This window comes from Nocardia sp. SSK8 (assembly GCF_037034205.1).
Taxonomy (GTDB): domain Bacteria; phylum Actinomycetota; class Actinomycetes; order Mycobacteriales; family Mycobacteriaceae; genus Nocardia.
The window spans coordinates 1-56,265 of sequence record NZ_JBAGKD010000008.1; the positions used below are offsets into that span (position 1 = coordinate 1).

At 70.9% G+C, this 56,265-nt stretch carries 57 protein-coding genes; 39 read left to right on the forward strand and 18 right to left on the reverse strand.

Translation table 11 applies throughout. From position 1 onward, the window contains the following. The 3 genes from WA675_RS16705 to WA675_RS16715 form a co-directional block, all read left to right on the forward strand. A partial coding sequence (locus WA675_RS16705; RefSeq protein WP_336085473.1) for a hypothetical protein occupies nt 1–316 on the forward strand: 316 nt, incomplete at its 5' end. Between the two features lie 100 nt (nt 317–416). Beyond that, a complete protein-coding gene (locus WA675_RS16710; protein ID WP_336085474.1) occupies nt 417–551 on the forward strand; it encodes a hypothetical protein in 135 nt (44 codons plus the stop codon). Then, complete coding sequence (locus tag WA675_RS16715; RefSeq protein WP_336085475.1) at nt 551–1,678, forward strand: YeiH family protein; 1,128 nt, start codon at nt 551–553, stop codon at nt 1,676–1,678. The genes WA675_RS16710 and WA675_RS16715 overlap by 1 nt, the downstream gene beginning before the upstream one ends. Before the next feature lie 17 nt (nt 1,679–1,695). Here the strand turns inward: WA675_RS16715 and WA675_RS16720 are convergent, their stop codons facing one another. After that, on the reverse strand, nt 1,696–2,094 hold the full coding sequence (locus tag WA675_RS16720) for a nuclear transport factor 2 family protein (protein ID WP_336085476.1): 399 nt from the start codon (nt 2,092–2,094) through the stop codon (nt 1,696–1,698). Nucleotides 2,095–2,189: 95 nt separating this feature from the next. After that, the gene (locus WA675_RS16725; protein WP_336085477.1) at nt 2,190–3,095 is read right to left on the reverse strand and encodes a RecB family exonuclease; all 906 of its coding nucleotides are present in this window, start codon (nt 3,093–3,095) and stop codon (nt 2,190–2,192) included. A gap of 133 nt (nt 3,096–3,228) precedes the next feature. On the opposite strand from WA675_RS16725, the gene WA675_RS16730 reads away from it, so the two are divergent. Then, nucleotides 3,229–4,062 (forward strand): tRNA (adenine-N1)-methyltransferase, encoded by an 834-nt coding sequence (locus WA675_RS16730; RefSeq protein ID WP_336085478.1) that lies wholly within the window; start codon nt 3,229–3,231, stop codon nt 4,060–4,062. Here the strand turns inward: WA675_RS16730 and WA675_RS16735 are convergent. Then, nucleotides 4,025–5,353 carry an acyltransferase family protein gene (locus WA675_RS16735; RefSeq protein WP_336085479.1) on the reverse strand — a complete coding sequence of 443 codons (1,329 nt, stop codon included), beginning with the start codon at nt 5,351–5,353 and terminating at the stop codon, nt 4,025–4,027. The genes WA675_RS16730 and WA675_RS16735 overlap by 38 nt on opposite strands. Before the next feature lie 137 nt (nt 5,354–5,490). Then, nucleotides 5,491–6,021: a hypothetical protein gene (locus tag WA675_RS16740; protein WP_336085480.1), complete on the reverse strand. Its 531-nt coding sequence runs from the start codon at nt 6,019–6,021 to the stop codon at nt 5,491–5,493. Nucleotides 6,022–6,222: 201 nt separating this feature from the next. Between WA675_RS16740 and arc the strand changes: the two genes are divergently transcribed. The 6 genes from arc (at nt 6,223) to WA675_RS16770 (ending at nt 14,880) form a co-directional block, all read left to right on the forward strand. Next, nucleotides 6,223–7,983, forward strand: a complete 1,761-nt coding sequence (arc, locus tag WA675_RS16745; RefSeq protein ID WP_336085481.1) for a proteasome ATPase — start codon at nt 6,223–6,225, stop codon at nt 7,981–7,983. A 186-nt stretch (nt 7,984–8,169) separates the two neighbouring features. Further along, nucleotides 8,170–8,652, forward strand: coding sequence for a pyridoxamine 5'-phosphate oxidase family protein (locus tag WA675_RS16750; RefSeq protein WP_336085482.1), 483 nt, complete (start codon nt 8,170–8,172; stop codon nt 8,650–8,652). 51 nt (nt 8,653–8,703) lie between these two features. Next, nucleotides 8,704–12,021 carry an amino acid adenylation domain-containing protein gene (locus WA675_RS16755; protein ID WP_336085483.1) on the forward strand — a complete coding sequence of 1,106 codons (3,318 nt, stop codon included), beginning with the start codon at nt 8,704–8,706 and terminating at the stop codon, nt 12,019–12,021. After that, the gene (locus WA675_RS16760) at nt 12,018–13,211 is read left to right on the forward strand and encodes a cytochrome P450 (RefSeq protein ID WP_336085484.1); all 1,194 of its coding nucleotides are present in this window, start codon (nt 12,018–12,020) and stop codon (nt 13,209–13,211) included. Before WA675_RS16755 ends, WA675_RS16760 begins: the two co-directional genes overlap by 4 nt. 34 nt (nt 13,212–13,245) lie before the next feature. Then, the gene (locus WA675_RS16765; RefSeq protein WP_336085485.1) at nt 13,246–14,430 is read left to right on the forward strand and encodes a cytochrome P450; all 1,185 of its coding nucleotides are present in this window, start codon (nt 13,246–13,248) and stop codon (nt 14,428–14,430) included. 219 nt (nt 14,431–14,649) lie between these two features. Next, entirely contained in the window at nt 14,650–14,880 is a 231-nt protein-coding gene (locus WA675_RS16770) for a hypothetical protein (protein ID WP_336085486.1), read from the forward strand. 326 nt (nt 14,881–15,206) lie between these two features. On the opposite strand, the gene WA675_RS16775 is transcribed toward WA675_RS16770, so the two are convergent. Continuing rightward, the gene (locus WA675_RS16775; protein ID WP_336085487.1) at nt 15,207–15,887 is read right to left on the reverse strand and encodes a peptidylprolyl isomerase; all 681 of its coding nucleotides are present in this window, start codon (nt 15,885–15,887) and stop codon (nt 15,207–15,209) included. 133 nt (nt 15,888–16,020) lie between these two features. Here WA675_RS16775 and WA675_RS16780 point away from each other — a divergent pair, with 133 nt between their 5' ends. Then, nucleotides 16,021–16,389, forward strand: a complete 369-nt coding sequence (locus tag WA675_RS16780; RefSeq protein WP_336085488.1) for an arsenate reductase family protein — start codon at nt 16,021–16,023, stop codon at nt 16,387–16,389. Between the two features lie 166 nt (nt 16,390–16,555). Beyond that, entirely contained in the window at nt 16,556–16,864 is a 309-nt protein-coding gene (locus WA675_RS16785; RefSeq protein ID WP_336085489.1) for a hypothetical protein, read from the forward strand. Here the strand turns inward: WA675_RS16785 and WA675_RS16790 are convergent. From WA675_RS16790 to WA675_RS16800, 3 genes are all read right to left on the reverse strand, one after another. After that, nucleotides 16,854–17,405 carry an NUDIX hydrolase gene (locus WA675_RS16790; RefSeq protein ID WP_336085490.1) on the reverse strand — a complete coding sequence of 184 codons (552 nt, stop codon included), beginning with the start codon at nt 17,403–17,405 and terminating at the stop codon, nt 16,854–16,856. The two genes, WA675_RS16785 and WA675_RS16790, sit on opposite strands and share 11 nt — an antisense overlap. A gap of 9 nt (nt 17,406–17,414) precedes the next feature. Continuing rightward, on the reverse strand, nt 17,415–18,290 hold the full coding sequence (yidC, locus tag WA675_RS16795; RefSeq protein WP_336085491.1) for a membrane protein insertase YidC: 876 nt from the start codon (nt 18,288–18,290) through the stop codon (nt 17,415–17,417). Between the two features lie 90 nt (nt 18,291–18,380). After that, entirely contained in the window at nt 18,381–18,680 is a 300-nt protein-coding gene (locus tag WA675_RS16800; RefSeq protein WP_336085492.1) for a DUF6412 domain-containing protein, read from the reverse strand. Nucleotides 18,681–18,777: 97 nt separating this feature from the next. On the opposite strand from WA675_RS16800, the gene WA675_RS16805 reads away from it, so the two are divergent. Further along, on the forward strand, nt 18,778–19,503 hold the full coding sequence (locus tag WA675_RS16805; protein ID WP_336085493.1) for a TetR/AcrR family transcriptional regulator: 726 nt from the start codon (nt 18,778–18,780) through the stop codon (nt 19,501–19,503). On the opposite strand, the gene WA675_RS16810 is transcribed toward WA675_RS16805, so the two are convergent. Further along, on the reverse strand, nt 19,504–20,688 hold the full coding sequence (locus WA675_RS16810) for a DUF418 domain-containing protein (RefSeq protein ID WP_336085495.1): 1,185 nt from the start codon (nt 20,686–20,688) through the stop codon (nt 19,504–19,506). Between the two features lie 203 nt (nt 20,689–20,891). On the opposite strand from WA675_RS16810, the gene dop reads away from it, so the two are divergent. From dop to pafA, 5 genes are all read left to right on the forward strand, one after another. Continuing rightward, nucleotides 20,892–22,391, forward strand: coding sequence for a depupylase/deamidase Dop (gene dop, locus WA675_RS16815; protein ID WP_336085496.1), 1,500 nt, complete (start codon nt 20,892–20,894; stop codon nt 22,389–22,391). A 120-nt stretch (nt 22,392–22,511) separates the two neighbouring features. After that, the gene (locus WA675_RS16820; RefSeq protein WP_019047503.1) at nt 22,512–22,706 is read left to right on the forward strand and encodes a ubiquitin-like protein Pup; all 195 of its coding nucleotides are present in this window, start codon (nt 22,512–22,514) and stop codon (nt 22,704–22,706) included. A 65-nt stretch (nt 22,707–22,771) separates the two neighbouring features. Then, entirely contained in the window at nt 22,772–23,548 is a 777-nt protein-coding gene (gene prcB / locus WA675_RS16825; protein ID WP_442945643.1) for a proteasome subunit beta, read from the forward strand. Next, nucleotides 23,545–24,315 carry a proteasome subunit alpha gene (gene prcA / locus WA675_RS16830; RefSeq protein ID WP_336085502.1) on the forward strand — a complete coding sequence of 257 codons (771 nt, stop codon included), beginning with the start codon at nt 23,545–23,547 and terminating at the stop codon, nt 24,313–24,315. Before prcB ends, prcA begins: the two co-directional genes overlap by 4 nt. Before the next feature lie 165 nt (nt 24,316–24,480). Continuing rightward, on the forward strand, nt 24,481–25,839 hold the full coding sequence (gene pafA, locus WA675_RS16835; RefSeq protein WP_186817494.1) for a Pup--protein ligase: 1,359 nt from the start codon (nt 24,481–24,483) through the stop codon (nt 25,837–25,839). Nucleotides 25,840–25,936: 97 nt separating this feature from the next. Here the strand turns inward: pafA and WA675_RS16840 are convergent, their stop codons facing one another. After that, nucleotides 25,937–26,569 (reverse strand): TetR/AcrR family transcriptional regulator, encoded by a 633-nt coding sequence (locus WA675_RS16840; protein WP_336085504.1) that lies wholly within the window; start codon nt 26,567–26,569, stop codon nt 25,937–25,939. Nucleotides 26,570–26,706: 137 nt separating this feature from the next. On the opposite strand from WA675_RS16840, the gene WA675_RS16845 reads away from it, so the two are divergent. The 12 genes from WA675_RS16845 (at nt 26,707) to WA675_RS16900 (ending at nt 39,426) form a co-directional block, all read left to right on the forward strand. Beyond that, nucleotides 26,707–27,858 carry an acyl-CoA dehydrogenase family protein gene (locus WA675_RS16845; protein WP_336085505.1) on the forward strand — a complete coding sequence of 384 codons (1,152 nt, stop codon included), beginning with the start codon at nt 26,707–26,709 and terminating at the stop codon, nt 27,856–27,858. An 18-nt stretch (nt 27,859–27,876) separates the two neighbouring features. Next, nucleotides 27,877–28,629: a 3-oxoacyl-ACP reductase FabG gene (gene fabG, locus WA675_RS16850; RefSeq protein ID WP_442945644.1), complete on the forward strand. Its 753-nt coding sequence runs from the start codon at nt 27,877–27,879 to the stop codon at nt 28,627–28,629. A gap of 17 nt (nt 28,630–28,646) precedes the next feature. Then, on the forward strand, nt 28,647–29,804 hold the full coding sequence (locus tag WA675_RS16855; protein WP_336085506.1) for an acyl-CoA dehydrogenase family protein: 1,158 nt from the start codon (nt 28,647–28,649) through the stop codon (nt 29,802–29,804). 122 nt (nt 29,805–29,926) lie between these two features. Further along, entirely contained in the window at nt 29,927–30,382 is a 456-nt protein-coding gene (locus WA675_RS16860) for a MaoC family dehydratase (protein WP_336085508.1), read from the forward strand. A gap of 72 nt (nt 30,383–30,454) precedes the next feature. Continuing rightward, the gene (locus WA675_RS16865) at nt 30,455–31,450 is read left to right on the forward strand and encodes a helix-turn-helix transcriptional regulator (RefSeq protein WP_336085509.1); all 996 of its coding nucleotides are present in this window, start codon (nt 30,455–30,457) and stop codon (nt 31,448–31,450) included. Next, nucleotides 31,447–32,430, forward strand: a complete 984-nt coding sequence (locus tag WA675_RS16870) for a helix-turn-helix transcriptional regulator (protein WP_336085510.1) — start codon at nt 31,447–31,449, stop codon at nt 32,428–32,430. The genes WA675_RS16865 and WA675_RS16870 overlap by 4 nt, the downstream gene beginning before the upstream one ends. Next, on the forward strand, nt 32,427–33,455 hold the full coding sequence (locus WA675_RS16875) for a 2-dehydropantoate 2-reductase (protein ID WP_336085511.1): 1,029 nt from the start codon (nt 32,427–32,429) through the stop codon (nt 33,453–33,455). The genes WA675_RS16870 and WA675_RS16875 overlap by 4 nt, the downstream gene beginning before the upstream one ends. Nucleotides 33,456–33,547: 92 nt before the next feature. Then, the gene (tatA, locus tag WA675_RS16880; RefSeq protein WP_336085512.1) at nt 33,548–33,811 is read left to right on the forward strand and encodes a Sec-independent protein translocase subunit TatA; all 264 of its coding nucleotides are present in this window, start codon (nt 33,548–33,550) and stop codon (nt 33,809–33,811) included. Between the two features lie 95 nt (nt 33,812–33,906). After that, nucleotides 33,907–34,860: a twin-arginine translocase subunit TatC gene (gene tatC, locus WA675_RS16885; protein ID WP_336085513.1), complete on the forward strand. Its 954-nt coding sequence runs from the start codon at nt 33,907–33,909 to the stop codon at nt 34,858–34,860. A gap of 3 nt (nt 34,861–34,863) precedes the next feature. Further along, a complete protein-coding gene (locus WA675_RS16890) occupies nt 34,864–37,560 on the forward strand; it encodes a DEAD/DEAH box helicase (RefSeq protein ID WP_336085514.1) in 2,697 nt (898 codons plus the stop codon). Nucleotides 37,561–37,645: 85 nt separating this feature from the next. Continuing rightward, complete coding sequence (locus WA675_RS16895) at nt 37,646–38,683, forward strand: zinc ribbon domain-containing protein (protein ID WP_336085515.1); 1,038 nt, start codon at nt 37,646–37,648, stop codon at nt 38,681–38,683. Beyond that, complete coding sequence (locus WA675_RS16900) at nt 38,680–39,426, forward strand: DUF4333 domain-containing protein (RefSeq protein ID WP_336085516.1); 747 nt, start codon at nt 38,680–38,682, stop codon at nt 39,424–39,426. The genes WA675_RS16895 and WA675_RS16900 overlap by 4 nt, the downstream gene beginning before the upstream one ends. A 58-nt stretch (nt 39,427–39,484) precedes the next feature. Here WA675_RS16900 and WA675_RS16905 read toward each other — a convergent pair whose 3' ends face one another. After that, nucleotides 39,485–40,447, reverse strand: a complete 963-nt coding sequence (locus WA675_RS16905; RefSeq protein WP_336085517.1) for a 5'-3' exonuclease — start codon at nt 40,445–40,447, stop codon at nt 39,485–39,487. Between the two features lie 119 nt (nt 40,448–40,566). Between WA675_RS16905 and WA675_RS16910 the strand changes: the two genes are divergently transcribed. Continuing rightward, nucleotides 40,567–41,694, forward strand: a complete 1,128-nt coding sequence (locus WA675_RS16910; protein ID WP_336085518.1) for a M24 family metallopeptidase — start codon at nt 40,567–40,569, stop codon at nt 41,692–41,694. A 16-nt stretch (nt 41,695–41,710) separates the two neighbouring features. Here the strand turns inward: WA675_RS16910 and WA675_RS16915 are convergent, their stop codons facing one another. Next, nucleotides 41,711–42,109, reverse strand: coding sequence for a TIGR03618 family F420-dependent PPOX class oxidoreductase (locus WA675_RS16915; protein ID WP_336085520.1), 399 nt, complete (start codon nt 42,107–42,109; stop codon nt 41,711–41,713). A 208-nt stretch (nt 42,110–42,317) separates the two neighbouring features. Between WA675_RS16915 and WA675_RS16920 the strand changes: the two genes are divergently transcribed. From WA675_RS16920 to WA675_RS16935, 4 genes are all read left to right on the forward strand, one after another. After that, entirely contained in the window at nt 42,318–43,067 is a 750-nt protein-coding gene (locus WA675_RS16920; RefSeq protein WP_336085521.1) for an SDR family NAD(P)-dependent oxidoreductase, read from the forward strand. Further along, nucleotides 43,046–44,296, forward strand: a complete 1,251-nt coding sequence (cbiE, locus tag WA675_RS16925; RefSeq protein ID WP_336085690.1) for a precorrin-6y C5,15-methyltransferase (decarboxylating) subunit CbiE — start codon at nt 43,046–43,048, stop codon at nt 44,294–44,296. The genes WA675_RS16920 and cbiE overlap by 22 nt, the downstream gene beginning before the upstream one ends. 172 nt (nt 44,297–44,468) lie before the next feature. After that, nucleotides 44,469–45,062 carry a hypothetical protein gene (locus WA675_RS16930; RefSeq protein WP_336085522.1) on the forward strand — a complete coding sequence of 198 codons (594 nt, stop codon included), beginning with the start codon at nt 44,469–44,471 and terminating at the stop codon, nt 45,060–45,062. Further along, nucleotides 45,059–45,811, forward strand: coding sequence for a cobalt-precorrin-6A reductase (locus tag WA675_RS16935; RefSeq protein WP_336085691.1), 753 nt, complete (start codon nt 45,059–45,061; stop codon nt 45,809–45,811). Before WA675_RS16930 ends, WA675_RS16935 begins: the two co-directional genes overlap by 4 nt. Here WA675_RS16935 and WA675_RS16940 read toward each other — a convergent pair whose 3' ends face one another. The 4 genes from WA675_RS16940 to WA675_RS16955 all read right to left on the reverse strand — a co-directional run bounded on the left by WA675_RS16940 (nt 45,812) and on the right by WA675_RS16955 (nt 49,195). Next, nucleotides 45,812–46,354: a PadR family transcriptional regulator gene (locus WA675_RS16940; protein WP_336085523.1), complete on the reverse strand. Its 543-nt coding sequence runs from the start codon at nt 46,352–46,354 to the stop codon at nt 45,812–45,814. Nucleotides 46,355–46,443: 89 nt separating this feature from the next. Continuing rightward, a complete protein-coding gene (cobJ, locus tag WA675_RS16945; RefSeq protein WP_336085524.1) occupies nt 46,444–48,087 on the reverse strand; it encodes a precorrin-3B C(17)-methyltransferase in 1,644 nt (547 codons plus the stop codon). After that, nucleotides 48,084–48,719, reverse strand: a complete 636-nt coding sequence (locus tag WA675_RS16950) for a precorrin-8X methylmutase (RefSeq protein WP_336085525.1) — start codon at nt 48,717–48,719, stop codon at nt 48,084–48,086. Before WA675_RS16950 ends, cobJ begins: the two co-directional genes overlap by 4 nt. A 38-nt stretch (nt 48,720–48,757) precedes the next feature. Further along, the gene (locus tag WA675_RS16955) at nt 48,758–49,195 is read right to left on the reverse strand and encodes an Lrp/AsnC family transcriptional regulator (RefSeq protein ID WP_336085526.1); all 438 of its coding nucleotides are present in this window, start codon (nt 49,193–49,195) and stop codon (nt 48,758–48,760) included. 132 nt (nt 49,196–49,327) lie between these two features. On the opposite strand from WA675_RS16955, the gene ddaH reads away from it, so the two are divergent. After that, on the forward strand, nt 49,328–50,191 hold the full coding sequence (gene ddaH / locus WA675_RS16960; RefSeq protein WP_336085527.1) for a dimethylargininase: 864 nt from the start codon (nt 49,328–49,330) through the stop codon (nt 50,189–50,191). A gap of 36 nt (nt 50,192–50,227) precedes the next feature. Then, nucleotides 50,228–51,427, forward strand: coding sequence for a low temperature requirement protein A (locus tag WA675_RS16965; RefSeq protein WP_336085528.1), 1,200 nt, complete (start codon nt 50,228–50,230; stop codon nt 51,425–51,427). A 37-nt stretch (nt 51,428–51,464) separates the two neighbouring features. On the opposite strand, the gene WA675_RS16970 is transcribed toward WA675_RS16965, so the two are convergent. Both WA675_RS16970 and cobG read right to left on the reverse strand, forming a co-directional pair. Further along, nucleotides 51,465–52,556: an RNA ligase (ATP) gene (locus tag WA675_RS16970; protein ID WP_336085529.1), complete on the reverse strand. Its 1,092-nt coding sequence runs from the start codon at nt 52,554–52,556 to the stop codon at nt 51,465–51,467. A 134-nt stretch (nt 52,557–52,690) separates the two neighbouring features. Then, entirely contained in the window at nt 52,691–53,899 is a 1,209-nt protein-coding gene (cobG, locus tag WA675_RS16975) for a precorrin-3B synthase (RefSeq protein WP_336085530.1), read from the reverse strand. Between the two features lie 328 nt (nt 53,900–54,227). Here cobG and WA675_RS16980 point away from each other — a divergent pair, with 328 nt between their 5' ends. Both WA675_RS16980 and WA675_RS16985 read left to right on the forward strand, forming a co-directional pair. After that, complete coding sequence (locus WA675_RS16980; RefSeq protein WP_336085531.1) at nt 54,228–54,905, forward strand: hypothetical protein; 678 nt, start codon at nt 54,228–54,230, stop codon at nt 54,903–54,905. Nucleotides 54,906–54,938: 33 nt separating this feature from the next. After that, nucleotides 54,939–56,243 (forward strand): MerR family transcriptional regulator, encoded by a 1,305-nt coding sequence (locus WA675_RS16985; RefSeq protein WP_336085532.1) that lies wholly within the window; start codon nt 54,939–54,941, stop codon nt 56,241–56,243. Nucleotides 56,244–56,265: the final 22 nt, after the last annotated feature.

Genomic DNA, 56,265 nt, shown 5'->3' on the forward strand with positions numbered 1-56,265 from the left:
GGTGGATGCCTCGGAGTTGTCGGCGAACCTGGTCGTGGTCCAGGAACCGAAGGCCGAACCCGAGCCGGAACCCGAACCCGAGCCCGTCGCGGAGGTGGCCGAGGCCGCTGAGGCTGCGCCGAAGGCCGCGCCGACCGGTGGTGGTTTGGGTATGAAGGGTGCTGCGAAGGCGCCCGGTGGTGGCCTGGGTATGAAGGGTGCTGCCAAGGCGCCGGGTGCGAAGGCGCCTGCGGCTGAGGCTGCTCCGGCCAAGGGTCTGGGCATGAAGGACGGCGCCAAGGCGCCGGGGGCGAAGGTGGTGGTGGAAGGGCGGTGAACGGTGCCGGGGAGATCGGTTCAGGGTGAATGCAATCCGTGTGTTCGGGGAAACCCGTTGCTACCTTGCGTTTCTCGATGAGGAACAGCAAGGAGTCGCCGTGTCCCAGACACAACCCGAGCCGCGGCCGGGCAGCACATTCACGTGGAACGAGGACTGGCTGGCGACGATCGTCGGGCTGGCACTGCTCGCGCTCGTCCTGACCGGGGCCATCCCGGACTGGCTGGTGCCGTGATGAGCGAGCCGAAGACCACGTCCGAAACCGCCGCCGTGCAGGCCAACCCGCGGCCCACCGCCACCGATATCGTGTCGGGCCTCCTGATCGTGCTCGCCCTCGGCGCGCTGACCAGGATCTTCGACACCCAGGTCCCGCAGTGGGCGGTGGACACGCCCTTCCAGCGGGTGGCGAAAACGGTCGAGTACCCGGTATACGCGATCGCGATCGGTCTCGCGGGCAATGTGGTCCTCGCCAAACTGGGCCTGCGCGAACGGCTCTCGGCGGGGTTCCGCACCGAGTTCTTCATCAAGACCGGGGTGGTGCTGCTGGGAGCATCGATCAACCTGAAGATCCTGGTCACCGCGGCGGCCCCGGCGATCGTGCAGGCTCTGGCGCTGATCACCCTGGTGTTCGGGTTCACCTGGTGGTTCGGTGGCCTGCTCGGTCTCGACGACAAGCTGCGGGCGCTGCTGTCCTCGGCGGTGTCGATCTGCGGGGTGAGCGCGGCCATCGCGGCCGCGGGCGCCGTGCAGGCCCGGCGCGAGCAGATCGCCTACGCGGCCTCGCTGGTGATCATCTTCGCGCTGCCCTCGATCTTCCTGCTGCCCTGGCTGGCCGACGTGTTCGGGCTCTCCGACGCGGTCGCGGGCGCCTGGATCGGCGGCAATATCGACACCACCGCGGCCGTCGCGGCGGCGGGCGCGCTGACCGGTGAGGACTCGCTCAAGATCGCGACCATCGTCAAGACCACCCAGAACGCGCTCATCGGGATCGTCGCCATCGCGCTGACCGCCTGGTTCGCCTTCCGGGTGGAACGCACACCGGGCGCGGCCCGGCCTCGCCTCGGCGAATTCTGGGTCCGGTTCCCGAAATTCGTGCTCGGGTTCCTGGCCGCCTCGATCATCGGCACGCTGTATCTGCAGTCCGTCGACAAGGCGACCGGCGCCGCGCACATCGCCGTAGTCAACGATCTGCGCACCTGGTTCCTGATCCTGGCCTTCGTGTCCATCGGCCTGGAGTTCTCGGCGCGCGGCCTCCGCGAGGCGGGCTGGCGGCCGATCGTGGTGTTCGGCTCGGCCGCCGTGGTGAATCTGGTGCTGGGCCTGGGACTCTCGGTGCTGTTGTTCCACGACTTCACCGTGTGATCGGGCCCCGCGGGCGGTCAGGAACCCTGGCTGCCCGCGATCGCCTCGGCCTTGATGCGCTCGAACTGCTCGCCCATCCGCGCGGCCAGCGCCGTCGCGGCCGAGAGCGGACGCACCATCACGGTGAGCTCGTCGATCTTGCCGTTCTCGTCCAGGTGCACGAAATCGCAGCCACTGAGCTGCTTGCCGTCCACGGTCGCCTCGAACAGCAGCGCGTGATCGCTGCCCTCGCCGATCTCGCGCACATAGCGGAAGTCCTCGAATACCCGGATCACCGCGCGCAGGATGGCCGCGGTGATCGGCTTGCCCGGATAGGGCTGGAAGGCGACCGGACTGGTGAAGACCACGTCCTCGGCCAGCAGGGCCTCGATGGCGGCCTCGTCGCGGGCTTCGACGGCAGCGCGGAAAGGATGCATCAGCTCACCTCATATTCAACTAGTTGCATAGGGGTACCGGCAGCCTAACCCGATTCGGGGCGGTCCGGGAAGGAATCCGGCCGGGGAACGAAGCCTCAGACGTCCTCGGCGGGCCGCACCTCGGGCACGACCGGCTCGGTGGCGGCCGAATCCCGCTGGGGCCAGCCCGGATACGGCGGCGGCGTGCCACCGAACTCCGGGCACAGCGGCTTGAAGTCGCAGAACTTGCACAGCGCGTTGCGCTGCGCGGGGAAATCGCCGGTGCGGCCCGCGTCGAGAATGGCCCGCCAGAGCGCGACGAGGATGCGCTCGAAACGGTCGAGCTCCTCGCGGTCGGGGGCGTAGGTGAGCACGATCTTGTCGGCCAGGTAGATCAGGCGCAGCTGCGCGGGCACGATGCCGCGGGTGCGCAGGATGACCAGCGCGTAGAACTTGAGCTGGAACAGTGCGCGGGCCTCGTGCAGCGGACCGGGGGAGCGGCCGGTCTTGTAGTCGACCACCCGCAGCAGCCCGCTGGGGGCCACATCGATCCGGTCGACGAAACCGCGCAGCGGCACATCACCGTCGAGATCCACCTCGACGCGCTCCTCGAGCGACTCGGGCTCGAACCGGCGCGGATCCTCCAGCTCGTAGTAGCCCGCGACGAGCCGACGCACCTCCGCGAACAATGCCTCGGGTCCGCCCTCGGCCACCAGTTCGTCGAGCCCTTCGCGCCCGGCCCGCACCCGTTCCCAGGCATCGGGGACCAGGGCGGCCGCCTGCTCCGGATGCCGTTGCCCGGCCGGTAAGCCGAACAGGTCCTCGAGTACCGCGTGCACGACCGTGCCGCGCACCGCGGCCCGCGACGGCGGCTCCGGGACCCGATCGATCGCCCGCAGCCGGTATTTCAGCGGGCACTGCTTGAAATCGGCTGCCCGCGAAGGGGACAGCGCCGGACGCGACCGCGGGGACGACGCGACGACGGGGTCGCCGGACAGGGACACGGGCACCGGTGCTGACATACAGCGCAGGGTATCGGCACCCACCGACACCGAACGCCGCCTCGCGCCACACCGGTCGCACCTCACCCCGTGCGGCGGGGGTTCGCGCGGGCCTGGCAGGCTGGAGGTTTCCTGTCCGAGAGAACGGAGATCCATGACGGCCAGACGAACCGGTCCATTCACCATCGGGGACCGGGTGCAGCTGACCGATGCCAAGGGGCGCCTCTACACGGTGCTGCTGGAGGAGGGTAAGGAATTCCATACCCACCGGGGTGGCATCAAACACGACGACCTCATCGGCACCGACGAGGGCACCGTCGTGAAGTCCACCAACGGCACGCCCTACCTGGCGCTGCGCCCACTGCTCGTCGACTACGTGCTGTCGATGCCGCGCGGTGCCGCCGTGATCTACCCCAAGGACGCCGCCCAGATCGTGCACGAGGGCGATGTGTTCCCCGGTGCCCGGGTGCTCGAGGCCGGTGCGGGATCGGGCGCGCTGACCTGCTCGCTGCTGCGCGCGGTCGGCCCCGATGGCGAGGTGATCTCCTACGAGATCCGCGACGACCACGCCGAGCACGCCGTGCGCAATGTGGAGACCTTCTTCGGCGGGCGCCCGGACAACTGGTCACTGACCGTGGCCGACGTGGCCCAGTACGAGGGCCCGCAGGTCGACCGGGTGGTGCTGGACATGCTGGCGCCCTGGGACGCGCTGCCCGCGGTGTCCAAGGCGCTGGTGCCCGGTGGCGTGCTGATCGTCTACGTGGCCACCGTCACCCAGCTGTCCAAGGTGGTCGAGGCGCTGCGCGAACAGGAGTGCTGGACCGAGCCGCGCTCGTGGGAGTCGATGGTGCGCGGCTGGCACGTGGTCGGCCTGGCCGTGCGCCCGGAACACCGCATGCAGGGCCACACGGCGTTCCTGGTGAGCGCGCGCAGGCTGGCCGAGGGCACGGTCACGCCGAAGCCGCAGCGCCGTCCCTCGAAGGGCTGAGCCCGGCCGGTCGCGCGCGGGTGAGCACGCGCGCGACCAGCAGGCCGAGCGCCGCGCAGGCCAGCCAGCGGGCGCCCTCGGCGGTGATCCCGAAACGGGTGGCCTGCAGCAGCGCGCATCCGGCCGCGCTCACCGCGAGCACGGTCGCCGCGGAGTACGCGCCGCGCACCGGCGCGACGGTGTCGTCCCACCAGCGCAGCGGGGTGTTCTCCAGGCCGCGCAGCGCCAGGAACAGCAGCGCGGTGCCCGCGGCCGTCAGCACCAGTTGCGCGACGGTGAGCAGCCAGAATCCCGGCTGACCGGGATGGGTGCGGTGCAGCCCGGCCGCGTGCCCGAGGACCAGCACGGTGAGCAGGACCGGCATGTGCCACAGATACAGCGTCATGGCGCCGGTATTGCCGATCACCGTCACCCACCACACCCGCGGCCGCTCGGCCAGCCGACGCAGCCACGGCGCCGCGGCCACCGCCGCGCAGCACAGCACCACCGTGTGCCCGGCCAGCAGCAGTGACGGCGGCGCCAGATTCGACAGCCGCTGCCCCGGCACGGTGACCAGGCTCAGCTCGTAGGGACCCACCGCGACCAACAGCAGATCGGCGCCCAGCACCACCCCGGCGAGCACCGCCGCGGCCCGTCGCGTCAGCAGTCCGCGCAGATAGCCGATGCCGAGCACCGCCGGGATCAGCCAGACGACGAAATTCACATACCCGAGCTCGGCGGGCCCGCCGGTGAACCGCACCACATCCACCACCGCCGCGAGCACCGCGAGCCCGGCGACAGTGGCAAACATCCGGCGACCGGTCGTGATTACCGCCGCCAGCGCCGGGGTACACGCCAGCACCACCAGATACACCCCGAGAAACCAGAGCAGCTGGACGCTGGTGACCGCCAGCGGCCGCTGCCAGCCGGGCGCGAGCATTCGCTGCGCCACCGTCACCAGCACCGCCGAGGCCACCAGGAAATAGCCCAGCGGCCGCACCAGCCGCTGGGTGCGCCGGAACAGCCAGCCGCCCCACGACGTGCCCGGCCCGATTCCGCGCGCCCCGGCCGCCACCCCGGCGAAGAAGAACAGCGGCAGCACCTGCAACACCCAGGTCAGCGCCTGCAACGCGGGCAGATCGGCGAGCACGTTGCCGAACTCCACCCGTTCGCCGGTGAGCACCACCGTGAGCATCAGGCAGTGCCCGGCGACGACCACCAGCAGCGAGGACAACCGCACCAGATCCAGGAACCGGTCCCGATCGGCCGGAGTGTGCGCCGCGACAGTCGCGACACCGGGAAACACGTTCATGCCACCGACGATCGCAGAGTGCGCGCCCCGCGCACAGCGCAGAACTACTCAGCTGGGCGGTAGGGGGTCGTCCAGGGTGCGCTGGGCGTGAAAAACCCCGGGCCGGTGCCATCGACCCGGGGCGGCGAACGGAAGGCTCAGGCGGGCGCGCAGGGGGCCTGGGCGAAGCCGAGCAGCAGGCAGCCGCTGGTGTCGGAGATCTTCCAGGTGCCGTCGACCTGCTCCCAGGTGACCGGGAAGGCGGGCGCGGTGCCGTGCGGGGAGGTGATGGTCACGTCCGCGGTCGCGGTGTTTCCGCTGGTCACGACGTTGTCGACGGCGAAGGTGAGGGTGTAGCCGCCGAGCATGCCGTTCATCTGGTCGATATTGGCCTTACGGGCCTCGCCGTTGACGATCAGTTTCGCCTTGTCGTCGGTGGACACGGCCGGATCGCCGAACTGCACCAGTGTCTGCTTCAGCGTCTCGGCGGTGGGGGCGCCCGCGTTCTCGCCGGAGGGGGCCGGAGTTGCCGAATCGCTGGACGGAGCGGCCGCGATACTGGTACTGCTGCTGGTGGCCTTCGTCGAGGAATCATCGGAGTCGCCGCAACCGGTCAGCCCGACGGTCACGGCGAGTGCCGCAGCAGCGGTAGCGACGGTGACACGGACTGTGCGGGTAGGAAGGAGCATGCTCAGCAACCTTTCGGCTCGATGGCGAGTGCGTTCGCCGGGTGCCCCGCAGCGGGGTGTTAGGGGAGCCTAACACGCGGGCCGACGGGGGCGGATAGGGTCGTCACCGTACAAGATGTGATCACGACGAAACCATGTCGGAAAGCGAGAACGGACCGCGCCCGGTAGCGTTGAAAGACCGGGACTGGGAGGAGCAGCATCATGAGCCCCAACGAGAATTCGGATTCGGCGGCCTGGCGAGAGCTCGAGGCGGTACGCGCCGAGGCGGCTGCTCTCCGCAGGCAACTCGCCGACTCGCCGGATCGCGCACGCGAATTGGAAGCACGGATCGATTCGCTGACCATCCGCAACGGCAAGTTGATGGACACGCTCAAGGAAGCGCGTCAGCAGCTGATCGCCCTGCGTGAGGAAGTCGATCGCCTCGGTCAGCCGCCCAGCGGCTACGGCATCGTCATCCACACCTACGAGGATCAGACCGTCGACGTCTTCACCTCCGGTCGCAAGATGCGCCTGACCTGCTCGCCCAATATCGACGTCGCCACCCTCGAATACGGCCAGACCGTGCGCCTCAACGAGGCACTCACCGTGGTCGAGGCGGGCAATTTCGACGCCATCGGCGAAATCGGCACGCTGCGTGAGATTCTCGACGACGGCCGCCGCGCGCTGGTGGTCGGCCACGCCGACGAGGAGCGCGTGGTGTGGCTGTCCGGCCCGCTGTCCAAGATCGCCGAGTACGACGACATGGACGACCCCGATTCCCCGATTCGCAAACTGCGCCCGGGTGATTCGCTGCTGGTCGACACCAAGGCGGGCTTCGCCTTCGAGCGGGTGCCCAAGGCCGAGGTGGAAGACCTTGTGCTGGAAGAGGTTCCCGACGTCGACTACACCGACATCGGTGGCCTCGGCAGGCAGATCGAGCAGATCCGCGACGCGGTGGAACTGCCGTTCCTGCACAAGGATCTGTTCCGCGAGTACGCGCTGCGCCCGCCCAAGGGTGTGCTGCTCTACGGTCCGCCCGGCTGCGGTAAGACCCTGATCGCCAAGGCCGTCGCCAATTCGCTGGCCAAGAAGATCGCCGAAGCCCGCGGCGAGGACGCCAAGGAGGCCAAGTCCTTCTTCCTCAACATCAAGGGCCCCGAGCTGCTCAACAAGTTCGTCGGTGAGACCGAGCGCCACATCCGGATCATCTTCCAGCGGGCCCGTGAGAAGGCCTCCGAGGGCACCCCGGTGATCGTGTTCTTCGACGAGATGGACTCGATCTTCCGCACCCGCGGTTCGGGTGTCTCCTCCGATGTGGAGACCACCGTGGTGCCGCAGCTGCTCTCGGAGATCGACGGCGTCGAGGGCCTGGAGAACGTCATCGTGATCGGCGCCTCCAACCGCGAGGACATGATCGACCCCGCGATCCTGCGGCCCGGCCGCCTGGACGTGAAGATCAAGATCGAGCGGCCGGACGCGGAGTCGGCGCAGGACATCTTCTCCAAGTACCTCACCGAGACGCTGCCGCTGCACGTCGACGACGTCCAGGAGTTCGACGGCGACAAGGCCGCGTGCGTGGACGCGATGATCGAGAAGGTCGTCGACCGGATGTACGCCGAGAGCGATGACAACCGGTTTCTGGAGGTCACCTACGCCAATGGTGACAAGGAGGTCCTGTACTTCAAGGACTTCAACTCCGGCGCGATGATCCAGAACATCGTGGACCGGGCCAAGAAGTACGCGATCAAGTCGGTGCTCGACACGGGCAATCCCGGTCTGCGCATCCAGCACCTGTTCGACTCGATCGTCGACGAGTTCGCCGAGAACGAGGACCTGCCCAACACCACCAACCCCGACGACTGGGCGCGGATCTCCGGCAAGAAGGGCGAGCGGATCGTCTACATCCGCACCCTGGTCACGGGCAAGAACGCCTCGGCCAGCCGGGCGATCGACACCGAGTCGAATACGGGTCAGTACCTGTAGCAGCGCTACGAAAGGCCGCGTTCCCTCGCCGGGAACGCGGCCTTTTTCTTTTTTGCCGGTTTTTTCGCTTTCGGCCGAGTCGGACCCCGGCGCGGCCGGAAGTCGCTGCTAGTGTCGATTCCCGGCAACTGTTGATTCGCTGTTCGACATACCGCACGACAGGAGTGCCGCGCCATGCTGCTCGCCATGTCTCGTGAGGATCGAGAACGCTTCCTCGCCGCCCCTCGGATCGGTGTCCTGGCTGTCACCGATCTCCGGGGTGGTGATCGCGCACCGGTGACGGTGCCGGTCTGGTACGGCTACGAACCCGGCGGCGAGATCGTCGTCCAAACGGGCCGACATACGCTCAAGGCCGAATTGCTGCGTGTCAGTGGGCGATTCAGTCTCTGCGTGCAGGACGAACGGCGGCCGTACCGGTATGTCAGTGTCGCGGGGACGGTCACGGCCGTCGACGATCCGGTCGACCCGGCCGTGCGCGCCGCGCTGGCCGAACGTTATCTGGGCGCGGCCGAGGCCGGTGCCTATCTGGTGGCGACCGCCGCCCAGCTCACCGACGACATCGTCGTCCATCTGCGCCCCGAGCTCTGGCGCACCGCCGATTTCGCGGCCTTCGCGGCCGATTTCGCCGAGGCGGGCACTGTCGCGGGGCGCGACGAGCATCTCGCCTGATCTCGTACACACCGAGTAGCCGCCGCACGAACGGAGAAGTGCTTGGTGCCCATGACGTCTGTCTCGACCCTGCCCGTCGACGCGGGCTCCGCCTATCCCCGCGACGCCACCCTCCCGGCGCTGTTCCTGGCGCAGGCCGCCGCCCGGCCGGATGCCCTCGCGGCCCGCCACCACGACCGCGCCCTCACCTACGGCGAACTCGCCGGGCGCGCGCAGGCACTCACGGCCCGTCTGCTCGCCCGGGGTGTGGAGCCCGGTGAGCCGATCGGGGTGTGCGGGGGCCGTTCGCTGGAGGCGCTGGTGGCCGTGCTCGGCATTCTCGGCGCGGGCTGTGCCTATGTGCCGCTCGACGAGGAACTGCCACCCGCGCGGCGCCGGGCGATGGCCGAGGACGCGGGGCTGCGCCTGGCCGTCGGGCTGCCGGGCAGCTCGCGGCCGGTGCGCGGGGTGCGCACGCTCGCGCTGGACGACGAATCCGCCGCCGCGGCACCGGAATCCGCCGCGCCCGCCGCGTCGGCCACTGATCCCGCCTTTGTGGTGTTCACCTCGGGCACCACCGGCAGGCCCAAACCGGTGGTCGTCCCGCATCGGGGTGTGGTGCGGCTGGTCCTCGCCGACGAGCGGGTGCCCCGGCCGGGGCCGGGCGACCGGATCCTGCACGCCTACGGGCTGTCCTCGGATGCCTCCACCATCGAGATCTGGGGTGCGCTGCTCACCGGCGCGAGCCTGGTCCTGGTGGACCGGGCCGACCTGCTCGCCCCGGCCGCGCTGGCGCGGGTCCTCGCCGACGGCGGGGTGACGATCGCATACCTGACCACGAGCGTGTTCCATCTGCTCGCCCGCACCCGGCCCGAGACGGTGGCCGGGCTGCGGCTGGTCTCGGCGGGCGGGGAGGCGATGGACCCGCTGCTGGCCGGTGCGGTACAGGCCGCCTGTCCCGGCACGACCGTCGTGAACTTCTACGGCCCGACGGAGAATTCGGTGGTCTCCACCGCGCACGTCCTCGAACCCGGGCACCCGGGTCCGGTCCCCCTCGGACGCCCCTTCGGCGCCACGACCTGCCATGTCCTGCGCAGCGACGGGTCGCCAGCGGCACCCGGCGAGGAAGGGGAGCTGTATGTCGGCGGTGATGGGCTGGCGCTGGGCTATCTCGGTGACCCCGGGCTGACGGCCGAACGGTTCGTCCGGCTGCCCGCGCTGGAACCTGACGGGCCGCTGTATCGGACCGGTGATCGGGCGCGATGGACGGCCGAGGGGCTGCTGGAGTATCGCGGGCGGCTGGACCGGCAGGTGAAGGTCCGGGGCGTGCGGGTCGAGCTCGACGAGGTGGAAGCACGGTTACGCCTGCACCCGGAAGTCGGCGAAGCGGTGGTCGAGGCGGGGGAGTCCGGGCTCGCCGCGTACATCACCCCGGCGGCACCGGGACGTGCCCTGTCGGTGCCGCTGCTGCGCGCGTACTGCGCGGAATGGCTACCACCCCAGGCTGTTCCGCGGCTGATTCCGCTGGAGCAGCTACCGGTGACGAGTGGTGGAAAGGTCGACCGGTCGCGGTTGCCGAAAGCGGAGGGGGCGCATTCTGCTCGTCTCGCGGCCGATCACCTAGAGAAGAAGGCGCTTCCTGTTGGCGTGGCCGGTGATTGCGCGGGGGAGGAGGTGCTTCCTGCGGGTGTGGCCGGTGATTCCGCGGGGGAGGAGGTATTTCCCGCAGGTGTGGCGGGTGATTACGCGGGGGAAGAGATGCGTCCCGCAGATGCGGCCGGTGATCGCGCGCGGGAGGAGGTGCATTCCGTGGGCGTCGCCGCCGACTGTGCTGCGGAGGGGGTGTTTCCTGGGGGGTGCGCGGTCGAATGTGTGGCGGTGGGGAGCGACGCGGTGGGTGAGGGGGGAGTGGCTGGGTTGCGTGCGGTGGTGGCCGAGGTGTGGTGGCAGGTGCTGCGGGTACGGCCGGGGCCCGGTGATGAATTCTTCGCGCTCGGTGGGGATTCGCTGCTCGCGGCCGAGGCGGTCACGCGGACGCTTGCCGTGCTGGATCTCGACGCGGCGCTGGGTTCCGGGCTGGTTCGGGCATTGCTGGACGCGCCGACCCTCGATGGATTCGTGGCGGCGGTGGCCGAGGTTCGTGGTGGTGGGGGTGGGGCGGCGGTGCCGGAGGTCGACTTCGATCGGGAGATCGTGCTCGGTGTCGACTTCGCGCCGGTGCGGGGACCGGCACCGTGCCCGGCCGACCCGGCGGACGTCTTGCTCACCGGCGCATCGGGATTCGTCGGGGCGTTTCTGCTGGACCGGTTGTTGCGGTCGACCTCCGCGCGCATCCACTGCCCGGTGCGCGCGACCGGGCGGGCCCGCGCCGAACAGCGGGTGCGTACGGCGCTGGCGCGGTACGGGCTGCGTCCCGACCCGGCGGCCTGGCAGCGGGTGGAGTGCTTCCCGGGCGAGCTGACCGAGCCTCGCCTCGGGTTGGCGCCGGAGCACGCGGACCGGCTGGCCGACACCGTCGACCTGGTGATCCACAGCGCCGCGCACGTCAACTTCGTCTATCCGTACGCCGCCCTGCGGGCCGCTAATGTGGACGGGACCAGGGAGATCGTGCGGATCGCGGCGCCTCGGCGGGTACCGGTGCATTTCCTGTCGACCGTGGCCGTGCTGGCCGGATTCGGTGCGGCGGGGATCCGGGAGGTCGCCGAGGACCGGCCGCTGGCCCACGCCGACGGGCTCACCATGGGATACGCCGAGAGCAAATGGGTCGCCGAGGGTGTCCTGCGGGAGGCGGCGCGGCAGGGACTGCCGGTGACGGTGTACCGGCCCTACGAGGTGATGGGTGACCGGGCGACCGGGGTCTGCAATACCGACACCGCCCTGTGCTCGCTGTTCCAGACCATCGCCGAGACCGGGCTCGCCCCGGATATCGCGCTGCCGATGGACTTCGTGCCGGTGGACCACCTCGCCGAATGTGTCGTCCACATCGCTACGCGTGAGCGGGGCGCGGGCCGGGTACACCACCTCACCAATCCGCGCCCGGCGCTGCTCGCGGACGTACTGGACCGGATGCGGGTGGCCGGTTTCGCGGTGCGCACCCTGCCGTACGCGCAGTGGGTCGGCGAGCTGGTGCGGTACGTGGCCGAGCATCCGGCGAGCGCGACCGCGCCGTTCGTGCCGCTGTGCGTCGATCGCAGCCGCACCGCGGACATGTCGGTCAAGGAGATGTTTCTCGCGGAGACCTTCCCGGTGCTCGGCCGCGCCAACATCGAGGCCGCGCTGGCGGACAGCGGATTGCACTGCCCGCCGGTGGATTCCGCGCTCATCGACCACTACCTCGGTTATCTGCTGGCCTGCGGGTATCTGCGCACACCGGTGGGGAGTCGCGGATGAGCGAGCGGGTGATCGATGTTCCCGCCGTCGCGCCGGGCACCGCGGGGCCGCCGGGTGACTACGCCCGGCTGCGTGTCGAGGAGCCCGTAGCCCGGGTGCGGCTGCCCAATGGCGAGACCGGGTGGCTGCTCAGCCGGTACGACGACGCGCGCGCCGCCTTCGCCGACCCCCGGCTGACCCGGCCGCTGCTGTCGGCCTGGCCACCCCGCCCCGGCGCCGCACCCCCGTGCCTGCCGACCTTCCTCGAGATGACCGGCGACCACCACGAGCGGGTGCGCCGCGCGGTCCTGCCGCTGTTCGGCCGCCGCGCACTGGAATTCGCCGGGCCGCGCATCCGCACCATGGCCGAGACCCTGCTCGACACCATGGTCGCGGACGCGCCGGACCGCACGGCCGACCTGGTCGCCGCCTACGTCGAACCGCTGCCGCTGCGGGTGCTGTGCGAGGTCACCGGGCTGCCCGAGGCGGATCGGGACCGCTACCTGCCGCACACCCTCGCTCTGCTCGGCGCCGCCGGGCTCACCCAGGAGGAGGTCCTGGCCTCGCTGTCCGCGCTGCAGGACTACGCCGACGAGCTCATCACCCGGGCGGAACGCGGGGCCGAGGGAATGCTCGGGGTACTGCTCGCCGAAAGCGGTTGTCCCGGTGGCGCGTTGACCCGCGACGATGTCGTCAGCTTCGTCGTCACCATGCTCATGGCCGGATACAAGACCACCATGCAGCACACCGGCAACGCCCTGCTGGTCCTGCTCTCCCGCCCCGGCACCCTGGCCTGGCTGCGCGACAACCCCGCCGCGCTCGGCACCACCGTCGACGAGCTGCTGCGGTTCGTGCCACTCATGAACGCCATCAATATTCTCGTGGCCACCGAGGACTTCACCCTGCACGGCACGCGGATTCGCGCCGGGGACGCGGTGGTGCCGGTGCCCGCCGCGGCCAACCGCGACCCCACCGCCTTCACCGACCCCGACCGTTTCGACCCGACGCGCTCACCCAACCCGCACCTCGCCTTCGGCCACGGCCCACACCTGTGCACCGGCGGGCACCTGACCCGCCTGCAACTGGCCATCGTGCTCGAGGTGCTCCTCGAACGGCTGCCCGGCATCGAACTCGCGGTGCCCGCCGCCGCGATCGACTGGGACGAATCGACACCCCTGCGCGCCCCCGCGCGCCTGCCCGTGCGCTGGTGACCGCACCGACCTGTCCGCCGAGAGAAGGGCTCCCGTGACCACCTCCCTGCGCTATCCGTTCAGCACCGACGGCGACCGTCTCGCCCCGGAACTCCTCGACCTGCAGCGCCGGTGCCCGGTGGCGCGGGTCGGCACCAATTCCGGCACCGACGCCTGGTTGATCACCGGCTACGAGCAGGCCAGACACGTCCTGCGCGATCGGGCGTTCGCGCGCTCGGTGCTCGGCGAGGTCACCAGCCCGACCCAGGACGTCCCGATCCTGGCCCCGGAAATACTCGATGTCATGAACTACCTGCGGCGGGCCGGACTGCGCGACGAGGTCGTCCACGCCCTCGGCCGCGACCTGCCCGACCTCCCGACCGGCTGGGTCGCCGAGGTCACCGAGGACGGATTGGCCGCCCTGATCGCGGCGGGGGCACCGGGTGACCTGCAACGCTGGTTCGCGGAATGGGTTGCCGCGCAGTGCCTGTGCCGGTTGCTCGGGCTGCCGTTCGAGGACCACCGGTGGCTGGCCGAACGAGCCGACACCGACCTCACCATGGTGACGTACTCCCCGGACGAACTGGCCCGCAACTGGGAACAGCTGCGCGACTACCTCCACGAACACATGGCCACCCGCCGTCCCGGCGCGCCACGGGGACTGGCCGATCGGCTCGCCGATCGCAATACCGGACCGGACCGGCTCACCGACCGGCAACTGTCGAATATCGTCTCGGTGCTGTTCGTCAGCGGCTACGAGGATTTCGCGAGTTTCCTCGGCGTGGCCGCGTTCAACCTGCTCCAGCGCCCGGACACGATGGCCGAGGTCAGGGCCGAGCCCGCGCTGATGCCGCGCTGCGTGGAGGAATTGCTGCGCCGCAGTGTCGTGCTGGGCAATGGCATTCCGCGCTATGTCACGCGGGACACGCGATTGCATTCGGTGGACCTCGCGCAGGGTGATCTGGTGTTGCTGTCGCTGGACGCCGTCAATGCCGACCCGGCCGTCTTCGCCGACGCCGACGACTTCGACCCGCTGCGCGCACCGAACCCCCATCTGCGATTCGGTCACGGTCGTCACCACTGCCCCGGGGCACTCCTGGTGCGCCGCAATGCCGCGATCGCCTTCGGCGTTCTGCTCGACCGGCTGCCGGGAATCCGCCTGGCCGTGCCGGTCGCCGAGGTGCCCTGGCAGCCGAACCGGATGGCGATCATGGCCGCGGGAATTCCCGTCGAATGGTGACCTAGGCGACGCGGGGAAATTCGATCTCGATGCCGATAAAGGGCATCGAGGAATTCGTCGTCGGTGTCCGAACAATGGCGTCGTCCCGATAGTAGAAATTATTCGCAGAATTAATTGAGAGAATGCTGTTGACGATATTTCCGATCGTGTTAGAGTCGTCAGCGCAAGATGGCAGTCTCCGAAATGCAGTATCCAACTACGAATTTGAGGAGCAACTTCATGCGTTCTGTCAAGACCGGTGCCTTCGCTGTCGCGTTCGCCACCCTTTCCGTCCTCGGTGCGGGAATGGCCAACGCGGAGCCCATCGCAGTGACCGAAGAGATCTTCGATTGCGCGCTCCAGGCGGAGCTGACCGACGCCACGCTCACGGAATTGCATGTCGCGATCGGCACGGAGGTCGAACTGTCGGCGGAAGCGGCGGCTGAACTCGGCGAGACGGGCTGCGTCTAGCGGCGCGTCGTCCGAGCGGATCGGTCCGGCAGCCGAGCGGCGGCCGGGCCGATCCGTCTTTCCGGTCCGGTCGAGGTCACCCGCCATTTTTCGCGAAAACGCTGCGCCCAGCAGAGTGGATAGGACATGCTTCACATGTTCGTCTCACCTGATGAGGACTTGTACCCGAGGAGTGTTTGCCATGACCGGTTCGGCCGCTGATTTCCTGACCGAAGTGATCCTGCTGACGATCCAGAACCTGTTCAGCTCGATCAGCGCGGGCTGATCCCCCCAGCCGCGCCGAGGGCCGCGACTCCCCACCGGGTGTCGCGGCCCTCGGTCGTTTCTCAGCCCTGCGCGGTGGTCACCGCGTCGAAGACGACATCGGCGACCGGGGTGCCGTCCGGCCCGCCGCCGACCACGCCCGCGTCGGCGATGGTGGTCAGCGCGTCCAGGCCCGCGGTGACGCGGCCGAACGGGGTGTAGTTCGGCGGCAGCTGGGTGTCGCGGTAGACCAGGAAGAACTGGCTGCCGTTGGTGCCCGGCCCGGCATTGGCCATGGCGACGGTGCCCGCCGGATAGACCGCGCCCGCGAGGTTCTCGTCGGTGAACTGGTAGCCGGGGCCGCCCCGGCCGGTCGCGGTCGGATCGCCGCACTGCAGCACGTAGATGCCCTCGGTGGTGAGGCGGTGGCAGCGGGTGTGGTCGAAATAGCCCTCGCCCGCGAGGAAGACGAACGAGTTCACCGTGCGGGGCGCGGCGGCGGCGTCGAGATCGACGGTCACCGTGCCGCAGGTGGTCTCCAGGGTCGCGGTGTACGCGGCCGCGGGGTCGATGGTGAGCGCGGGCTCGACCGGCCACTGCTTGCCGTTGGGTTCGCCCGCGACGGCGGGGGAGCAGCCGGGCACGACCGTCTGCTGGACAGGCGCGGTGTGGGCGGCCGGTGCCACGGCCACCAGGGTCGCCGCGGCGGCGGCGAGGCCGAACAGGGTGCGGCGGAGGGATCGGTCCTGCGAATGGCTGCTCACCTTGACGGTGTCTCCTCGGGCTGGGTGGAACCGGACGATGTACCGCGCATCCTGCCAGTAGCCGCCGTCACACGGGCGGGGACCACCGGATCGTCACGAGGCCGCAGCACGACGGGCTACTAGGCTGGGGCTCATGACGTCTGGGCACACCGAGATCTGGCACAACCCGCGCTGTAGCAAGAGCCGCACCGCCACCGCGCACCTCGACGCCACCGGCGTGGACTACACGGTGCGCCGCTATCTCGACGACCCGCCGACCGTCGCCGAACTGCGCGCGGTGCTGGCCCGGCTGGGCGCCGAGCCGTGGGACATCACCCGGACCGGCGAGGACATCGCCAAGGAACTCGGCCTGGCGAGCTGGGGGCGCACCCCGGCCGATCGCGACCGCTGGCTCGGCGCGCTGGCCGAGCATCCGAAGCTGATCCAGCGCCCGATCGTGCTCACCGCCGACGGCGGCGCGGTGGTCGCCAGGGATGCCGAATCGCTGCGCGCGCTCGATTGATCGGCGGTTGCCCGAAGATAACCATTCGGGCACGGACGTAACGTCGTACGCGAATCTCATGATGTAGGTCACATCAGCGGGACGTGGTGTCCCGAGGCCGATATCGAACCGAGCGTGGATCTGCCGACGGGTGCGAGTGCGGGACCTCCACGCATGGGAGGTAGTCATGAAATCGCTTCGCAAGCTCGCCGTCGGCGTCACCGCCGCCGGGCTCATCGGTGCCTCGACCCTGCTCGCCGGGCCGGTCCAGGCGCAGCCGCCAGGGCACTGTTCGGTCAACCCGATCGCGGGCACCGGCGCGTTCTCGCAGTGCGGTGACCCGGTCTGGCATCAGGTGCGGGTGACCTGCTGGGCCTGGTGGAACTGGTTCAGCAGCTATGAGCGCTACGGCCAGCCCGCGTTCGGTGGCTTCCACTCCGAAACGGCCTGCGACCTGCCGTTCAGCATGCAGACCTGGCAGGTGCTCACCTGGTGATCCCGATGTCGTCGGGCAGCAGGCCGGGCAGCAGCAGCCGGGTGTCGGGGACGAACGGCCGGGCCGGATCCCGCAGCAGCGCGCGGAGTTCGGCGATCTCACACCACCAGCCCTCGGCGATCTCCGAGGGCTGGTGGCGCACCGGACCGTCGTGACGCACCTCGTAGCCGAACAGGTGGCAGCGCAGCGGACGGCCCGCCCACTCGCCGTCCCAGGACGCGCTCGCGCGTAACGGCAACCGGGTGCCCGCGGGCAGCGCGATGCCGAGTTCCTCGCGCAGTTCGCGCACGGCGGTGTCGGCCGGATCCTCGCCCGCGTCCACCACGCCGCCCGCCAGGCAGTCGTACAGGCCGCCGAAGACGAGTTTGCTGTCGGTACGCCGGTGCGCGTAGATCCGGCGGCCGTCCCCGGATCGGACCAGCACGCCCGCGCTGGCATGCCACAGTCCGTCGCGGTAGACGGTGCCGCGATCGGCGGCACCGACCACCGCGCCCGCGGCGTCGTAGACGGCGAGCAGTTCGGATTCGGGGTGCGCGGACACCGGCCGAGACTAGCGGCGGCGCGGTTTCGCTCCCGGACGCGGTGCGCTGGCACGCGCTGCCGCCGTGGCAGTCGCTGCCGCGGCGCTCGCCTCCGCGGCGAGCACCCGCCGCAGGACGTACTGCTGCCCGCACGTCCACACCGCGTTGGTGGCGAAGTAGACCAGCACGGCGACCGGCATGATCGCCCCGCTGACCAGCGCGCCCGCCGGGAACACCCACAGCGACAGCGTCCGCATCACCGCGGCCGTGCTGTCGGTGCCGACCGGCGCGAACCGGGCGGTGAGATGGGTGGCCACGGCCGCCAGCAGTGCCAGCGGGACGGCCAGCGCGGCCACCGAGATCAGCACGTCGCCCGCGCCGGACAGCGTGGCCGACAGCGGTGCGCCGAACAGCCGCGCATCGAGGAAGGCGCCGACCTCCGGGGCGCCGAACAGGTAGTTGGCCGTCGCGCGATTGGCCTCGTCGGTGAGTGGCGAGCTGGTCGACGCGAACGGGCCGATCGCCGACGCGCCGGTCCGGTCGAAGGAACGCAGCACGTGGAACAGGCCGAGGAACACCAGCGCCTGGCCCAGGAGCGGGAGCAGGCCCGCGAACAGGCGGACCCCGTGCTCACGGTGCAGGTCGCGGATCGCGGTGGCCTGGGCCCGCGGATCGTCGCGGTGGGTCTTGCGCAGGCGGTCGATGCGTGGTTGCAGCGTGCGCAGAACCACTTGTGACCTGGCCTGCCGGAACGACGGGACGATCAGCAGCGCGCGCACGGTGACCACGAGTGCCACCACGGCCAGCAGCCAGGCCAGGCCGTCGGCCGGGCCGAGGGGGAGGGCGAAGAGCCGGTGCCAGCACCACAGCAGGGCGGACACGGGGACATAGACGATATCGAGCATGACGGAACGACCTGTCCGGACGGCGTGCGAGGACGCACGCGAAAGGGGGAGGGGATCACGGAATCCGACAGGTCGCGCCACAGCGGCCTGTCAGCGGTGATCGGCTCCCGGTGCCCGGGGTCGTGGACGGCCCGCGGCGTCCGGATTGCTCTGCGGCAGGAAGGCGCCGCGCAGCCTGCGCTGGGCGGAGCGGGGTGGGCCCGTGGTGACGACCCGCACGGGCAGCCGCGCCTGCGTGGTGACGGCGGCGAGCGCGCAGACCATCGCCGCGGCGACGGCACCGAAGGCCAGTGCCCTGGCGTCCTCGCCGCCCGGTACGGTGAGTAGCACGAAGGCGGGCAGCAGGCACGCGAGAATCGCGTACGCCATCACCGTCGCCCGCTCCCGCATGCCGCCGAGCATACCCGGCGCCGCGGAGCCCCCCCGGGCGGCGAGATTGGTGGAACACCATGTCACGGACAATTCCCGCACGCGTATCGTAGGGGCTGTGACCGCACCTTCCGCCCATGCCGAGCAGCCCGTCGGTGACGGGCGCGCCACGCGCTGGCACGGGCACAAGGCCCGCCGCCGCGCGGAGATGATCGATGCCGCCGTCGAGGTGATCGAACAGCACGGCGTGGAGATCTCGGTGCAGCTCATCGCCGAACACCTCGCGCTGCCGCGCCCGGTGGTCTACCGCCACATCGGCGGCCGCGCCGAACTCGACGCGCTGGCCCGCAGGCGCATCCTGGAACTGCTGCTCGCCGAACTGCTGCCCGCGCTGCAACCCACCGGCACGCTCAAGGACGCCGCGCGCGGTGCCATCGGCACCTACCTGGACTGGATCGAACTACACCCGAACCTGCACCGCTTCCTGGGGGAGGCGCCGCAGGAGGGCGGGGCGAGCCTGTCCGGCGCCGGTCGCGAGGTGGGTGGTCAGCTGGCCGACATGTTCGCCGCCACCCTGGCCCGCTTCGGGATCGACCCGGCCCGGGCCCGGCCGATGGCCTTCGGCATGGTCGGGCTCGTCGACGGCGTGGTGGCCAGCTGGCGCGCCGAGCCGGAACCGGTCCTTGGCGCCGAGCAGATCCAGGGCATCCTCACCGAATCGGTGCTGTCGCTGTTCGAGGGCAATGCCCGCAGCCTCGGGGTGCCGCTGCAGCGCGACTCGCTGGTCGCCGATCTGCTGGTGGCCCCCGACGCCGCGCCGCCGCCCGCGGACCGCCTGCGCTGATCAGCCCCGCGGGGCCAGCAGGCGATAGCTCCGGTGCCACAGCCACTCCACCGGACCGCGCTCGAAGCGGCGCAGCCACAGGTGGGCGAGGACGCTGATCGCGAGGACGACGACCACGTAGATCGCGATCGTGAACGGCACCCGCGCGTCGGCGGACACCCGCGCGGCGAGGCCGAGACCCCAGCCGTAGCACAGCATTCCGGCGATCAGGTTCTGCAGGATGTAGCAGCTCAGCGCGGTGCGGCCGACCTCGCTCAGCCGGGCGCCCGCGAACCCCAGGCGCGGCCTGCGCAGGTAGTAGGCCGCCACCGCGGCGAGAATACCCAGCGAGACCAGCGGCGCGGTGCCGTAGCGGGTGAACAGCACCAGATCGCCGTGTAGGAAGCCACCGACGACGAAGTCCACCGGTGCCGCGACACCGAACCCGACGATCATGAGCCACCGGCGGATTCGCGCGCCCTCGGGCCGGAAGACTCCGGCGCGGAAGAGCCGGGCGCCGAGCAGGAACAGGGCCACCGACATCGGCAGGATGAAGATCGCCTCCACCCGGAACGTGAGCGCGTGGTCGAGCCGGAACAGCACCAGATCCCAGAACGAACCGTCCGCGTAGGGATTCGGGTCCAGCGTGGACGGGGCGCGGTCGTCGCCGCCGGGTTCCAGGGCCAGGGCCACGGCGAGGAGAGTGAGCAGGGTGAGATGGATCGATGCCGCGACGATCACCCAGCGCCGCTGCGCCCGTTCGCTCGTGGCCAGCAGGTAGGCCACGATCAGGCCGGTGACCGCGTAACCCATGAGCACGTCGAATTCCGCGACGAGCAGGAAGTTCAGCAGGCCGTCGAGGAACAGCAGGGCCGCCCGCCACGGGTACCCGCCCGGCCAGCGCCTGCCCACCCGCTGGGCCGAACTCTGCTGGATGGCCAGCCCGATCCCGAACATCACCGTGAGCAGGCCGAGGAACTTGCCCTGCACGAGCTGCTGCAACAGCCGCTGCGACCACATCCAGCCGTTCTCTGCGGCCGCGCCCAGTCCGTCGATATAGCCGACGAGCCCGGCCGGGTCGGTGAAGATCCAGACATTGGTGCCGAGGGTGCCCAGAATGGCGATGCCGCGCAGCACGTCCAGGGCGATCAACCGCCCCGGTCGCGGCCGGTCCGCCGGGGCGAGCTGCTGCAGGGTTTCGCTCATGGACCGAGTATCTCGGCGCCCGCCGCCCCGGCGGATCGCCCGCGAGGACCACCCCGGGTCATCCCAGTGGTGGACCCCCGGGTCGACCCCGCTGCGCCGGAACCGCTTCCACGCGGGTGCGCGCGGTGGGCTGAGCTGGGACGGGAGGGGCGCTCGGAGCGAGATGCGAGTGTGGGCCGGGCGCGTCGCCTAGGCTCGACAGCATGCAGCGCATCATCGGAATCGAGGTCGAGTACGGCATCTCGACCCCCACGGAGCCGACGGCCAACCCGATCCTCACCTCCACCCAGGCCGTGCTCGCCTACGCGGCCGCCGAAGGGGTGCCGCGAGCCAAGCGGACCCGCTGGGACTACGAGGTGGAATCCCCGCTGCGTGACGCGCGTGGTTTCGACCTGAGCCGGATGAGCGGACCCGCTCCCGTGATCGACGCCGACGAGGTCGGCGCGGCCAACATGATCCTCACCAATGGCGCCCGGCTCTACGTCGACCACGCCCACCCGGAGTACTCCGCGCCCGAGGTCGTCGACCCGCTCGACGCCGTCATCTGGGACAAGGCGGGCGAGCGGGTGATGGAGGCCGCCGCGCGGCACGCCTCGAGCGTGCCCGGCGCCCCGCGCCTGCAGCTGTACAAGAACAACGTCGACGGCAAGGGCGCCTCCTACGGCACCCACGAGAACTACCTGATGAGCCGCGACACCCCGTTCAGCCACATTATCGCGGGCCTGACCCCGTTCTTCGTCTCCCGGCAGGTCATCTGTGGGTCCGGCCGGGTCGGCATCGGCCAGTCCGGCGACCACGCGGGCTTCCAGCTGTCCCAGCGCGCCGACTACATCGAGGTCGAGGTCGGTCTGGAGACCACGCTCAAGCGCGGCATCATCAACACCCGCGACGAGCCGCACGCCGACGCCGACAAGTACCGGCGCCTGCACGTGATCATCGGCGACGCCAACCTGGCCGAGATGTCGACCTACCTCAAGGTCGGCACCACCGCCCTGGTGCTGGACCTGATCGAGGCGGGCGAGGACCTGTCGGAGTTCCAGCTGGCCCGCCCGGTCACCGCCGTGCACCAGATCAGCCACGACCCGAGCCTGCGCGCCACCGTGGCGCTGGCCGACGGCCGCGAGCTGACCGGCCTTGCGCTGCAACGGCTCTACCACGAGCGCGTCGCCAAGTTCATCGACCGCGAGGGCAACGACGACCCGCGCGTGCGCGACATCGTCGACAACTGGGCGATGGTCCTCGACCTGCTCGAGCGCGACCCGATGGACTGCGCCAACCTGCTGGACTGGCCCGCCAAGCTGCGCCTGCTCGAGGGCATGCGCAGCCGCGAGGGCCTGGGCTGGGCCGCGCCCAAGCTGCACCTGATGGACCTGCAGTACTCGGACGTGCGTCTGGACAAGGGTCTTTACAACCGTCTGGTTGCCCGTGGCTCGATGAAGCGCCTGGTCAGCGAGCAGCAGGTGCTCGACGCCATGACCAAGCCGCCGACCGACACCCGCGCCTACTTCCGCGGCGAGTGCCTGCGCCGGTTCGGTGCCGATATCGCCGCCGCCAGTTGGGATTCGGTGATCTTCGATCTCGGCGGCGATTCGCTGGTCCGCATCCCCACCCTGGAGCCGCGCCGCGGGACGAAAGCCCACGTCGGCAAGCTGCTCGACGCCGCGGAATCGGCCGCCGAACTCGTCGAACAGCTCACCCACTGAGGCGATTCCCGGCACGAGACAGCGACAATCCGATCGCTAATAGACCACCTTGTCGGATCCGCTCGGTAGGGTTGAGGAACTGGCACGAACATCGTGATGAGGAAGAGGAGGTCGGCGGCCATGGCACAAGAGCAGACCAAGCGCGCCGGGGGTGGCGACGAGGACGAGGGCCCCGAGGGCGTCGACGCGGCCGGGCAGGAGCGCCGCGAGAAGCTGGCGGAGGAGACCGACGACCTGCTCGACGAGATCGATGACGTGCTCGAGGAGAACGCCGAGGACTTCGTGCGGGCCTACGTGCAGAAGGGCGGCCAGTGACCTCAGGTGATCCGTTGCGCCTCCACGCGGGGCAGGCTCTCTCCTCGTTCACCGAACACCTGCGGATGCATGCACCGGACCTGTTGCCCAGCAACAGGTTCGCTGCTTCCGAGCTGACCGCGGCCGCGGATTTCGCGCCGCACGGCACGACGATCGTCGCGGTCAGCTACCGGGGCGGCGTGCTGATCGCCGGTGATCGCCGCGCCACCCAGGGCAACCTGGTGGCCTCGCGCGACATGGAGAAGGTCTACATCACCGACACCTTCTCCGCCGCGGGCATCGCGGGCACGGCCGGGCTGGCCGTGGAGATGGTGCGGTTGTTCGCGGTGGAGCTGGAGTACTACGAGAAGATCGAAGGCGTGTCGCTGACCTTCGACGGCAAGGCCAACAAGCTGTCGAAGATGGTCCGCGACAATCTGCCCGCGGCCATGCAGGGGCTGGCGGTGGTGCCGCTGATCGTCGGCTTCGACGACCAGGTCACCGACCCGGACAAGGCGGGCCGGATCGTGTCGTTCGACGTGGTGGGATCGCGCAGTGAGGAGCGCTTCGGCTACACCGCCGTCGGCTCCGGCTCGATGTTCGCCAAGTCCTCGCTGAAGAAGACCTACCAGGCCGGTCTCGACCAGGAACGGGCCCTGCGGATCGCGGTCGAGTCGCTGGTGGACGCCGCCGACGACGACACCGCCACCGGTGGGCCCGACCCGCTGCGCGGGATCTATCCGACGGTGATGCTGATCGATGCCGACGGTGCGGTCGAGGTGGCCGAGGATCGGCTCGCCGCGGTCGCCACGGCGATCGCGGTCGACCGGGCGGCCGCACAGAACGGGGGTGCCAGCGCATGACGCTGCCTTACTACGCGTCCGCCGAGCAGATCATGCGCGACAAGACCGAGCTCGCCCGCAAGGGCATCGGCCGGGGTCGCAGCGTCGTGGTGCTGGTGTACGACAAGGGCGTGCTGTTCGTCGCGGAGAATCCGTCGGCGACGCTGCACAAGATCAGCGAGCTCTACGACCGCATCGGGTTCGCGGCCGTGGGCAAGTACAACGAGTTCGAGGCGCTGCGCCGCGGCGGCATCCTGCAGGCCGATCTCAAGGGCTACCAGTACGACCGGCGCGATGTCACCGGCCGGAGCCTGGCCAACCTGTACGCGCAGAGCCTCGGCTCGATCTTCACCGATCAGCTCAAGCCCTACGAGGTGGAGCTGTGTGTGGCCGAGGTGGGCTATCCGGAGCAGTCGCCGACCTCGGTGCTGTACCGGATCACCTTCGACGGCTCGATCGTCGACGAGCGCGAGTACGTCGTGATGGGTGGCACCACCGAGCCCATCGTGACCGCGCTGAAGTCCGCCTACAAGCCGGGATTGTCGCTGGACGCGGCGCTGAAGGTGGCGATCGGTGCCCTGCAGGCCGGTCAGCCCGAGGCCGACAAGGACAAGCGCACGCTGGGTGGTGCCTCGCTCGAGGTGGCCACACTCGAGCAGGCGCGGCCGCGGCGTGCCTTCCGCAGGCTGCAGGGCCCGGCCCTGGAGAAGGCACTGGGCAGTGCGCCGAAGGCGAAAGCCGTGAAAGAGGCGAAGCTGCCCGAACCCGAGGACGACGCGGGGAAATAGCCCCGCCGTCATGATCGTGCCGGGCCCGCGAACCGACCGTGGTTCGCGGGCCCGTTCTCGTGCGCCCGACCGGGCGTGACGCTGTCCGAATCGTTGTGAACACGTATGCAGATGGGTTGTCCGGAGCGCCGCGCGGGCACTGCTCATGGCTGTAGTGTCGATGGTGTGCAGCGACGAATCATGGGGATCGAGACCGAGTTCGGTGTGACATGCACCTTCCACGGTCACCGTCGGCTGTCCCCCGACGAGGTAGCCCGGTACCTGTTCCGCCGGGTGGTGTCCTGGGGCCGTAGCTCTAATGTCTTCCTTCGCAACGGTGCCAGGTTGTACCTCGACGTCGGATCACATCCCGAGTACGCGACCGCGGAATGCGACAGCCTGGTGCAGCTGGTCACCCACGACCGGGCCGGTGAGCGGGTCCTCGAAGACCTGCTGATCGACGCCGAGCAGCGCCTGGCCGAAGAGGGTATCGGCGGCGATATCTACCTGTTCAAGAACAACACCGACTCCGCGGGCAACTCCTACGGCTGCCACGAGAACTTCCTCGTGGTGCGGGCGGGCGAGTTCTCCCGGATCTCGGACGTGTTGCTCCCGTTCCTGGTCACCCGCCAGCTCATCTGCGGTGCGGGCAAGGTGTTGCAGACGCCCAAGGCGGCCACGTTCTGCCTCTCGCAGCGCGCCGAGCACATCTGGGAGGGCGTCTCCTCGGCGACCACCCGCTCACGCCCGATCATCAACACCCGCGACGAGCCGCACGCCGACGCCGAGAAGTACCGGCGCCTGCACGTGATCGTCGGCGACTCCAACATGGCCGAGCCGACCACCATGCTCAAGGTGGGCACCGCCTCGCTGGTGCTGGAGATGATCGAGGCGGGCGTCTCGTTCCGCGACTTCGCCCTGGACAACCCGATCCGGGCGATCCGCGAGGTGAGCCACGATCTGACCGGCCGTCGCCCGGTCCGGCTGGCCGGTGGCCGCCAGGCCAGCGCGCTCGAGATCCAGCGCGAGTACTACGCCCGCGCCGTCGAGCACCTGCGCAATCGCGACCGCGATCCGCAGGTCGACGCGGTGGTGGATCTGTGGGGCCGCACCCTCGACGCGGTCGAGGCACAGGACTTCGCCAAGGTCGATACCGAGATCGACTGGGTGATCAAGCGCAAGCTGTTCCAGCGCTACCAGGACCGCTACAGCATGGAGCTCTCCGATCCCAAGATCGCCCAGCTGGACCTGGCCTACCACGACATCAAGCGCGGTCGCGGCGTGTTCGACCTGCTCCAGCGCAAGGGTCTGGCCAAGCGGATCACCGAGGACGAGGCCGTCGACGCCGCGGTGGAGACCCCGCCGCAGACCACGCGCGCCAAGCTGCGCGGTGACTTCATCACCGCCGCCCAGGAAGCGGGCCGGGACTTCACGGTCGACTGGGTGCATCTGAAGTTGAACGATCAAGCGCAACGCACGGTGTTGTGCAAGGATCCGTTCCGGTCGGTCGACGAGCGGGTCGACCGGCTGATCGCCTCGATGTAGGCGAACCCCCGAGACGGGGGGATGTCGACGGGACCGGTGGCGCGAGGGAGCGATTGCGTAGGCGCCACCGGTCCCGTCGTGCGTCCGGACCGGCCGGTCAGCCGGTGGCGACGCTCGCATAGGTGGCGCGCAGACCGGCGATGAACGAGGTCAACGCCAGCTCGAAGCTGTCGTCGTCGATCTCGTCGGCCACCGCGCGCAGCAGGTGCGCCTGGTTGAGGTGCGGATAGCGGTCGCGGTAGACCTGCACGTCATCGGCGAAACCGCCCGCGAACGAGCCGACCGTGGCGCCCATCACCAGGTAGCGGGTGGCCGCGCCGATCATGGTCGCGTAGCGCGGTGGCCAGCCCGCGCCCACCAGCCCGCCGTGTACGGCGTCGGCCGCGCGCAGGTTCTCCGCGCGACGGCCGGGGCCCGCGGCGAGGTAGGGCACGAAGTTGGGGTGGGCGACCAGCGCCGCGCGGTAGCTGCGCGCCCAGGCGGCCAGGCCGTCGTCCCAGGCCAGGGTGTCGAAGGCCGAGGTGTCGACGTGGCTCATGATGCCCGCCGCGATGTCGTCGAAGAGGTCGTCCTTGTTCGGGTAGTGGCCGTAGAGCGAGGCGGCCCGCACGCCCAGTTCGGCGGCCAGCTTGCGCATGGAGACCTCGGCCAGGCCGTCCCGGTCGATCAGGGTGAGCGCGGTGTCGCGGATGCGCTCGCGGCTCAACAGCGGTACGCGCGGCCTCACCATGCGCCACTCCTCGTCTGCTCCGGGGTCGGGTCGGAACGCTATCACCGATCGCCGACCTGGCTCTTGCGTAACCGAACGGCGTTAGGTTACGGTGCTGCCGATAAAACTAACACTGTTCGGTTCAGGAGTCGGCCCCGATGGATCTCGCGCTCAGCCCCGCCCACCACGACCTGCGTGAACTCGCCCGCACCTGGGTGGACAAGGAGGTCGTGCCGTACGCCACGGAGTGGGACCGGGCCGAATCGGTCGACCCGGCGATCGTCGGCAAACTCGGTGCGCTGGGCTTCCTCGGCATCGGGATCGACGAGGAGTACGGCGGCTCCGGCGGGGACGCGCTGGCCTACTGCCTGCTGCTGGAAGAGCTCGGGCGGGGCGACAGCGCGGTGCGCGGCATCGTCTCGGTGTCGCTGGGGCTGGTCGGCAAGTCGATCGCGGCCTACGGGACCGAGGAGCAGAAGCGCCGCTTCCTGCCGCCGCTGTGCGCGGGCGAGCAGCTCGGCTGCTTCGCGCTCACCGAGCCGGGCACCGGCTCCGACGCGGCGAACCTGATCACCCGCGCCACCCGGGATGGATCGGACTGGGTCATCGACGGCACCAAGATCTTCATCACCAACGGCACCTGGGCGCGGGTCGCGCTGGTGTTCGCGCGCACCGGCGGGCCGGGGCCCAAGGGCGTGACCGCCTTCCTGGTCCCGACCGACGCGCCGGGATTCGGCCGCACCGAGATCAAGGGCAAGCTCGGCCTGCGCGGCCAGGCCACCGCCGAACTCGTGCTCGACGGGGTGCGGGTGCCGGACGCGCTGCGCCTCGGCGCCGAGGGCGAGGGCTTCCGGATCGCCATGGCCGCCCTGGACAAGGGACGGATGGGCGTGGCCGCGGGATGCGTCGGGGTGGCGCGGGCGTGCCTCGAGGCCGCGGTGCGGTACGCGGGGGAGCGCGAGCAGTTCGGCAAGCCCATCGCGGGGTATCAGCTGGTGCAGGAGCTGCTCGCCGATATCGCGGTGGAAACCGAGGCGGCCCGGCTGCTGGCCTGGCGCGCGGCCGATCTGGTCGATCGGGGGGAGCCGTTCGGCACCGCGGCCTCGATGGCCAAGCTGTTCGCCTCCGAGACCGCGGTCAAGGCCGCCGACAACGCGATCCAGGTGTTCGGCGGCTACGGCTACATCGACGAGTACCCCGTCGCCAAGTACCTGCGCGACGCGCGCGTGCTGACGCTCTACGAGGGCACCACCCAGATCCAGAAACTGCTCATCGGCCGCGCCCTCACCGGCGTGAACGCCATCGTCTGACCATCAGGAGTTCGAATCATGACCCGTAGAACCGCCTTCGTCACCGGCGCCGCACGCGGCATCGGCGCCGCGACCGCGGCCCGGCTGGCCGCCGACGGCTGTGCCGTCGCCGTGGTCGACCTCGACGCCGCCGCGGCCGTGCTCGCCGCCGGGAAGATCAATGCCGCCGGTGGCACCGCGATCGGGCTCGGCTGCGATGTCGCCGACGAGGCGGCCGTCACCGCCGCGGTGGAGCGGACTGTGGCCGAGCTCGGCTCGCTGGATGTGCTGGTGAACAACGCGGGCGTGCTGCGCGACAACCTGCTGTACAAGATGTCGGTCGAGGACTGGGACACCGTCATGGCCGTGCACCTGCGCGGGGCGTTCCTGTGCGGTAAGGCCGCCCAGAAGCACATGGTCGACAACGGCGGCGGCGTCATCGTGAACACCTCGAGCGTGTCGGCGCTGGGCAATCGCGGACAGGCCAACTACGCCGCCGCCAAGGCGGGCATCCAGGGCCTGACCCGCACCCTCGCCATGGAACTGGGCCCGTTCGGCATCCGCGTCAACGCGGTCGCGCCCGGCTTCATCGCCACCGAGATGACCGCGGCCACCGCCGCCCGGATCGGGGTGAGCGCCGAGGAACTCCAGGCGAAGACCGCCGCGGTCACACCGCTGCGCCGGGTCGGTACCCCCGAGGACATCGCGAACGTGGTCGCGTTCCTGGCCTCGGCGGACGCGGCGTTCGTCACCGGCCAGACCGTGTACGTCGACGGCGGACGCCGGCTCTAGATTTCGAGGAGATCAGCATGCAGCGCACAGTTTTCACCGACGAGCACGAGGCCTTCCGCGAGACCGTCCGCGCCTTCGTCGAACAGCAGGTGGTGCCCGTGTACGACCAGTGGTACGAGGCGGGCATCGTGCCGCGCGCGTTCTACCGGTCGCTGGCCGAGCTGGGCGTCTTCGGCATCGAGGTGCCCGAGGAGTACGGCGGCGCCGGGGTCGACTCCTACAAGTTCCAGGCGATCCTCATCGAGGAAACCGCCAGGGCCGGGGTGTCTTTCGGCGGTTCCAGCGTGCACGTGGGCCTGTGCCTGCCGTACCTGAAGAACCTCGCCACCGCCGAGCAGAAACGGCGCTGGCTGCCGGGCTTCGTCACCGGCGACATCATGTTCGCCATCGCCATGACCGAACCGGGCACCGGCTCGGACCTGGCGGGGATGCGCACCACCGCCCAGCTGTCCGAGGACGGCACCCACTACCTGCTCAACGGCGCCAAGACCTTCATCACCGGCGGTGTCCAGGCCGATCGCGTGATCGTGTGCGCCCGCACCGCCGCGCCGACGGAATCCGATCGGCGCCACGGCATCTCGCTGTTCGTGGTCGACACCACGTCGCCGGGTTATGCCGTCGGCCGCAAGCTCGACAAGCTGGGACTGAAGGTCTCCGACACCGCTGAACTCTCCTTCACCGATGTCCGCGTGCCGGTCGGCGACCTGCTCGGCGAGGCCCATCAGGGCTTCCGCTACCTGGGCCAGAACCTGCCGCAGGAACGGCTGTCCATCGCCGTCGGCGCCTACGCCCAGGCCAGGGCCGCCATCCGGTTCGCCCTCGACTACACCACGGGCCGTACGGTCTTCGGGCAGCCGGTGGCGCACTTCCAGAACACCAAGTTCGAACTGGCCGCCTGCCGGGCCGAGACCGACGCCGCCGAGGCGGTGGTCGACCGTGCGCTCGAGGCCCTCGACCGCGGCGAACTGACCCCCGCCGACGCGGCCTCGGCCAAACTGTTCTGCACCGAGGTCGCCTCGCGGGTCATCGACCGCTGCCTGCAACTGCACGGCGGCTACGGCTACATCACCGAATACCCGGTGGCCCGCCTCTACGCCGACAACCGGGTCAACCGCATCTACGGCGGCACCAGCGAGGTGATGAAGATGATCATCGCCAAGGACATGGGCCTGTGACGGGCGTGGCCGCCCTGTTCGACGGCGCGTGACTGCCCGGTGACCACTACGGTGAGCAGATCGTGGCCGTCGTCGTGCCCGACGGTGAACGCGACCCCGCGCCGACGTTTCGGAGGAATGGAATGACCACGGACTTCGCTGATTTCGACGCCCTGCGCGCCGCCGCCGGGACGGAACTCGGGCCGAGCGACTGGATCACGATCGACCAGGAACGCATCGACCGGTTCGCCGAGGCGACCGGCGATCACCAGTGGATCCACGTCGACCCGGCGCGGGCGGCGGCGGGTCCGTACGGCACCACCATCGCGCACGGCTTCCTCACCGTGTCGCTGATCGTGCCGATCACCCAGCAGATCATGACCGTCAGCGCGGCGAGCGCGGCGATCAACTACGGGCTCGACAAGGTCCGGTTCCTCACTCCGGTCCCGGTGGGTTCGCGGATTCGCGGGCGGCTGCTGTTGACCGAGGTCACCGAGGTGCCGGGCGGCGTGCAGGCGCACCGGCGGGTGACCGTGGAACTCGACGGCGCCGAGCGGCCCGCCTGCGTGGCCGACGCGATCGCGCGTTTTCTGCGCTGAGCCGCGGCGGCGCCGGTGCACAACCGTGCGCCGACGCGCCGCCGCGCTGGCCCGACCATTACCCTCTATCGGGTGGCGATATCCAAGGTCGAGCGGCTGATGAATCTGGTCATCGCGCTGCTGTCGACCCGGCAGTTCCTGAGCGCGGAGCGCATTCGCGCCAGCGTGGCCGGTTACGAGGACTCCGCGACCGACGAGGCGTTCAGCCGGATGTTCGAGCGCGACAAGAACGAACTGCGCGATCTGGGCATTCCGCTGGAAGTCGGTCCGGTCGGGCGGTTCTCGACGCTCGAGGGGTACCGGATCAACCGGGACGCCTACGAGCTGCCCGACATCGACCTGTCCAGCGAGGAGGCCGCCGCCGTCGCGGTCGCCGTGCAGATGTGGGCCTCACCGGAACTGGCGAGCGCGGCCGAGGGCGCGCTGCTCAAACTCCGCGCGGCCGGGGTCACCGTGGAGACCGACAATGTCGGCGTCTCGGTGCCCGCGGTGCCCGCGCGGACCCGCGGCTCGGAACCGGTGCTGCGCGCCCTGCTCGCCGCCATCGACGCCGGGCGGGCGGTGCGCTTCGGCCACCACAGCGCCGTCACCGACCCGTTCGTCACCCGCGATGTGGAGCCGTGGGGCGTGGTGACCCGGCACGGCCGCTGGTACCTGGTCGGCCACGACCGCGAGCGTGACGCCGTGCGCACGTTCCGGATCTCGCGCATCGGCGGCGAGGTGACGCCGTACGGCCCCGACAACGCCGTGCGTAAGCCCGAGCACACCGACCTGCGCGCCATCGTCGACCGGGTCACCGGGGACGCGCCGGTCACCGGCACGGCGACGGTGTGGGTCGCCAAGGGCCGCGGCCGGGAACTGCGCCGCATCGGCACCGAGCGCGAGACCCGCGATCTGGGCGGCAGGCCCGGCTCGGTGCTCGACGTCCCGGTGCGCTCGCGCGACTGGGTGGCCCGGCTGATCACCGGCCTCGGCCCCGATGTCCTCGTGCTGGAACCGCCGGAACTGCGCGCCGACGTGATGAACCGGCTACGGTCGGTACTCGACCACACGGAGGTGACGTCGTGAGTTCGCGCCTGTCCCTGCGCCTTTCCCGTCTGCTGAACATGGTGCCGTACCTGCTCGCGCACCCCGGCATCAGCGCGGCCGAGGCCGCCGCGGAACTCGGCGTGACCACCAAACAGCTGATGAGCGACCTCAATCAGCTGTGGATGTGCGGCCTGCCCGGGTACGGGCCCGGTGACCTGATCGACCTGTCGTTCTCCGAGGAGAGCATCGAGGTCACCTTCTCCGCGGGCATCGAACGCCCGCTGCGGCTGACCTCCACCGAGGCCACCGCGTTGCTGGTGGCGCTGCGCTCGATCGTGGAGATGCCCGGCATGGTCGACCCCACCGCCGCGCACGCCGCCATCGCCAAGATCGAATCGGCCATCGCCAGCAGTGATGCCGTGGTCGCGGGCAAACCGGCCATGGCGCCGGTCGAGCAGCCGGTGGTGGCGACCGTGCGGGCCGCGCTCGCCGATGCCCGCGCGCTGCGGCTGGTCTACTACTCGGCCAGCCGCGACGAGGTGTCCGAACGCATCGTCGACCCGATCCGGGTCGTGCTCGTCGACAACAACAGCTACCTGCAGGCCTGGTGCCGCCAGGCCGAGGGCGTGCGGCTGTTCCGTTTCGACCGCATCGAAGACGCCACCGAACTCGGCGAACCGGCCCGCCCGCCCAGCCACGCCGCCGCCGACGCGGCCGCCCTGGATCTGTTCCAGGACGACCCCGACGTGCCGCTGGCCCGCCTGCGCATCCGCGCGGACTATGCCTGGGTGCTCGACCAGTACCCGATGCACCGCATCGAATCCCGCCCCGACGGCAGCATCGAGGCGGGCATGCGCTTCGCATCGGTGGACTGGATGGCGCGATTACTCCTGGGCTTCGGGACCGGCGTCCGGGTGCTCGGGCCACCGGAGCTGGTCGCGGCGGTGCGTGATCGCGCCGACGCCGCCCTGGCCGCCTACGCGGCCGCGGGACTGTCAGGGGAGACCGAACCGGCGTGAACCAGCGAGTACTCGTCCTCGGCGCGGGCAGCGTCGGGGTCTACATCGGCGGTCATCTGGCCGCCGCGGGCATGGAAGTGATCTTCGTCGGCCGCCAGCGCGTCCTCGACGACATCGCCGAACACGGCCTGCGCCTGACCGACCTCGACGGCGGCAGCATCGAGGTCGCCCCGGACCGCTTCGGGCTGGCCCTGGCCCCCGACGAACCGGAGAAGGCGGATCTGGTGCTGGTCACCGTGAAATCCGCGGCCACCGCCGCCGCGGTGCGCGCGGTCGCCGGGCGGCTGCGCCCGGGCACTCCGGTGGTGAGCCTGCAGAACGGCATCGGCAACGACACCCTGATCCGCGAGATCCTGCCCACCAGCCTGGTGATGGCGGGCATGGTCATGTTCAACGTGGTGCACCGCGACCAGGGTCGGTTCCACCGGGCCAGCGACGGCATCGTGGCCATCCAGGACGATCCGGTGGTCGACCGCTTCGCCGAGCAGTTCCGCGCCGCGGGCGTGCCGCTGCGCCGCTACCGCGACCTGCGCCCGGTGCAGTGGGCCAAGCTGCTGCTCAATCTCAACAACCCGATCAACGCGCTGTCGGGCAAGCCGCTGCGCGAGGAACTCGGCGAGCGCGACTACCGGCGCTGCCTGGCACTGGCCCAGTCCGAAGCGCTCGCGGTGATGAACACTGCGCGAATTCGGCCCGCCCGGCTGACCCCGGTACCGCCCGAGCTGATGGTGCGGTTGCTGGGCGTGCCCGACCCCGTCTTCCGCCGGGTCTTCGGGCGGGTGCTGGCCATCGACCCGCTCGCGCGCTCGTCGATGGCCGACGATCTGGCCCTGGGCAGGCGCACCGAAATCGCGTGGTTGTGCGGGGAAATCGTGCGGCTCGGCGAGATGGTCGGGCACCCGACACCGGTGAACCGGCGGCTCACCGAACTCATCCGGGTCGCCGAGTCCGGGGACCCGCGCCGCTTCGGCGGCAGCCGCCTGCTGGCCGAGCTGACCGCGGCCGTCGCCACCGCGCGGGGTTGAATTCGTGGCGAACACCGCTGCGGCTGAGCGTCCGCCCCTCTCGTGGCACGGGTAGCATCGGTAATCACCACAGTCTTTGGAGGTATCTGATAATGGGCACGTTCAGCTGGACGCACCTGCTGATCATCGCGTTGCTGTTCGTCCTGCTCTTCGGCGCGAAGCGGCTTCCGGACGCGGCGCGTGGTCTGGGCCGCTCGCTGCGCATCTTCAAGAGCGAGGTCGGGCAGATGCAGTCGGAGTCGACCACCCCGGCGGCGCAGTCCGCCGCCCCGGCCGCGCCGCAGCAGCTGCCCGCGTCCGCACCGCAGGCACAGGCGCCGGTCGCCGACCCGCAGCAGGGCCACAAGACGCTCTGACCTCGGTGTTCTCCCCGGGGTGGCGTCGACCGCTCCGGGGTTGAGTGCTGTGTCGCCGCATCCGCCGAGTCGAGGGTTAGAGGCCACCACCCACCATGCGCATTCCGTTCGATCCCCGGCGCAGCAAGCGCAGGACGAATCCCGACGGCACCATGTCGTTGGTCGAGCACCTGCAGGAACTGCGCACCCGGTTGCTGCTGGCCCTGGCCGCGATCACCGTCACCACGCTGCTCGGCTTCTTCTGGTACGCGCACTCCTTCCTCGGCATCGAGAGCCTGGGCGAGATCCTGCGCGGCCCGTACTGTGCGCTGCCGGAGTCGGCCCGGGCGAGCCTGAGCCCCGACGGCGCCTGCCGCTTGCTGGCGACCGCGCCGTTCGAGCAGTTCATGCTGCGGTTGAAGGTCGGCTTCACCGCCGGTGTGGTGCTGGCCGCGCCGTTCTGGCTGTACCAGCTGTGGGCGTTCATCACCCCGGGCCTGCACCCCAAGGAACGCAAGTACGCGGTGGGTTTCGTGGTGTCGGGCACGGTGCTGTTCGCGGCGGGCGCGGTGCTGGCCTACCTGGTCGTCTCGCACGCGTTGTCGTTCCTGCTCACCATCGGTGACAACGTCCAGATCACCGCGCTCAGCGGTAGCGAGTACTTCGGTCTGATCATCCAGCTGCTGATCATCTTCGGTGTGAGCTTCGAGACACCGCTGGTGATCATCGGGCTCAACCTGGTCGGCGTGCTGCCCTACATCAAGCTCAAGGCGTGGCGGCGCGGCATCATCTTCGGCCTGTTCGTCTTCGCGGCGATCGTGACCCCGCAGGATCCGTTCTCGATGCTGGCGCTGGCGATCGCGCTGACCATCCTGTTCGAGTTCGCCGTGCAGTTCGCCCGGATCAACGACGCGCGCCGGGCCCGCCGGGCGGGCAGCGCGGAGTGGGGCACGCTCTCCGATGAGGAGGCCTCGCCCCTGGGCACCCCCGATCCGGTGGCGCCCGCGCAGCCGGTGGACGACCCGCAGAAAACCCCGCGCCCGGTGTCGGACTACTCCGATACGCTCTGACGGGTGACCGATTCTCCCGCGCGGGCCAACGAGTTGGCGCAGTTCGCCAGCGAAATCTCCTTCGAACTGGACCCGTTCCAGCGGACCGCGTGCGCGGCCCTGGAAGACGGGCACAGCGTGCTCGTCTGCGCCCCGACCGGTGCGGGCAAGACCATCGTCGGCGAGTTCGCAGTGCACATGGCGCTGGCCACCGGCGGCAAATGCTTCTACACCACCCCGATCAAGGCGCTGTCGAACCAGAAGTTCGCCGACCTGACCGCCCGCCACGGGCGCGACACCGTCGGCCTGCTCACCGGCGACCAGTCGATCAACCCCGACGCTCCCGTGGTCGTGATGACCACCGAGGTGCTGCGCAATATGCTCTACGCCTCCTCCGACGCGCTGCACGGGCTGTCCTACGTCGTCATGGACGAGGTGCACTACCTGGCCGACCGGTTCCGCGGCGCGGTCTGGGAGGAAGTCATCCTGCACCTGCCGCCGGACGTGCGCCTGGTGAGCCTGTCGGCCACGGTGTCCAACGCCGAGGAGTTCGGCGCCTGGATGGAGACCGTGCGCGGCGACACCGCCGTGGTGGTCGACGAGACCCGGCCGGTGCCGCTGTGGCAGCACGTCATGGTCGGGCGGCGGATGTTCGACCTGTTCGACACCAAGTCCAGCGACCAGAAGGTGCTCGTCGACGAGGACCTGGTGCGCTTCATCAAGCAGCGTGAGGCCGCCGACCGGATGCAGGGCTACGGCGGGCCGCGCGGCCGCGGCGGCCGGGGCGGTTTCCGGCCGCTGCCGCGCCCGGAGGTGCTGGCCCGGCTCGACGACGAAGGCCTGCTGCCCGCGATCACCTTCATCTTCAGCCGCGCGGGCTGCGACGGCGCGCTCGCCCAGTGCCTGCGCGCCCGGCTGGACCTGAGCAGGCCCGGCGACGCCGAGCGGATCGACGAGATCATCGAGAAGCACACCGGCGACCTGCCCAAGGGCGATCTCGAGGTGCTCGGCTACTGGGAGTGGCGCGAGGCGCTGCACCGCGGCCTGGCCGCCCACCACGCCGGGATGCTGCCCGCCTTCCGGCACACCGTCGAGGAACTGTTCGTGCAGGGGCTGGTGCGGGCGGTGTTCGCCACCGAGACCCTGGCGCTGGGCATCAACATGCCCGCGCGCACCGTGGTGCTCGAGCGGCTGGTGAAGTTCAACGGCGAATCGCACGCGGAACTCACCCCGGGCGAGTACACCCAGCTCACCGGGCGCGCCGGGCGGCGCGGTATCGACGTCGAGGGTCACGCGGTGGTGCTGTGGCAGCCCGAGGTCGACACCAGCGCGGTCGCCGGTCTGGCTTCCACCCGCACCTACCCGCTGCGTAGCTCGTTCCGGCCGGGCTACAACATGTCGATCAACCTGATCGACCGGATGGGCGCCCAGGAGGCCAGGGCCCTGCTCGAGCGTTCCTTCGCGCAGTTCCAGGCCGACCGGTCCGTCGTCGGGCTGGTGCGCGGCATCGAGCGCAATCAGGGCGCGATGCGCAAGCTGGAGAGCCAGCTCGGCGGGGTCGACGGCGGGTTCATGGAGTACCTGTCGCTGCGCGAGCGGATCAAGCAGCGCGAACGCGAGATCCAGCAGCAGGGCCGGGCCGACCGGCGCGGTGCCGCGGTCAAGGCGCTGATCGAGCTGCGCCGCGGCGATGTGGTGGCCATTCCGTCGGGCAAGCGGGCCGGGCTGGCGGTGATCCTGGAACCGGATCAGACCCCCGGTGACCCGCGCCCGCTGGTGCTCACCGAGGACCACTGGGCCGGGCGGGTCTCGGCCGCGGACTTCCCGGTCCCGGCCGAGGCGCTCGGGCACATGCGCCTGCCGCGCCGGGTCGACCACCGCACCGCGCGCATCCGCCGCGACCTGGCCTCCGCGCTGCGCGGCACCGGCATCTCCGCGCCGGGCAGGCGCAGGCGCAACGACCGCGTCCGCGGCGGCGAGGACCGCGAACTGTCGACCCTGCGCCGCAGCCTGCGCTCGCATCCCGCGCACACCAGGCCCGACCGCGAACAGCTCAGCCGGATCGGCGAGCGGTACAGCAGGCTCGCCCGCGAGACCGAGACGATGCGCCAGAAGGTTGCCGCGACGACGAATTCGCTCGCCCGCACCTTCGACCGGATCGTCGGGCTGCTCGAGGAGCGCGGCTTCGTCGCGCACGGCGAGGTCACCGCCGAGGGCAGGCGGCTGGCGCGGATCTACGCGGAGAGCGATCTGGTGGTCGCCGAGAGCCTGCGTCAGGGGCTGTGGCGGGGGCTCGGCCCGGCCGAGCTGGCCGCGGTGGTCTCCACCCTGGTCTACGAATCCCGCTCGGAGAACGGCTACCTCACGGCCGCGGGCCCCACCGAGCCGATCCGCCGCGCGATCGGCGCCACCATCGGGGTGTGGACCGAGCTGCGCTCCGACGAGGCCCGGCACAAACTGCCGCCCACCCGCGAGCCGGATCTGGGCTTCGTCACCGGGGTGTACAAGTGGGCACGCGGGGACGCATTGGCCGAGGCGTTGCTGGCCAGCGGCGACCAGGGCAATCCGCTCTCGGCGGGCGATTTCGTGCGCTGGTGCAGGCAGGTCATCGACCTGCTCGACCAGATCCACAACACCGCCGACGATCCGGAGATCGCGGCCACCGCGGCCAAGGCCGTGCGCGCGGTCCGGCGGGGTGTCGTCGCGGTGGACGCCGCGTGATCTGGACGTCTGTGATTTGATTTCCTGGCGTACCGAGGGAGTGATCCGCGGTACGGCCAGGACACATCGGGGAAGGCGGGCGGGGGTGGCTGGGTTCGAGATTCCCGAGGGCTGGACCGCGCGAGCGTATCGCTATGCGCTCGACCCCACCCAGCGCCGGTCCGAGCGGTCCTACGGAATGGTCGAGACCGAACTGACGCCATCGTTGAACTGGTCGCTGGCGGGGCTGCGCAAGGAGTGGAACTCCCGCAAACACGAGGTCGCACCGTGGTGGCCGGAGAACTCGAAAGCGGCCTACAACACCGGCTTGGACGCGTTGGCCCGCGGGTTGGCTGCGTGGTCGGCATCGAGGAAGGGGCAACGCGCCGGTGCCGTGGCGGGGTTCCCCCGCTTCAAGTCGGTCCGGTCCCGGCGATCGGTACGCTTCACCACCGGGACCATCCGGGTCGAAGAATCACGCCACCATGTCACGCTGCCCAGACTGGGGCGGGTCAGGACGCATGAGTCCACCCGAAAACTGACTCGACGGATCGGCAACGACACCGCCCGGATCCTCTCGGCGACGCTGTCTGAGACGCCATCGAAACGTTGGGCGCGCACCTGGGACCGGATCGGAGCGACGCACGCGCACGCCGCCGCCGTGCGCCGCGATGTACTGCACAAGGCCACCACCGGCCTCGCGCGGCGGCACTCTGTCCTCGTCGTGGAGAGGCTGAACGTCGCCGGGATGTGCGCGAGTGGTGGCGGGTACAAGCGTGGTCTGAACCGGGCGCTGGTGGTGGCCGACCGGATGTTCGAATGTGAACACTGCGGTGTGATGATCGATCGGGATCGAAATGCCGCGATCAACCTCGCCAGACTCGGCGAAACCCCTTGTCCGGGTGAACAGGGTCCCGCCGGCAGTGGGCCGGTGGCAGGACGTGGAGCCATCCGTGAGACCGAGCCCGCGCGAGTGGGCGAGGCCGGGGGCTGTGAAGCGTCAACCCCGCACCGGCGGCAGCCGGGTCAGACGGGGACCGCCTCACCGCAAGGCGAGGCTGCCCGATGGAGAGCACTCACGTTTGCACACCGGACGGCAACGGCTACCGTATGTACAACGATGCGAGTGGAGGCGAGTGGATGAGCGGCCCGTACGGACCGAACGGCCCAGGGGAGGGAAGCAACGATCCCACCCAGCACTGGGGGGGTCAGCAGGGGGCCGGTGGCGCCGGTCCCACGCAGCATTGGGGTGGTGCGGCCCAGCCGCCGCAGCAGCAGCCACAGCAGGCGCAGCCCACCCAGCACTGGGGTGACCCGAACGCACAGCAGCCGCAGCAGCAGTGGGGTCAGCAGCCCCAGCAGCCCGCGCCGCAGCAGCAGTGGGGGCAGCCGCAGCAGCCCCAGCAGCCGACCGGTCCGCAGCAGCAGTGGGGTCAGACCCAGCCGCCGCCGCAGGACTGGAACGCCCAGGCCGCCAACGCCCAGCAGCAGTGGGGGCAGCAGCAGCCGCAGCAGCAGTGGGGCCAGCAGGGCGCGCCGCAGCAGCAGTGGGGGCAGCAGCCCGCGCCGTCCGGTGGCAAGAGCAAGGGCCTGCTGATCGGCCTGATCGTGGCCGGTGTGCTGGTGGTGGCCGCGGTCGTCGGCCTGCTGCTGGTGCTGTTCTCCTCCGACGAGCTCGACAACACGGCCGTGCAGGACGGTGTCGCGAAGGTGCTGAAGGAGTCCTACGGCATCGCCGATGTCTCCGATGTGTCGTGCCCGTCGGGTCAGGCCGTCGAGGTCGACGCGACCTTCACCTGCGACCTGAAGGTCAGCGGTGAGGCCAAGCAGGTCACCGTGAAGATCACCAAGGACGACGGCACCTACGAGGTCGGCCGCCCGAACTAGGCTGTCGCACCGCGCTTTTCCGGGCCGCCCACGTACGCGTGGGCGGCCCGGTGGCGTCTCAGAGCTCGAGCGCGGTGATCAGCCGGGCGACCGGGCTCTCGGCGTTGTAGGCGCGGCCCAGGGCCAGTAGCGCCTCGCGGTCGACCGGCCCGGCGGGCAGGAGGTCGGGGCGCGACAGGATCACCTCGGCGTCGCGGACCACCTGGACCACCGGGGCGGCGACCTTCAAGTAGTCCTGGGCGGCAACCAGTTTCGCGCGCACTCCCTTGGCCAGGTCGGCGCCGGGGTCGTCGACGGCGGCCAGCAGGGCATCGAGCGAGCCGAACTTCGAGATGAGCTGCGCGGCGGATTTGTCGCCGATGCCGCTCACCCCGGGCAGGCCGTCGGAGGCGTCACCGCGCAGGGTGGCCATATCGGCGTAGGCGGGGCCCGCGTTCTGTTCGGGCACACCGTATTTCGCCGACACCTCGGCGGGGCCGAACAGTTCGGCCTTGGCCAGGCCGCGGCCCGCGTAGAGCACCCGCACCGGCGGGGCGGGGTCGTCACGGACGAGCTGGAGCAGGTCGCGGTCGCCGCTGACGACGATCACCGGATCGGTGCGCTCACGGCTGGCCAGGGTGCCGAGCACGTCGTCGGCCTCCAGGCCTTCGGCGCCGCCGGTCGCGATGCCCGCGGCCGCGAGGACCTCGAGGATCATCTCGACCTGCGGGGTGAGCGTGTCGGGTACCTCCTCGGCGCCGGGGGCCGCGTCACCGCTGGTGTCGAGCCGGTGCGCCTTGTAGGAGGGCACCAGGGCCACCCGGAACGGCGGGCGCCAGTCCAGGTCCAGCCCGACGACGAGCCTGCCGGGCCGGTGCTTGGTGATCAGCGAGGCGACCATGTCGGTGAAGCCGCGCAGCGCGTTCACCGAGCGGCCGTCGGCGGCCCGCAGTTTGTCCGGAATCGCGTAGTAGGCGCGGAACCAGAGGCTGGCGCCGTCGAGGATCAGCAGGGGTCCGCGGGGGGTCTGGTCAACGGTCACACCGGTGATTGTGCCCCGAAGACCCGTGCCGGTGCGGTCGCGACCCGGACCGGACCGCGTGGCACGATCCGGTCACCGATTCCGCGCGGGGTGCCGTCGCGCGGGTAACGTCGCGTCCTATGAGCGCGCATACGGAGGCAAGGTTCGCGGCGGAGGTCTACGCCAGGCGGCTGGAACGGGCGGTCGAGTCGATGCGGGCGGCGCATCTGGACGCCCTGCTCATCACGCCGGGCCCCGACCTGCAGTACCTGATCGGCTCCCGGGCGCAGTCCTTCGAACGGCTCACCTGCCTGGTCATCACCTCCGACGGCGCCACCCCGTCGGTGGTCATCCCGAAACTCGAGCTGGCGTCGCTGGAGGGCTCCGCGGCGGGCGAATTGGGTCTGCGGGTGCTGGACTGGGTCGACGGCGTCGATCCCTATCAGCTGGTCCACTCGACGCTGCACGCCGGATCGCGCATCGCCGTGGCCGATGCCATGCCCGCGCTGCACCTGATCCCGCTCGCCGAATCCACGACGGGCCTGCCCGCCTCGGCCACCCCGGTGCTGCGCCGGTCGCGGATGATCAAGGACGAGGCCGAGATCGAGGCCCTGCGCCGGGCGGGCGCGGCCATCGACCGGGTGCACGCCCGGATGGGCGAGTTCCTGCGGCCCGGCCGCACGGAGAAAGAGGTCGCGGAAGACATCACCATCGCGATCAAAGACGAGGGGCACACCGAGGCCGCCTTCGTCATCGTGGGCAGCGGGCCGCACGGTGCCGATCCGCACCACGAGGTCTCCGACCGGACGATCGAGTCCGGCGACTTGGTCGTCATCGATATCGGTGGCCCCGTGGAGCCTGGCTACTACTCCGATTCGACCCGCACCTACGTGCTCGGCACGCCGAGCAAGCAGATCGCCGAGCAGGTGGCGCTGCTCGAGCGGGCGCAGGCGGCGGCGGTAGCCGCGGTCCGGCCGGGCGTCACCGCGGAATCCATCGACGCCGCCGCCCGCACCGTGCTCGCCGAGGCGGGCCTGGGCGACGCCTTCGTGCACCGCACCGGGCACGGGATCGGCCTGTCGGTGCACGAGGAGCCCTACATCGTGGCGGGCAACGACCTGGTGCTCGAACCGGGCATGGCGTTCAGCATCGAGCCCGGGATCTACTTCCGGGGCCGCTGGGGCGCGCGGATCGAGGACATCGTGGTCGTCACCGAGGACGGCGCCGAGTCGATGAACCAGCGCCCGCACGGCCTCACCGCGTTGTGAACTGCTGCGGCACGGGCTATTTCAGCGTGCCCGAGGAGAGCGCCCGGCGCACCTGGATCGCCACGACCACCCGCGTCGGGTTCTCCCGCGGCACCCGGTAGCGCGCGGTGTAGCGGCGCACCGCCTCCGCCACGTCCTCGGGGGCGTCCAGCACCGTGGCGGGCCCCTCGAGGGTGAGCCATCGCGGGCCCTCGACCTGGCTGACCGCCGCGTACCCACCGCGGGCGGCATTGCGCGCCTTCACCGAAGCGCCGTCGGTGATCACCCGCGCGATCCCGCTCTCGGGGTCCCAGGTGAAGCCCACCGCGACCACGTGCGGGGTGCCGTCGGCGCGCAGGGTCGTCAGGGTGGCCAGGTGCCGCTCGGTGACGAAGTCGAGCGCGGCGGGGGAGAGCTGGGTGGTGGTCGTCGGCATGGGACGACGGTAGTACCAGCCGACCGCCCGTCGGCGCGCGGGAGCGGCTCGGCGTCCGGATAGCCGCCGTCGTGGGCGAAGGCCGCGGTGTGGCGGGGAACCCCCGCTGGGCGGTGGCCGGTCGGATCAGCGCGGGCGGTGGCGATCGGGCCGGGCATCGGCACCACGGGTCGCGCACCCGAGCCCAACGGGTGACAGACTGGGGCGCATGGGAAAGCAGACGGATGGTCCGGTCCTGATTCTGGGTGGGCGCAGCGAGATCGGTCTCGAGATCGCGCGCAGGCTGGCGCCCGGTCGCGTGGTGATCCTCGCGGCCCGCCGCGCCGAGGCGCTGACCGAGGAGGCCGAGCAGGTGCGGGTCGCGGGCGCCACCGCCGTGCACACCGTCGAATTCGACGCCGACGACACCGCCGCCCACGCCCCGCTGCTGGACAAGATCGCCGCCGAGCACGGCGGTATCGCCACTGCGGTGCTGGCCTTCGGCGTGCTCGGCGATCAGGCCCGCGCCGAACAGGACCCGGCACACGCCGTGGCGGTGGTGCACACCGACTATGTCGCCCAGGTCAGCGTGCTCACCACCCTCGCGAACCTGCTGCGGGCGCAGGGCAGCGGACAGATCGTGGTGTTCGGCTCCATCGCCGGTGTGCGGGTGCGCCGGGCCAACTACGTCTACGGGTCGGCCAAGGCGGGCCTGGACGGCTTCGCCAGCGGCCTCGGTGACGCCCTGTACGGCACCGGCGTGCAGCTGCTGCTCGCGCGGCCCGGTTTCGTGATCGGCCGGATGACCACCGGCATGGACCCCGCACCGATGCCGAGCACCCCGGGCCAGGTCGCCGACGCGGTGGTGCGCGCCCTGGGCAAGGGCGCGACCCGGGTGGCGATCCCCGGCCGCCTGGCCATCGTGTTCTTCGTGATCAAGCTGGTGCCGCAGGCCATCTGGCGCCGGATGCCGCGGTGACCGAGCCCTGGACCGGGCACCCGATCGTGGTGACCGGGATCGGCGCCGACGGCTGGTCCGGTCTGGGGGAGACGGCCCGGGCCGCGATCACGGGCTGCGAGGTCGTCTTCGGCTCGCCGCGTCAACTGGCCTTGCTGCCGGACGGCCCGGCCGAACGGGTCCCGTGGCCCACCCCGCTGCTGCCCGCCCTGCCCGGACTCCTCGCCGGGCACGCCGACCGCCGGATCGGCGTGCTCGCCAGCGGCGATCCCATGTTCTACGGCATCGGCGTGACCCTGGCCCGCCACGTCGGCGCCGCCGCCCTGCGGGTCCACCCGCAACCGTCCTCGGCCTCGCTGGCCTGCGCTCGCCTGGGCTGGCCACTGGCCGAGACGCCGGTGGTGAGCGTGGTTGCCCGGCCGTTGCCCACGGTACTGCCCGAACTGGCCGACGGGCACCGCCTCCTGGTGCTCAGCGAGGGCGCCGACACTCCCGCGCAGCTCGCGCACCTGCTGCGCGACAACGGATTCGGCGCCTCCACCCTGACCGTGCTGGACCAGCTCGGCGGCCCGGCCGAGGCCACCCGCACCGGCACCGCGGCCGACTGGGCCCACGCCCCGGGCGACCCGCTCAACCTCGTCGCCGTCGAGGCCGTCGCCGACCCCGGCCACCGCCGCGACACCCGCCTGCCCGGCCTGGCCGACACCGCCTACACCGGCGACGGCCAGCTCACCAAAGCCGAGGTCCGCGCCTTGAGCGTCACCGCCCTGGCCCCCACGCCCGGCGAACTGCTCTGGGATGTCGGCGGCGGTTCCGGCAGCATCGCCATCGAATGGTGCCGCACGAATCCCCGCTGCCGCGCGATCACCTTCGAACGGCTGCCCGCGCGCCGCGCACAGATCACGGCCAATGCGCGTGCGCTCGGCGTGCCCGGAATCACGGTGCGCGGCGAAGTGCGCTCGGAGTTAGCCGACAGCGCTCTCGCGGCCCCGGACGCGATATTCCTCGGCGGTGGGCTCACCCAGGGCGGGTTGTTCGCGCAGTGCTGGCAGCACCTGCGACCCGGCGGCAGGCTGGTGGCCAACGCGGTCACCGCGGAATCGGAAGCGCTGCTGCTGGACTGGGCCGCGGCCCACGGCGGCACGCTGCGCAAATTCCAGATCTACCGGGGCGAACCGCTCGGCGGGTTCACGGCCTGGCGTCCGCACCTGCCGGTCGCCCAGTGGATTGTCACAAAACCCGCTGGTTGACCCCGTCGCGTCGATCACGGGCAGATCACACGCAGATCACGGCGAATCCGTTCGCGCAGGGTCTCGCTGCCGTGAAAGTTACGAACCGAAGGTGTGAGTTGCGTGCCTCGGGGGTAGGGTCGGGGCCGTTGTCGGGGAAATCCCCGGTTCGATTTCCGTGATGGGGAGAGAGATGAAGTACTCGAAGTTCGCCGCCCCCGCGCTGCTGGCCGTCGCCGCGACCGGCATCGCCGCCGCCCCCGTGGCCGCCGACCCCGCCGCCCCGGCACCGGCCGTGCGGGAGCAGGCCGCGCCCGCGGTGCAGGGCACCGACCGCGGCATCGCCTACCGCGCCGAGATCGTGGACGCGGGCGCGGCGATCGTGACCACCGTCACCGGTGGCGCGTTCGCGCTGGCCGCCGACGCCGCCTCGGTCACGCTGACCAACGCCGCGGGTGAGGTCGTCGCGCAGGTGCCGCTGTCGGGCACTGTCGACGGCGTGACCACCGAGATCGCCGCCACCGTCGCCGCCGACGGCACCAGCCTGACCCTGACCCCGAAGACGGTCGCCGCCAAGGACATCGGCTCGCAGCAGTGGTTCATGGCCGAGCTGCAGCGCGCCTCCACCGGGGGGCTGGTCGGCGCGATCATCGGGGCGCTGCTGGGCGCGATCGGCGTCGTCACCATCATTCCGGGCGCCATCATCGGCGGCGTGATCGGTCTGCTCGTCGCCGGTGGACCGTCGCTGATCGACGCGGGCTCGGCCTACTTCAGCGGGCAGCCCTGAGAGTCCTGATCCTCGGCGGCACGGGCGAAGCCCGGGAGCTGGCCCGGATCGCGTCCGGCGAACGGGGACTCGACATCGTGTCCTCCCTCGCCGGGCGGGTCGCCACTCCGCGGTTGCCCGTCGGTCCGGTGCGTGTGGGCGGGTTCGGTGGTGTCGAGGGCCTCCGAACCTGGCTGCGCGAGAACGCGATCGATGCCGTCGTGGACGCGACCCACCCGTTCGCGGCGCGGGTCAGCGCGCACGCGGCCGCCGCCGCGCGCGAGCTGGGGATCCCCGCGCTGCATCTGCGGCGACCGGAATGGGCCCGGCGGCCCGGCGACCTGTGGACCAGGGTCCCCGACCTGGCCGCCGCGGCCGCCGAACTGACCGTGCACGGCGAGAACGTGCTGCTCACCATCGGCCGCCAGGGTGTCGGCGCCTTCGCCGCCTGCGCCGGGCACCGGTTCGTCATCCGTTCCATCGACGCGCCCGAGGCACCGCTGCCCGCGCGCTACGAATTGCTGCTGGCCCGTGGCCCGTTCACCTTCGACGAGGAACTGGTGCTGATGTCGCGGCACCGCATCGATGTCCTGGTCACCAAGAACAGTGGCGGTGAGCAGACCGCGGCCAAGATCGCCGCGGCGCGCACGGCCGGGCTGCCGGTGATCATGATCGACCGGCCCGCCCTGCCCGCGGGCGCGCGCTCGGTCGGCGCGGTGGCCGAGGCGGTCGACTGGCTGCGGGCCGCCGCCGCGCACGCGGTCGGGTAGTCAGCGGGGGTTGGGACCGGCGAAGATGGTGGGCAGCCGGTCGAACCACGCCAGCACCGCGCGTTCGTAGGCGATGCCGAATTCGAGGGTGGCGCGCTGGTTCGGGGCCAGCCCGGTGGGGTCCTCGTCGAGGTAGCGGTCGAGGCGATCCTGGTGGATGTCCTTGTTGGCGGCGATGATCCGGTCGCGATGCACCGGGTCGAGATGCTCACCGAAGGACAGTGTGAGCAGCAGCGGCACCCGGATGGTCTCGGCGCCGGGATCGCGCGCGATCCACTCGGCGAAGGCCTCGCGGCCCACTTCGGTGATCCGGTACGGGGTGCGCTCGCGGGCGCCGCGTTCCCCCTTGGTCACCAGCCCCGCGGTGTCCATGCTGGACAGCTCGCGATACACCTGGCTCTGGGTGATGGTCCAGAAGTCGCCGATGCGTTGCTGGGCCTGGGTGGCCAGGTCCCAGCCCGACATCGGGCCCTCGTGCAGGAAACCCAGTAGCGAGGCCGCGGTGGAGTTCAGCGGGCGGCGTCGAGTCGCGGTGCCGGTCAACGGTCGTCTCCCTTCGAACTACATTCCTAAGTGGAATGTTACGCCTGGGTGGATGGTGCACCAAGACCACCGCGTGCGCGGCGTGTCCGCTAGCCGCCGGTGCCGTACCTGCGGGAAGTGAACACCCGGGTGCCCTCGGGGGTCTCGAACGCGGTCGTGGTGGACGCGCCGATGATGAGCAGGGTACGCATGTCGACCTCGTCGGGATCCAGCTCGCCCAGGGTGATCACCCGCACCGACTCGGTCGGCCCGCCGACATCGCGGCCCAGCACCACCGGGGTCTCCGGGGCTCGGTGGGCCAGCAGCACCTCGCGCATGGCGCCCACCTGCCAGCGTCGCTGGGAGGATGCCGGGTTGTAGATCGCGATGGCCATATCGGCCGCCGCTACCGCGGACAGGCGCTGGGCGACCACGTCCCACGGCTTGAGCCGGTCCGAGAGCGAGATCATCGCGTAGTCGTGGCCCAGCGGCGCGCCGACCCGGCTGGCGACCGCGTTGGCCGCGGTCAGGCCGGGCAGCACCCGCACCGGGACGTCCTTGAACTGTGGTTCGGCCGAGACCTCGAGGACCGCGGCGGCCATGGCGAACACGCCGGGGTCACCGGAGGAGACCACCGCGACCCGGGCGCCGCGGCGGGCCAGGTCCAGGGCCATGGCGGCGCGCTCGGATTCGACCTTGTTGTCGCTGGCGTGCCTGCGCTGTCCGGGGCGGACGGGGACGCGGTCGACGTAGGTGGTGTAGCCGACCAGGTCGGTGGCGTCGGCGAGGGCGGCGGTGACCTGCGGGGTGGTCCACGCGGTGTCGCCGGGGCCGAGCCCGACGACGACGACCTTGCCGATCTGGGCCTGCGTGGGCGCGGCATCGGGATGAGCGGCGGCCGGACCGGTCGGCTCGGGCGCGGTATCGGGGTGGGCCTGCGCCGGGGCGCGCCACTCGGCAGGCGGTGTCGTCACGGCGCCGGTGGTGTGCGCGTCCCGGGCGGGCCGGGTGGCGATGGGCAGCGTCGGGGCCGGGCCGGGGACCACCGTGATGGCGAAATACGGCACGTCGGACTCGTCCACCTCGGCCGCGGTGAGCACCCGTTCGCGCGTGCTGCTGGCGCGCTCGACGTAGTAGGCGTCGGCGAGCCTGCCGGAATCCGAGAGTGCCTGGCGCACACCGGGAAAGGTGCGGCCGAGCTTCATGATCGCGGCCGCGTCGGTGTGGCGCAGGCGCTCGGTGAGCTCGTCGACGGGCATCGTGCCGGGCAGCACCGTGAGCACCTGCTCGCCCTCCACCAGCGGGGTGCCCAGGGCGGCCGAGGCGGCGCTGACCGAGGTGATGCCGGGGACGATCTCGGCCTCGAACCGGTCGGCCAGGCGACGGTGCATGTGCATGTAGGAGCTGTAGAACAGCGGGTCACCGGCGGCCAGCAGGGCGACGCTGCGGCCCGCGGCCAGGTGCACCGCCAGGCGGGCGGCGGCCTGCTCGTAGAACTCGTCGATGGCGCCCTGATACCCGCCGGGATGATCGGTGGTCTCGGTGGTCACCGGATAGACCAGGTGCTCCTCGCGCTGCCCCGCGCGCAGATACGGCGCGGCGATGGCGCGGGAGATGCTGCGGCCGTGGCGCGCGGAGTGGAAGGCGACCACATCGGCCGCGCCGATGATCCGGGCGGCCTTGACCGTCACCAGTTCCGGGTCGCCGGGACCCAGGCCGATACCCCACAGTTTGCCGGTGCTGATCTCGCTCATTCCTGCTCGCTCGCGATCGCGTTGAGGGCCGAGGCGGTGATGGCGCTGCCGCCGCGCCGGCCGCGCACGGTCAGGAACTCCACGCCACCGAAGTCGATCAGCGCCTGCTTGGATTCGGCGGCGCCGATGAAACCGACCGGGATGCCGATGATCGCGGCCGGTCGCGGCGCGCCGCCGTCGAGCATGTCGAGCAGGTGGAACAGCGCGGTGGGGGCGTTGCCGATGGCGACCACCGCGCCGCCGAGCTGCTCGCGCAGCAGGTCCATCGCGGCCACCGAACGGGTGTTGCCCAGCTGGGCGGCGTGGGCGGGGACGCGCGGGTCGGCGAGATTGCACAGCACCGGATTGTCGGCGGGCAGCCGCTTGCGGGTGACGCCGGAGGCCACCATGTTCGCGTCGCAGAGGATCGGCTTGCCCGCGCGCAGGGCGGCGCGGGCGGCGGCGACCACGCCGGGGGAGTAGGCGATGTCGGCGGCGAGGTCGACCTGGCCGCAGCCGTGGATCATCCGGACCACGACGCGTTCGACGTCGGCGGGGAAACCGGCGAGATCGGCTTCGGCGCGGATCGTCGCGAACGAGCGCCGATAGATCTCGGCCCCGTCGGTGAGGTAACTGGCACGCACGTCGGACATGCCGACAACCCTAGAACCTGGGTGTGACGCGGTGCTTCTCAGGTGCGCGGCCGCTCCAGGATGCGCGACATCACCAGCGAACTGCGGGTGCGCCCGACCCGCGCGTTCTCCCTGATCCGTTCGACGGTCACCTCGATCTCGGCCATGTCGGTGGCCATCACGTGCACCAGCGCGTCGGCCTCGCCCGCGATCGTCCACACGCCGACGACCTGCGGAATCGGCTCCAGAGTGCGGCGCAGTTCGGCCGGGGAGATGTTGTCGCGGTAGTACACCTCCACATAGGCCTCGGTGGTCCAGCCCAACGCCGCCGGATTGACCTGCGCGGTGAATCCGGTGATCTGCCCGCTGGCGACCATCTTGTCCACCCGCCGTTTCACCGCGGGTGCGGACAGCCCGACCACCGCGCCGATCTCCTGGAAGGAGGCCCTGGCGTGGGTGAGCAGCTGGGCCAGAATGCGTCGATCGATGTCGTCCACGTCGCTCCTCAGCGGTCCGGCGCAATATTTCGCCATTTTCGCATCGATATCCGCAATGAATCGATGTTCCTGGCGCAACGCCGCGACATTTATCGTCGAAGTCATCGATCCGCGCAGCCACCGGGAGCCCTGATGACCGCCGCAGCCCCTCTTCGCCGACCGGTAGCCGTGCGCGTGGCGACCCCGCGCCGCTATGTCATGTGCAGGCCCGACCACTTCACCGTCAGCTACGCGATCAATCCGTGGATGGATCCGGCCGAGCCGGTGGACCGGCCGCGGGCGCTGGCCCAGTGGGAGATCCTGCGCGCGGTGCTCGAGGAACACGGGCACAGCGTGGAGACGGTGCCCGGGGAACCGGGGCTGCCCGATATGGTCTTCGCCGCCAACAGCGGGATCGTCATCGGCGGGCACGCGCTGTCGGCCCGCTTCGCCCACCCCGAACGCGCCGCCGAAGGGCCCGCCTTCCACCGCTGGTTCGCCGCCAGGGAATTACGCGAGCTGGCGGTGGCCACCGAGACCAACGAGGGCGAGGGCGATTTCACCTTCGCGGGCCCGCGCATCCTGGCCGGGTCCGGCTACCGCTGTGCGGTGGCCGCGCACGCGGAGGTGCAGCGGTTCTTCGGGCTGCCGGTGGTCTCGCTCGAGCTGGTCGACCCGCGTTTCTATCACCTCGACACCGCGCTCATGGTCCTCGACGACACCACCATCGCCTACTACCCGCCCGCCTTCAGCCCGGCGTCCCGGCAAGCGCTGGCCACCCTGTACCCGGACGCGGTGCGCGCCGAGGAGGGCGACGCGCTGGCGTTCGGCCTCAACGGGATCAGCGACGGGCAGCACGTCTTCCTCGATCCCGGCGCGACCGGGCTGGCCGCCGCGCTGCGGGCACGCGGCTATCTCCCGGTGCCGGTGGACATGTCCGAACTGCGCAAGGGCGGCGGCGGGATCAAGTGCTGCGTGCTCGAACTGCACACCCGCCGCGACACGACCGTGAGCTAGCCGGAACCCGTCCCCGTCCGGCCACATACTGGGCGGGTGGCACACCCGGAGCCGACCACCGCGGAACGGCGCGCGAGCTGGACCGAGCTGTTCTTCGACCTGGTCGCCGTCGCGGGCATCGGCCAGCTCACCCACCTGCTGCACCGCGGCCCGTCGTGGGGCGAGTTCGGGCTGTATGCGCTGCTCTACCTGGCGTTCTGGGTGGTGTGGGCGTGCGTGACGGTCTACAGCAATGTGGCCGGTGATCAGGCGCGCACCGCCACGGTGTTCGGCTGCATGTTCGGCCTCGGGGTGATGATGGCCGCCGTCGCCGGGGTGCCCGACGAGCACGCGAACGCCTTCGCGGCGATCTATGTGCTGGTGCGGATCGTGTCGTCGTGGGCGTGGGGACGCGGACAGCTGGTGGTCGACTGGCCGATCGCGCAGATGGGGTCGGGGATTCTGCCGTGGCTGGTGTCGCTGTGGGTGCCCGCGCCGTGGAAGTTCGTGCTGTGGGGTGTGGGGCTGGCGATCGATCTGTGGATCATGTTCGCCGTGGACGCCGAGCGTTATCTCGGGGAGGCCCAGCGCCGGATGACCGCGCGGCTGCGCCGGGATCGCCGGGGCCGGGCGGCGCGCGGGCCCGCGCCGCGGCTCACGGCGGTGCGCACCGATCCGGCGCACCTGGGTGAGCGGCTCGGGCAGTATCTGATCATCGTGCTCGGCGAGGGCGTCATCTCGGTGATCGCGGCGGTCTCCGCCGAGGACTGGACCGTCGCGGTGGCGGTGATCGGGGTGGGCGCCTTCCTGAGCCTGATCGCCCTGTGGGGGCTGACCCTGCACTACGGGTTCGTGCCCCGGATGATGTCGGCGGCACCGACGACCGTCGATGTCTCGCGGCACCGGGTCATGGCCAACCACTGCGCGCTCAGCGGCACCGTGGCCACCGTGGCCGCGGGACTGGGCCTGGTCGCCGCGCACCCGTCCGGGCATCTGCCCGCCGGGATGGGCTGGGTGCTCGCCGGGGGCACGGCGGCGTTCTTCCTGGTGTGCGGTGCCGGTGGGCTACCGAGTGCCGGGCCGCGCTGGCTGCTGCGCTGGCCGCTCCCCGGTCTGGTGCTCGCGCTCGGTTTGGGCTGGGCGGCACCGCGTCTCGGCGCGGTGTGGTTGGTGCTCGGGGTGACGGTCGTGCTGACCGCGGCGGTCGTCTCGGAGACCGTACACGCGCGCGGAACACCGCGGCGCGCGCCGTCGTGAACCGGTGGCGGCGCGGCGCCGGGCGCAGCGCGCGGTCTCACTCGAACTCGGTGCCCCCGTCACGCAGCAGGTACGCGTGGGAGACGATCTTGCCGATGGCGCGACCGCCGAGTTCGGGGGAGTGCCGTTCGGTGGCCGGGCGGACGACCAGTCCCTCGCGGATATTGGCGCCGTCGCCGCTGACGGTCTCGGTGCCCTCGGCCAGTGTCAGCAGCAGCTCCGCGTCGTAGGGGCCCTCGTAGAGGACCGGGACGCGGGGTACCGCCAGGTCGAGGTCGGTGAGGAGCGCGCCGATCTCGTGGTGGTCGAGCCAGCGCACCGGCTCGCCGTCGCGGTCCACGGCGATATCGAACAGGCCGAAGCCGAGCGACCCGTCGTGGGCCGCCGAAGCGCCGTAGTGCAGGTCCTGCACCCCGGCGCCGTACACCTCACCGAAGAGCCCGACCCGGTCGGCGCCGAGCGCGGTCGCGATGCCGCGTGCCACCTCGTCGAGCCCGTGGGCGCGCACGGCGCGCCAGTACAGGTTGCCGTCGGCGGGTGTCAGCGACAGGGACCGCCCGCCGACACCCTTGGACGACACCAGGATCCGGTCGCCGTCGCGGACGTGGGTGAGCAGGCAGGCGGTGCCGTGGATCTTCTCCGTCGCTACCACCGGCTCCCCCGCGGCGAAGATGCCGGGGAAGCGTTTGATGTTCTCGACATCCACCCAGCGCAGCAGCTCCGGCGCGGGCTCGACCTGCCCCGACATCGAGACCGGCACCGGCGGCGCCCATTTCACGACCCCGAGCCGTTCCGCGAAGTCGGTGCGCTGGGTCGCGGCCGCGGCCAGATCCACCCCGGCCAGCGCCGTGGGCGTGCAGACGATGCCCTGCGACACCTCCCCGCGCAGCCGCACCGCCTTGACCCGATCACGCTGCGCACCGGCGAGTTTGCCGGTGAGACCGAGTTCGGCGATCAGCGCCTCGGGCAGCACCGACTGCTCCGGGATGTAGACCGCGTGATCGCCGGTGGCGAACTGGCCCTTGGCGACGACCGCCCGGTACAGGCCGACCTGCGCGAGCTCGAGCCGGTCGGCGTTCGGATGCGGGAGGACGACGAGCCGTTCGGCTGTGACCTGGAGTGTGGACATGGGAACCCCCTCGTGGACGAGAGGATCAGCGTAGGGAGCGCCGGGATGCCGTGTCGACCGAATTCCGGGTGGCCGGGCAGCGTCGGTGGTCGCGACCGGCGGCTACGGCGAATGGTTCTGTGCCACAGCGCTGTTCACTTCGGTGGGTCGACGCGCTCGAGGCGGTAGTGGTCCTCGTCGGTGGCGATCACGTCGGTTACCGGGCCGGTCGGCCTGCCGCAGCGGCGTTCGCACCCGGACCAGTGCTGGCGGCCCGCCACGGTGACTTCCGCCGTCGGCACCAGTACGTCCACCGGTGTCCGCGTGTCCCCGGGCAGCACCCGGCCTGCATCGACGGCCGCGGCGAGATCGGCGCGGACATCGGTGCGCGACTTGGCGCACCCGGGCAGCCCCGCGCACGCACTGGCCCGCAACCACGGCGACGCGGCATCGAAGATCAGCCCCATCGGGGCCAGTACCCGCACCACGGTCTCGGCCGGGCCCTCGTCGAGATCGGTGAGGACCACGCTGCGCCACGGCGTCAGGTACACGGGATGTTCGACGGCGGCCAGGAATTCGGCGGTGCGCGCCGCGAGCAGGCCCAGCGGCACCCCGGCGCCGAGGGTGACCAGGCCGTTGTCCTGGTCCAGCCAGCCGATCGGGATCTCGTGTGTCGCACCGAGTTCCAGCGGTGTGCCGACGGGAGAGTGCGCCAGCGTCTCGGTGACCCGCTCGACCCCGCCGGGAATCTCGTGCAACCGCCACTGCCCGGTCTCGCCGGTACCGCGCAGGTCGAGGAAGCCGCGGGCCGCGTCGAGCATCACCTCGACCGCCTCGCCTGCGCCGACCCGGATACCGGTGTCGGTCCCGGCCAGCAGCAGCGCGAACCGGTCGGCCGCCACCGCCTGGACGCCGATATCCCCGCGCAGGGTGCTCACATCGCCGCGCCCGTCGTCGAGGGTGAACAGCACCCGGCCCGGTAGGTCGGCCAGCCGGGGGTCGCCGACGAGTCCGGTGTCGAGGTCGGCGGCGAGCCCGTGCACCTCGGCGAAACCACCGACCCGGCCCGACAGCGGCGAGGCGACGATATTGCGCACCCGCTCGTGGGTCGCGCTGGGCAGCAGCCCGGCGGCGTCGAGCCGTGACGCGAGTTCGGCGGGGTCACGCACCTGCCGCAGCTGGATATTGCCGCGCGAGGTCAGCTCGAGATCGCCGCTGCCGAGCTCACGCGCGGCCTCGGCCAGCGCCTGGAGCTGGGTGGGGCTGAGCCGCCCGCCGGGGACCCGGATGCGCGCGAGGGGGCCGTCGGCGGCCTGGTGCAGGCGCAGCACGCCGGGGCAAGAATCGGGAGTGCTCCTGGTCATGATTTCTCCAGCCTACGACCCGCCCGGCTGGGCCCCACGGTGCGGCCGGGTCGGTCGCCTACGGTTCGCCGGGAGCTGGTGCAGTCCGACGTGCGCGGGTATCACCGCACACCTGGCGGAGAGCGGGACGAGCGCCCGGCCGCGAGCTGCGGCGTGCTGTCGGTCGGCTCGGTGCGCGCTCTCGGGTTGCCTGCGATCGGGGTTGTGTGGGGCGGGCGTGCGGGCACTTCGGCGCGCGAGCGGTGTGGACCGAAGGCGGGTGGGGTGCGGTCACCTATGGTGGACGGGAGTCCGTCGCGCCGGGTCGCACACTCCAGGAGGTCGTCGCATGCTGCGTGAATTCGTGGACAAACGGTTCGTTCCGGCACTCGATCGGCTCGCACACGCCCAGGCGCCCGTGGTCGGACGGTATGTCGACTGGCTGACGACGCGGCATCCCGAGGACGAACCGGTGGATCTGCTGAAACGGCTCTCCCGCCAGTATCTGGTGGTCGTGACAGCGAGCGGTGTCGCCGTCGGCCTCACCGCCGCCGTGCCCGGGGTCGGCACCCTGCTGAGCCTGGCCGCCACCGGCGTGGACACCGCCGTGTTCCTGGAAGCCTCGTCGGTGCTGTCGGTCGGCGCCGCGGCGGCGTACCGGCTCGACCCCGAGGACCCGCGCCAGGCGCGGCTGGTCTCGAAGGTGGTGCTCGGCGAGGCCGGGACCAAGCTGCTCGACGAGACCGCGGGTCACAAGACCGGCCAGTGGCTCGGCGTGGTCACCGACCACATCCCCGGGCTGGCGAGCATGCCCGATTCCCCGGCCAAGCGGTTCATCGTCAACTACCTGGTCAAACGCACGCTGCTGCTGTTCGGCACGATCATCCCGGCCGGGATCGGCGCGGTCATCGGCGGCGTGGGCAACAACGCGCTCGGGCAGATGGTGGTCGCCAATGTCTACCGCAATCTGGGCACCGGGTCGCCGGAGATGGTCGCGCGCGGCACCGGTCCGAGCGAACGCGCTTGACCTTCGAGCCGCTCGAAACCCCATGATCAGCCGGTGCCCGATTCCGAGCTGATCACCATCGGCGCCTTCGCCCGCCTCTGCGGACTGAGCGCCAGCGCCCTGCGCTTCTACGCCGACGCCGGGGTCCTCGTCCCCGCCGTCGTCGACGAGGCCACCGGCTACCGCTACTACACGCCCGACCAGGCCGCCACCGCCGCGGTGATCCGCCGCCTGCGTGCCGTCGACATGCCGCTGCCCGCCGTCAGCGCCGTCCTCGCCGAACCCGATCCGGCCCGCGCCGCCGACCTCGTCGACGCCCACCTCACCGCCCTCGATCAGCACCTCGCCACCCTGCGCGAGGCCGCCGACGCCGCCCGCGCCGCAGTGCCTGCGAACCCCGCACCGGCCGCCACGCCCCCGGCGGCGCTTCGGCTGCGCGGGCCGATCCTCGCCGCCGCCCTCGACCAGGTGTCCACCGCGACCCTCACCGACCCGGTCCACCCGGTCCTCGACAGCATTCATCTCGAAGCGGGCACCACCGACCTGACCCTCACCGCCACCGACCGCTACCGCCTGTCCACCCGCACCGTGCGCGTCGACGCCGCCCCCGCCACCCCCTGGTCGATCACCGTCGACGCCGCGGACCTGCGAACAATGCTGTCCTGGCTCCGCCGACAACCCACCATCACCCTCCGACCCGACGCCACCGGCCTGCTCTTCACCACTGCCGAGACACCCTTCCCGACCGACCCGGCCGACCCGGCCGACCCGACCGACCCGACCGACCCGGCTGGCGCGGCCAGGGTGGCAGGCGCGGTCGGCGTGGCAGGCGTGGCAGGTGTCGCCGACTCAGGTGGACCGGGACCAGGCGGCAGCGGTCGTGCTGACGTCGCGCGCATCGAGGTGGATCGAAACACCGTGCGCGCCGATCGAATCGGTCCCGAATCCGTGCGCCGGTGCCGGTATTCGGCCGGGGAATTCCCCGACTACCGGGCGATGCTGACGGCGCTGCCCCCGGTGCGGGTGCGGGTGGTCCTGTCGCGGTCCGCGCTCGTGGGGGTGCTGGAATCGGTGCAGGCGGAGACGGTGACGTTGAGCCTCGGCCCGGGCAGGGTCCGGATCAGCGACGGGGAGTTCGAGCACAGCCTCGCCGCGGCCGTCACCGGACCGGCCATGACGATCCACTTCGCCGTGACCACCCTCTATCCGGCGGTCGCGGGCGCGGTGGGACCGGACCTGATGCTCGACCTCATCGCCCCCGACCAACCGGCCCGCATCCGCTCCGCCGACAACGGGACCCTCCTCACCCTCGCCATGCCGCGCCGATCGGCATCCGCCGAGCAGCCCACCACGAGCTAACCGGCCACGGGAGCGCCACGCC

Bases quoted from the DNA above. Each gene is read 5' to 3' on its own strand.
- prcA (WP_336085502.1), top strand. From the start codon at position 23,545: ATGACGCTGCCTTACTACGCGTCCGCCGAGCAGATCATGCGCGACAAG.
- yidC (WP_336085491.1), bottom strand. From the start codon at position 18,290: ATGCTCGATATCGTCTATGTCCCCGTGTCCGCCCTGCTGTGGTGCTGG.
- WA675_RS16900 (WP_336085516.1), top strand. From the start codon at position 38,680: ATGAGCGGCCCGTACGGACCGAACGGCCCAGGGGAGGGAAGCAACGAT.
- cobG (WP_336085530.1), bottom strand. From the start codon at position 53,899: ATGACCAGGAGCACTCCCGATTCTTGCCCCGGCGTGCTGCGCCTGCAC.
- WA675_RS16720 (WP_336085476.1), bottom strand. From the start codon at position 2,094: ATGCATCCTTTCCGCGCTGCCGTCGAAGCCCGCGACGAGGCCGCCATC.
- WA675_RS16740 (WP_336085480.1), bottom strand. From the start codon at position 6,021: ATGCTCCTTCCTACCCGCACAGTCCGTGTCACCGTCGCTACCGCTGCT.
- WA675_RS16820 (WP_019047503.1), top strand. From the start codon at position 22,512: ATGGCACAAGAGCAGACCAAGCGCGCCGGGGGTGGCGACGAGGACGAG.
- WA675_RS16735 (WP_336085479.1), bottom strand. From the start codon at position 5,353: ATGAACGTGTTTCCCGGTGTCGCGACTGTCGCGGCGCACACTCCGGCC.
- WA675_RS16750 (WP_336085482.1), top strand. From the start codon at position 8,170: ATGTCTCGTGAGGATCGAGAACGCTTCCTCGCCGCCCCTCGGATCGGT.
- prcB (WP_442945643.1), top strand. From the start codon at position 22,772: ATGCATGCACCGGACCTGTTGCCCAGCAACAGGTTCGCTGCTTCCGAG.
- dop (WP_336085496.1), top strand. From the start codon at position 20,892: ATGCAGCGCATCATCGGAATCGAGGTCGAGTACGGCATCTCGACCCCC.
- tatC (WP_336085513.1), top strand. From the start codon at position 33,907: ATGCGCATTCCGTTCGATCCCCGGCGCAGCAAGCGCAGGACGAATCCC.
- ddaH (WP_336085527.1), top strand. From the start codon at position 49,328: ATGACCGCCGCAGCCCCTCTTCGCCGACCGGTAGCCGTGCGCGTGGCG.
- WA675_RS16725 (WP_336085477.1), bottom strand. From the start codon at position 3,095: ATGTCAGCACCGGTGCCCGTGTCCCTGTCCGGCGACCCCGTCGTCGCG.
- WA675_RS16780 (WP_336085488.1), top strand. From the start codon at position 16,021: ATGACGTCTGGGCACACCGAGATCTGGCACAACCCGCGCTGTAGCAAG.
- WA675_RS16950 (WP_336085525.1), bottom strand. From the start codon at position 48,719: ATGTCCGACGTGCGTGCCAGTTACCTCACCGACGGGGCCGAGATCTAT.
- WA675_RS16915 (WP_336085520.1), bottom strand. From the start codon at position 42,109: ATGCCGACGACCACCACCCAGCTCTCCCCCGCCGCGCTCGACTTCGTC.
- WA675_RS16980 (WP_336085531.1), top strand. From the start codon at position 54,228: ATGCTGCGTGAATTCGTGGACAAACGGTTCGTTCCGGCACTCGATCGG.
- WA675_RS16755 (WP_336085483.1), top strand. From the start codon at position 8,704: ATGACGTCTGTCTCGACCCTGCCCGTCGACGCGGGCTCCGCCTATCCC.
- WA675_RS16715 (WP_336085475.1), top strand. From the start codon at position 551: ATGAGCGAGCCGAAGACCACGTCCGAAACCGCCGCCGTGCAGGCCAAC.
- WA675_RS16785 (WP_336085489.1), top strand. From the start codon at position 16,556: ATGAAATCGCTTCGCAAGCTCGCCGTCGGCGTCACCGCCGCCGGGCTC.
- WA675_RS16840 (WP_336085504.1), bottom strand. From the start codon at position 26,569: ATGGTGAGGCCGCGCGTACCGCTGTTGAGCCGCGAGCGCATCCGCGAC.
- WA675_RS16760 (WP_336085484.1), top strand. From the start codon at position 12,018: ATGAGCGAGCGGGTGATCGATGTTCCCGCCGTCGCGCCGGGCACCGCG.
- WA675_RS16810 (WP_336085495.1), bottom strand. From the start codon at position 20,688: ATGAGCGAAACCCTGCAGCAGCTCGCCCCGGCGGACCGGCCGCGACCG.
- cobJ (WP_336085524.1), bottom strand. From the start codon at position 48,087: ATGAGCGAGATCAGCACCGGCAAACTGTGGGGTATCGGCCTGGGTCCC.
- WA675_RS16770 (WP_336085486.1), top strand. From the start codon at position 14,650: ATGCGTTCTGTCAAGACCGGTGCCTTCGCTGTCGCGTTCGCCACCCTT.
- WA675_RS16920 (WP_336085521.1), top strand. From the start codon at position 42,318: ATGGGAAAGCAGACGGATGGTCCGGTCCTGATTCTGGGTGGGCGCAGC.
- WA675_RS16855 (WP_336085506.1), top strand. From the start codon at position 28,647: ATGCAGCGCACAGTTTTCACCGACGAGCACGAGGCCTTCCGCGAGACC.
- WA675_RS16910 (WP_336085518.1), top strand. From the start codon at position 40,567: ATGAGCGCGCATACGGAGGCAAGGTTCGCGGCGGAGGTCTACGCCAGG.
- WA675_RS16845 (WP_336085505.1), top strand. From the start codon at position 26,707: ATGGATCTCGCGCTCAGCCCCGCCCACCACGACCTGCGTGAACTCGCC.
- WA675_RS16860 (WP_336085508.1), top strand. From the start codon at position 29,927: ATGACCACGGACTTCGCTGATTTCGACGCCCTGCGCGCCGCCGCCGGG.
- WA675_RS16930 (WP_336085522.1), top strand. From the start codon at position 44,469: ATGAAGTACTCGAAGTTCGCCGCCCCCGCGCTGCTGGCCGTCGCCGCG.
- tatA (WP_336085512.1), top strand. From the start codon at position 33,548: ATGGGCACGTTCAGCTGGACGCACCTGCTGATCATCGCGTTGCTGTTC.
- WA675_RS16800 (WP_336085492.1), bottom strand. From the start codon at position 18,680: ATGCGGGAGCGGGCGACGGTGATGGCGTACGCGATTCTCGCGTGCCTG.
- WA675_RS16730 (WP_336085478.1), top strand. From the start codon at position 3,229: ATGACGGCCAGACGAACCGGTCCATTCACCATCGGGGACCGGGTGCAG.
- WA675_RS16970 (WP_336085529.1), bottom strand. From the start codon at position 52,556: ATGTCCACACTCCAGGTCACAGCCGAACGGCTCGTCGTCCTCCCGCAT.
- fabG (WP_442945644.1), top strand. From the start codon at position 27,877: ATGACCCGTAGAACCGCCTTCGTCACCGGCGCCGCACGCGGCATCGGC.
- arc (WP_336085481.1), top strand. From the start codon at position 6,223: ATGAGCCCCAACGAGAATTCGGATTCGGCGGCCTGGCGAGAGCTCGAG.